The sequence below is a fragment of the Streptomyces sp. NPDC015346 genome, assembly GCF_043078785.1.
Lineage (GTDB): Bacteria > Actinomycetota > Actinomycetes > Streptomycetales > Streptomycetaceae > Streptomyces.
Genome location: NZ_JBIBTW010000002.1, coordinates 114,112 through 169,645 on the forward strand (window position 1 = coordinate 114,112; position 55,534 = coordinate 169,645).

Sequence of the window (55,534 nt, forward strand, 5' to 3'; positions counted from 1 at the left end):
GCGATGACACCGCCCAGCGGCTCCGCCGCCTGCCACAGGGTGTCCCACAGTTTGAGGCCCTGGTCGGCGGTGGTGTACAGCTCCCAGCCCAGTTCACCGACGTACGACAGGCGCATCGCCGTCACCGGCACGCTGCCGATGTAGGCGCGCTTGGCGCGGAAGTACTTCAGGCCGTCGCCTGAGAAGTCGTCGTCCGTCAGCGGCTGCAGGACCTTGCGGGCCAGCGGGCCCCACAGGCCGACGCAGCAGGTGCCCGGCGTGATGTCGCGTACCTGGACCGTGCCGTCGGCGGGGAGGTGGCGGCTGAACCAGTCGAGGTCCAGGTTGCCGTTGGCACCGACCTGGAAGAGGTCACGGGCGAGGCGGGCGACGGTGATGTCGCTGCGGATGCCGCCGTCGTGGTCGAGCAGCAGGGTGTACGTGACGGAGCCGACGGACTTGGCCACCTTGCCGGTGCACAGGCGCTCCAGGAACTCGGCGGAGCCGGGCCCGCTCACCTCCAGCCGCTTGAGGGCCGTCATGTCGTACATCGCGACGGACTCGCGGGTGACTTGCGCCTCGGCGCCCACGATGGGCGACCAGAACCGCGCTGCCCAGTCGTTGGGGGCGGGGATGGAACGGCCCTCGACCAGTTTCGCGTTGGCCTCGTACCACTGCGGGCGCTCCCAGCCGCTCGCCTCCAGGAAGAAGGCGCCGTGCTCCTGCTGGCGGGCGTGGAAGGGGCCGGTGCGGATCGGGCGCGGGTCCCCGGACGGCTGGAGGGGGTGGAGGATGTCGTAGACCTCGACGAAGTTCTGGCAGTCGCGCGCCAGGACGTACTCGGGGGACAACTGGTGCGGCTCGAAGCGGTTGACGTCGCACTCGTGCAGGTCGAAGGACGAGCAGTGCCCGTCGACCAGCCACTCGGCCATGGCCCGGCCGACGCCCGCCGAGTGGGTGACCCACACCGCTTCGGCGACCCAGAAGCCCTTGACGTCCGGGGACTCGCCGAGCAGCGGGAAGTTGTCGGTGGTGAAGGAGAACAGGCCGTTGATGCCCTCCTCGACCTTCGCCTCGCGCGTCGAGGGGAGCAGAGCCCGCGTCTCGCTCCAGGCCTGCTCGAAGTCCTCCTCGGTGAACTTCAGGACCGAGGGCATGTCGTGGGCCTCGTCCACGGAGAGGATGTCGTCGGCGGAGATCGGCATCGGGCGATGGCCGTAGGAGCCGATGCCCAGGCCGTCGAAGCGGTCGCGGTAGTAGAGGTCCGCGTCCTGGTGGCGCAGGATCGGGCGGACCGCCTCCTCCGTCTGGCCGGCGAGGGCCGGTATCGGGCCGGTCCACGCGAGCTGGTGGGCCAGCGGGGTCAGCGGCAGGTTCATGCCGACCATGCGGGCGATCTTCGGGCCCCAGATGCCGGCGCAGCACACGACGATGTCGGCGGGGATCTCGCCCTGGTCGGTGAGAACGCCGGTCACCTCGCCGTCGGCCTCGATGACGTCGAGGACCTCGTGGCGCGGCAGGAAGCGCACGCCGCGCTCGGTGGCCCGGCGGATCTGCGCCTCGACGGCGAGGACCGCCTTGGCGAGGCCGTCGGTCGGGACGAAGAGGCCGCCGAGGACCTTGTCGCGGTCGAGCAGCGGGTGCTTCTCGACGCACTCGTCGGCGGTCAGGATCCGCGACTCGATGCCCCAGGCGGTGATCCAGCCGTGCCGGCGGTGCACTTCCGCGAGGCGCTCGGGGGTGGTCGCCACTTCGAGGCCGCCGACCTGAAGGAAGCAGGGCTTGCCGTCGACGTCGAGAGAGCAGAACTTCTCGACGGTGTAGCGGGCCAGCTCCGTCATGGTCTTCGAGGAGTTCGTCTGGAAGACCAGGCCGGGGGCGTGCGAGGTGGAGCCTCCGGTCGCCGGGAGCGGACCCTGGTCGACCACCGTCACCTCGGTCCAGCCCCGCGCCGAGATCTCGTCCGCGAGAGCCGCGCCGACGACTCCCGCCCCGATGATGACCACACGCGGTCCCGCCATCGCCGCACCTCCGGTTGAGTTGCTTTTTACGCAACGCGATTCAGGCTGCGCAACTCAATGTGCCTGCCGTCCGGGTGGGTGTCAAGGGGCCCGTGACGTCGGGAAACGGCCCGGAACACGGCAACGCCCGGTGGGCGGTGCGCGTCCGTGCGCACCGCCCACCGGGCGTCCCTGAAGGGCCTATTCGATCCAGGCCTCCACCTTGTCGCGGTTGGCCTCGACCCACTTCTTCGCCGCGGCCTCGGGGGTCATCTTGTCCACCGCGATGTACTTCGCCACGATGTTCTGGTCGTCGTTGGTCCAGCGGAAGTTCTTCACCAGGTCATAGGCGGGGCTGCCCGACGTGGCGAACTTCGCGCTGACGATCTTGTCCAGCTTGTAGACGGGGTAGTCGCAGTCGACCTTCTCGGGGTCGGCGTCGCACCCCTCCTTGTACTCGGGCAGCTTGACCTTCTTCAGCGGCACCTCGGACGTGAACCACTGCGGCTCGTAGAAGTAGCCGATCACCCATTCCCTGTCCTTCTCCGCCTTGCGGAAGGCCTGGATGAGGGCGGTCTCGCTGCCCGCGTACACGACCTTGAAGTCGAGCTTCAGGTTCTTCACGAGCGACTCGTCGTTGGTGACGAACGACGGGTCGCCGTCGAGGAGCTGGCCCTTGCCGCCGGACTCGGAGGTCCTGAACCGGTCCGCGTACTTGTTGAGGTTGTTCCAGTCGAGGATGTCCGGGTGCGCCTTGGCCAGCCACGGCGGCACGTACCAGCCGATGAGACCCTCGTTGCCGGTCGGGCCCGCGTCGACAGCGGTCTTCTGGTCGGTGATGTACTTCTTCTTCAGGTCGTCGTGGCCCCAGTTCTCCACGACGGCGTCGACCTCGCCCGTACCGAACCCCTGCCAGGCGATCTCCTCCTTCAGATCCTTCTGGTTGACCTCGCAGCCGAGGTCGTGCTCCGCGACGTGCGCGATGACCGCCGCGTTGGCCTCGTAACCGACCCACGGGTTGACCGCGAGGTTGAAGGTGCCGCATGTGCCGGAGCTGCCCGAGCCGCCGGCGCCCGACGAGCTGTCACCGACCTTCGCACCGCCGCAGGCGGTGAGGGTCAGTCCGATGACGGCTACGCCCGCTATGCCGGCCACGCCGACTCTCCGGTGTGGTGCTTGCCTTGCCATGGTCCGTCGCTCCTTACGCGCTGGTACGCCGCGCCGCTGCCTGAGTGATCCGGTCGAACATGACTCCGAGAAGGACGATGGCCAGCCCCGCGGCGAGCCCCTTCCCGAAGAGTTGGCCCTGCGAGAAGCCGGCCACGACGTCGTAGCCGAGGGCGCCCGCTCCCACCAGGCCGCCCACCACGACCATCGAGAGCACGTAGATCAGGCCCTGGTTGGTCGCGAGAGTCAGGGCGCCACGCGCCATCGGCAGTTGGACCTTGGTGATGATCTGCCAGGTGTTGCACCCGGCGGAGGTGGCCGCCTCGACGGTGGTCGCGGGCACGTCCCGTACCCCGTCCGCGATGATCTTCATGGTGACGGGAGCCGCGTAGACGACGGCCGCGACGATCGCCGTGAAGCGCGTCGCGCCGAACAGCGCGAGGAACGGCACGAGATAGACGAACGGCGGCATGACCTGGGCCGCGTCCAGGCTGGGCCGCAGCATCCGGTCCACGAGCGCGCTGCGCCCCATCCACACGCCGAAGACGATGCCGAGCAGCATCACGAGCACCGTGGCGACCACGGTCGACGCCAGCGTCGTCATGCTGTCCGACCACACCCCCGTGGCGACCAGCAGACCCACGCACACCGCCATGGTGACGCCGGCGCGCAGACCGCCGAGGACGATGCCGAGCGCGATCAGCACAGCGCCGACGAGCCACCACGGGGAGTCGGTGAGCAGTGACTGGAACGGGTTGAGCAGCCCGTTGGTGATCACGTCGCGGATGGCGTTGGTGACGCCCGACAGGCTGTCCTGCACCCAGGTCGTCGCGGTGTCGGCCGCGCTCGCGATGGAGCTTCCCAGACCGCCCTCGCCGGGGAACTCCGCCGCCCACACATAGGTGTGCGACAGGAAGATCAGGACGGCCGTCACCGCCGCGCCCGCGCCCAGCAGGGGCCGGCGCCACGCGAGGAGACGGCCCGTCGAGCGCCGGGCCCGCTCCTCGCGCGCGCCGGCCGCGGTCGTGACCCGGTCGAGGACGATCGCCATGACGACGATGGAGAGGCCCGCGTTGAAGGCCGTGCCCACGTCGAGCGACTGCAGCGCCTGGACGACGGTCTTGCCGAGGCCGGGCGCGTCGATCAGGGCCGCGATCGTCACCATGGCCAGGGCGGCCATGATGGTCTGGTTGACGCCCATCACCACGGTCCGCCTGGACATCGGCAGCAGGACCTTCAGCAGGGCCTGGCGTCGCGTCGCCCCCAGCGAGTCGGCCGCCTCCACCGTCGTCCGAGGCACGGAACGGATGGCGTGCGCGGTGATGCGGATGGCCGGCGGGGCCGCGTAGATCACCGTGGCGATGGTGGCGGAGGCTCCGCCGATGAGGAAGAACAGCGTCAGCGGGGCCAGGTAGACGAAGGTCGGCATCGTCTGCATGAAGTCCAGCAGGGGCGTGGTGATCCGGTGGAACCGGTCGGACAGCCCCGCGTACACGCCCAGCGGGATCGCGAACAGCAGCGCCACGAACACGGCGGAGAGCGTGAGCGCCAGGGTGTCCATGCTCTCCTGCCACAGGCCCTGCAGGCCCAGGAAGGTGAAGCCGGCCACCGCGAGGAGCGCGACCCGCCAGTTGCCCAGCGCCCAGGAGACATAGCCGGCGATGCCGACGACCCCGAGCCAGCCGATCCGCGGGACGGGCCGGTCGCCGGTGGGCTGGGAGATCAGCTCCTGGACGAAGGTCACCAGGGTGTCGATGACCAGGCGGATCTCGTTGAAGAAGTACAGGAAGAGGGGGTTGGAGTTGCGGTTGGCGCCGATCGAGTCGTTGACGTCGTTGAACCACCGGTGCAGATCGGTCAGGTCCGCCGCCGCCAGGGCGAGGGTCTGCTTGCCGCGCAGTACGACGAACAGCACCAGCCAGACGACCAGGATGGCGCCGACCACCATCGGCCGGCCGACCTTGCGTGTCCCTTCGACGGGAGCGGCCGGCTCGGGGGCCTGTGTCTTCCCGGGTTTCTCGACGGCGACGGTCATCGCGCGCCGCCTTCCCGCCCGGCGACCACCGCGAGGATCTCCTCGTCGCCGACGATGCCTAGCAGCGTGCCGTTCTCGACGACCTTGACCGGCTTCTCGGCGGCCAGTACGGCCCGGGTGGCCTCGCGCACCACGACGTCCGGGCCCAACTCGGGGCCGTCCAGCGCGTCTTCGGGGCGCGCCGGACGCATGATCCAGCGCAGGGTGAGCACGTCACCACGCGGCACGTCCTTGACGAACTCGCGGACGTAGTCGTCCGCCGGGGCGCCGACGAGTTCGTCGCCGGTGCCGCACTGGACCATCTTGCCGTCGCGCATGATCAGGATGCGGTCGCCCAGCTTGAGTGCCTCGGAGAGGTCGTGGGTGATGAACACCATCGTCTTGCCGACCTCGTGGTGCAGCCGGATGACCTCGTTCTGCATGTCGCGGCGGATCATCGGGTCGAGCGCCGAGAACGGCTCGTCGAAGAAGAGCACGTCGGGATCGCCGGCCAGCGCGCGGGCCAGGCCGACGCGCTGCTGCATACCGCCGGAGAGCTGGTCGGGGTAGGAGTTCTCGTAGCCCGCGAGGCCGACCAGTTCGACGACCTCCTGGGCCCGCCTGGTGCGCTCGGCCCTGCCTAGGCCCCGGATCTCCAGACCGAAGGCCACGTTCTCGACGACGCGGCGGTGCGGCAGCAGACCGAAGTGCTGGAAGACCATGGAGAACTTGCGACGTCGCAGTTCGCGCAGGCGGGCCGGATCCGCCTCGCGGATGTCCTCGCCCTCGAAGACCACCTCGCCCGCGGTCGGTTCGATCAGCCGGGTCAGGCAGCGCACCAGCGTGGACTTGCCGGAGCCGGACAGGCCCATGACCACGAAGACCTCGCCGGGCGAGACGTCGAAGTGGACGTCCCGTACGGCGGCGGTGCATCCGGTACGGTCCATGAGCTCGCGGCGGGTGAGCCCGCACAACTCCTCGGACTCCGGCACCTGCTCGGCCTTCGGCCCGAACACCTTCCACAGCCTGCGCACGGAGATGACCGGGGTGGGGCCCGAGTCCTGGGGCGTGCCGCGCCGCTGCGGCACCTCGGTCTGTGTGGTCACGTTCGACCTTCTTTCGGCGTTCAGCCGCGGAACCAGTGCTGCGGCCGAGGTTGGATGTTCTGCCAGATGTGTTTGGGCTCTCGGTACTCGTTCAGGCCGGTCGGTCCCAGCTCGCGGCCCACGCCCGAGTGCCCGAAGCCACCCCATTCCGCCTGCGGCACATAAGGGTGGTAGTCGTTGATCCACACCGTGCCGTGGCGCAGCCGCCGGGCGACCCGCTGGGCCTTCCCCGCGTCCTGCGTCCACACCGCGCCGGCGAGTCCGTACTCGGTGTCGTTGGCGATGCGTACGGCGTCGTCCTCGCCGCTGAAGCGCTCCACGGTGAGCACGGGCCCGAAGGACTCCTCGTGCACCACCCGCATGTCCTGCCGGCACTCGTCGAGCACGGTCGGCGGGTAGTAGTGGCCGCCTCCCAGGGCCGGATCATCGGGCCGGGCGCCGCCACAGCGCAGTACGGCGCCCTCGGCGAGGCCGGCCGCGACGTATGCCTCGACCTTCTCCAGGTGCTGCGCGGAGATCAGTGCTCCGGTCTCGGCCGCGGGGTCGAAGGGCCCGCCCAGCCGGATCTGCCGGGCGCGGCGGACCACCTCGTCGACGAACGCGTCATGCAGCGAGTCCTCGACGATCAGCCGGGCTCCGGCCGAGCAGACCTGCCCCGAGTGCAGGAAGACGGCCGTGAGGGCGAAGTCGACGGCCGTCTCGAAGTCGGCGTCGGCGAAGACGACGTTGGGATTCTTGCCGCCCAGCTCCAACGCGACCTTCTTCACGGTCGCGGCGGCGGTGGCCATGATCCGCTTGCCGGTCTCCAGGCCTCCGGTGAAGGAGACCATGTCGACGGCGGGGTCCTCGGACAGCGGCGCGCCGACCTCGGGCCCGGTGCCCAGGACGAGGTTCGCGACGCCGGCCGGGAGTCCGGCCTCCTGAAGTGCCTTCATCAGCAGGATGGAGGTGGAGGGGGTGAGCTCGCTGGGCTTGAGGACGATCGTGTTACCGGCGAGCAGCGCCGGAGCGACCTTCCAACTGGCCTGCAACAGCGGGTAGTTCCAGGGCGTGATCAGTCCGCACACGCCGATCGGCTCGTACACGACGCGGCTCACGGCGTCGTCCCGGCCCGTGTCGATCACACGGCCGGCGTCGGCGCCGCCGAGGCCGCCGTAGTAGCGGAAGCAGGAGACGACATCGGCGATGTCGTACTCGCTCTCCACCAGCCGCTTGCCGGTGTCCAGGGACTCGGCGCGGGCGAACTCCTTGGCGTCGCGCTCGATGATGTCGGCGGTGCGCAACAGCAGCGCGCCGCGCTCCCGCTCGGGGCTGCTCGGCCATCGCCCCGCGTCGAAGGCGCGCCGTGCCGCGGCGATCGCCGCCTCGGTGTCGGTACGCGTGCCCTCGGAGACGGTCGCGGCGAGGGTCCCGTCAGCGGGACATCGGATCTCCCGGTGACCGCCGGCCACCGCGTCCCGCCATTCGCCATCCATGTACAGGTCTGCCACGCGACGAGCCTTTCCATAGAACGCCGTTGCGCATCATGCACCCAATTGCTTGTGGTGGAACACAGTGTCGAATGGGCGTGCCGGCGTCAAGAGGTTGGCGGATGACGATGTTCAGCCGCTCGACCGGTCCAGCAGCGCGCGGCGCCACCGCTCCGTCTCGGCGATCTGGTTGAACGTGAACAGGTGCAGGCCGGCCACCCCGGCCGAGGGCGCCGTGAGGAACTCCTCGGTACGGGACAGCAGCCGCTCGGGGGCATACCCTCCGGGCGCCGCGAAGCGCACGAACCACGAGGTGTGCTTCGTCAGGAAGCGCGTCGACTCCCCCACCCCGATCTTCGTGGCCGTCGCCAGCAGCTTCGCCCGCTGCACGGGCCCCGCGACACCCACATGGACCGGCAGGGTGACGTCCCGGCGCCGTATGCGAACGAGCCACTCCCCCAGCACCCGTGGGTCGAAGCACAGATTGCTCACGATGTACGTGGCGTGCTCGCGCTTGTCCCACATCGCCTGGACGGTGACGTCGTCGGGGATGAGCGGATGGCTCTCGGGGTAGCCGGTGATCCCGACGCGGGCGAAGGGGCTGCCCAGCTCGCTCAGTCGGCGGAGCACCGGGAGCGCACCGTCGTAGGCGCCGGCGGGCGGGTCGGAATCGCCGGCCGGGACGAACACGTCGTCGACGCCCGCCTCGAGGAGCCGGCCCGTGACCTCCTTCAGGTGCAGGTCGTCCCGCAGCAGCCGGGCCGGCACGTGCGGGACGACCCGGTAGCCCTGCGCGGCGAGCCGGGAGGCGAGGTCGAGGGTCGGCTCCAGGCCCTTGACCGGCGACGCCGTCACGGTGACGACGACGTCGCGCGGGACATGGGCGAGGACCTTGTCCTCGGTCGCCTTCGCGGGCAGCACCTCGTAGCGGACGCTCTCCAGCAGCGCCCTCAGCCCTGTCGCGCTCACCACCTAGTCCGTCTGCCTCTGGACGTCACGATGGCGGTGGTACACGGCCTTCGACGGCGCCTGCGGCTCCTTGCCGAGGATCAGGTCGGCGGCCTTCTCGGCGACCATCATCACCGGGGCGTAGATGTTGCCGTTGGTGACGTACGGCATCACCGACGCGTCGACCACGCGCAGGCCCTCCACGCCGTGGACCCGCATGCTCGTGGGATCGACGACGGACATGTCGTCGGTGCCCATCTTGCAGGTGCAGGACGGGTGCAGGGCGGTCTCGCCGTCCTTGGCCACCCACGCGAGGATCTCCTCGTCCGTCTCCACCGACGGTCCGGGCGAGATCTCCCCGTCGTTGTAGGGAGCGAGCGCGGGCTGGTTGAGGATCCTGCGGGCCACCCTGATCGCCTCGACCCACTCACGGCGGTCCTGCTCGGTGGAGAGGTAGTTGAACCGCAGCGCCGGGTGCTCGCGCGGGTCCCTGCTCTTGATCTTCACGGAGCCGACGGCGTCGGAGTACATGGGCCCGACGTGGACCTGGTAACCGTGGCCGCCGGCGGGAACGGAGCCGTCGTAGCGGACCGCGATGGGCAGGAAGTGGAACATCAGGTTGGGGTAGTCCACGTCCTCGTTGCTGCGGGCGAAGCCGCCGGCCTCGAAGTGGTTGGTCGCGGCCGGGCCCTTCCTGAACAGCCACTGCAGTCCGATGAAGGGGGCCCGCCACTTCGCCAGGTACGGCTGCATGGAGACGGGTTGCTTACAGGCGTACTGGATGTACACCTCCAGGTGGTCCTGCATGTTCTCGCCGACCCCCGGGAGGTCGTGGACGACGTCGATGCCGAGCGCGCGCAGCTCCTCGGCGTTGCCGACGCCTGAGAGCTGGAGCAGCTGCGGGGAGTTGATGGCACCGCCGCACAGGATGACCTCCCTGGCGCGGACCTGCTGGAGCGCACCCTTGCCGCGCTGGTACTCGACGCCGACGGCTCGCTTGCCCTCGAAGAGGACGCGGGTGACGGGGGCGCGGGTCCGGACGGTGAGGTTCGGCCGCTTCATCGCGGGCTTGAGGTACGCCTTCGAGGCCGACAGCCTGCGGCCGCGATGGACGTTGCGGTCGAACGCGGCGAAGCCTTCCTGCCGGTAGCCGTTGACGTCGTCGGTGGGGGCGTATCCCGCCTCCTGGGTGGCCTTGAGGAAGGCCCCGAACAAGGGATTGGCCGCCGGGCCGCGCTCCAGGACGAGGGGGCCGTCGTGGCCGCGGAACTCGTCGTCCGGGTCGGCCGCCAGGCAGTTCTCCATCCGCCGGAAGTACGGCAGGCAGTGCGCGTAGTCCCAGGTCTCCATCCCGGGGTCGGCCGCCCAGCGCTCGTAGTCCATGGGGTTGCCGCGCTGGAAGATCATGCCGTTGATGCTGCTGGAGCCGCCCAGCACCTTGCCCCGCGCGTGGTAGATGCGCCGGCCGCCCATGTGGGGTTCGGGCTCGGACTCGTACTTCCAGTCGTAGAACCGGCTGCCGATCGGGTAGGTCAGCGCCGCGGGCATGTGGATGAAGACATCCCACGGATAGTCCGACCGGCCCGCTTCCAGTACCAGCACCCGGTTCGCCGGGTCCGCGGAGAGCCTGTTCGCCAGTGCACTGCCGGCGGAACCGCCGCCGACGATGACGAAGTCGTATTGGAGGGAAGCCATAGTGCCTCGTCTCGCTCGCGCCGTAGATATGCGAGGCATGGTAGACCCGGTCGCGCGATACGCACCAGGTTGCGGACGGCGCAACTTTCACGACTTCGTTCCGGCGTGTCCCACTGGGAGGGAAGTTGTTTACTACGCGTATAGTTTCACTGTGAGCAACCATAGCCCTGACACAGAAACGTCAAGTCCGCAGACCGGCGGCGTGCAGTCCGTCGACCGCGCCATCAGCGTCCTGGAGATCCTCGCGCAGCGTGGCGAGGCGGGCGTCAGCGAGGTCGCGGCCGAGATCGACGTGCACAAGTCCACGGCCTTCCGCCTGCTCGGCGCCCTGGAGGTGCGCGGTCTGGTGGAGCAGGCCGGTGAGCGCGGCAAGTACCGGCTCGGCTTCGGCATCGTCCGCCTGGCCGGCGCGGTCACCGGCCGTATCGACATCACCCAGCAGGGCCGCCCGGTCTGCGAGCGTCTCGCCGAGGAGCTCGGCGAGACGGTGAACATCGCCGTGATGCAGGAGCAGTATGCGATCAACCTGTACCAGGTACGCGGTCCGGGAGCGATCACCGCGCACAACTGGGTCGGTCAGCTGACCCCCCTGCACGCCACCTCCAGCGGCAAGATCCTGCTGGCGCACATGCCCGCGAAGGAGCGCGCCGCGCTGCTGTCCGCCGCCGGCCTGAAGAAGGTCACCCCGCACACCATCACCGCGAAGACGAAGCTCGAGAAGAACCTCGCCGAGGCTCGCGAGCGGGGCTACGCCTTCACTCTGGAGGAGCTGGAGCTCGGCCTGCACGCGATGGCCGCCCCGGTGCGCGACCGGGACGGCCGGGTCATCGCGGCACTCAGCGCCTCCGGACCCGGATACCGGTTGACCGAGCAGCGCCTGCACGAACTCTCCCCGGTCCTGCGCAAGGGCGCCGACGAGATCAGCCACCGGATGGGCTACCTGGGCTGAGTCACCCCTGAGGGCTGCCCAGGCGCTCGTCCACCCAGTCGTGGAACGCGCCGATGTGGTGCTCGCTGGGCACCAGCACGCCGCCCTTGGCATACATCCGGGAGCTCATTCCGGGCTGCGTGCGCTCACAGGCGTCGAAGTCCTGCCGGTTGACCCGGTCGAAGAGTTCCACGGACCGGCTGACGTCCTTGCCGCTCTCCACGACATGCGGCAGATACAGCCAGTCGCACTCCACGACCGTGCGGTCCACCGCCACCGGGTACATCCGGTGGAAGATCACATGGTCGGGCACGAGGTTGATGAACACCTGAGGCCTGACGGTGATCGCGTAGTAGCGGCGGTCCTGGTCCTCGGCGACCCCAGGGATGCGGTCCAGACCCTCGGAGCCGTCCACCGTGAAGCCCTGGATCTCCTCACCGAACTCCGCGCCGTGTCCCACGTAGTACTGGGCGGCGTAACCATCCGCGAACTCCGGGAGCACCTCGGTGAGTTCGGGGTGGATCGTGGCACAGTGGTAGCACTCCATGAAGTTCTCGATGATGAGCTTCCAGTTGGCCTTCACGTCGTACGTGATCCGCTTGCCGACGGAGAGGTCGTCGATGCCGTAGCGCTCGATCGACTCCAGGTCCCCGAGCCGCTCCACGACCGCGCCCCGCACGTCCGCCTCGAAGGAGGGCGGGTTCTCCGCGAGGCACACCCACACATAACCGAGCCACTCCCGCACGGCCACGTTCACCAGGCCGTACTCGGTCCGGTCTATGTCCGGCATCGACGTCAGGTTGGGCGCCGCGACCAGCTTGCCGTCCAGGCCGTACGTCCAGGCGTGGTACGGGCACTGGAAGGCCCGCTTCACCTCGCCGGACCCCTCGGTGCACAGCTTGGCCCCGCGGTGCCGGCAGACGTTGAAGTAGGCACGGATGCTGTTGTCCCTGGCCCGGGTGACGAGGATGCTCTCGCGGCCCACGTCGACGGTGCGGAAGGCACCGGGCTTCGCCAGCTCGGAGGCGCGCGCCACGCAGAACCACATGGTCTCGAATATGCGCTCCTGTTCCTGGGCGAAGATCACCGGGTCCGTGTAGGAGGAGCCGGGGAGGGTGGCGATCAGGCTGTCCGGCAGGCTGGTCGAGCTCACGGTGCACTCCTCGGGAGAACGTCGTGGAGGGGTCATTCACGCGCCGGGAAGAGCGACTCCGGACGGCGTTGTGTATCGAGCAACGCTGCGTTCTCTACGCAACCGCAGCATGGGATGGCGCTGGAGCGGTGTCAAGATGCGGGCGATGTCAGGACGCGGCGGCGGCGAGCTGCTTGCGCATCCGCGTGAACAGCCGCGGCTGGTTCATCCCGAGTACGGCGACCGGGTCTCCGGCCCGCCGGTAGACGGCCAGGACGTCGCGGTCGTCCACGGTGCCCGCCTCGATGGTGACGCTGTCCGCGCCGGCCGCGTGACCGGCGAACTGGATCTTCACGCCGTACTGGTCGGACCAGAAGTACGGTGGCCGGGGCGCCCTCGGTTCCACCGCACCGCCCGACAGGAGCGTGGCGATCGCGGCGTCAGGGCGCTCGCGCGCGCCGGTCCAGTGCTCGACGCGGCGATGGCAACCCGCCCGTGGGTCGTACCAGTTGGCGCAGTCACCGACCGCGACCACGCCGGCCAGGCTGGTACGGCCGTCGGCGCCGCACCTGACGCCGTTGTCGAGAGCGATGCCGGAACCTGCCAGCCACTCGACGTTCGGGCGGGCGCCCACACCGACCACCACCATGTCAGCGGGGATGCTGCGGCCGTCCTCCAGCAGGACGGCGTCGACTCGGGTCTCCCCACTCAGCCCCTTGACGCCCACCCCGCACTCCAGTCGTACGCCGTGGTCGGCGTGGAGGGCGGAGACGACGGCGCCCATGGTCTCGCCGAGCGGTCCGGCGAGCGGTGTCGGGGCGGCCTCGACGACGGTGACGTCGAGGCCGAGGGCGTACGAGGTGGAGGCGACCTCGGCTCCGATGAAGCCTCCGCCGATCACCACAAGCCGTCCGCCGCGGGCCAGTTCGTCCCGCAGGGCGCGGGCGTCGTCCAGGGTGCGCAGCGTGTGCACTCCGGCCAGGCCCTCGCAGCCGGGGAGCGTGCGTGCCGCGGCGCCCGTCGCGATGACGACTCCGTCGGCCGCCACCTCCCGTCCGTCACCGAGCCGGACGACACGCCGCGCGTGGTCGAGTCCGGTGGCGCGGACGCCGAGCAGCCACTCCGCCCGGAGGTCTTCGTCGTCGGCCTCCAGCGCGAGTTCGGCTTCGCCGAGCGTGCCGGCCAGGAACCCCTTGGACAGCGGGGGCCTGTCGTACGGGCGGTGGAGCTCGTCCCCGACGACGATCAGCCGGCCGTCGTAGCCCTGCTTGCGCAGTGAGCGAGCCGCCGACAGTCCGGCCAGCGAGGCGCCGACCACGGCGACCGTCCTCACGCGGGACCTCCGGCGAGCCGGGCCGAGACGCAGGGCGGCAGGTTGGGCGCCTCGGTGGACAGACGGACGTGGATCACTCCGTCCTCGACGACGACCTCGTGCGTCCGGACCGGAAGCTTGGCCGGCGGGGCGTCGACCGCGCCGGTCCTGAGGTCGAACCTGGAGGCATGCAGCGGGCATTCCACCTCACAGCCTTCCAGCCAGCCGTCGGCGAGCGACGCGTCCTGGTGGGTGCAGGTGTCGTCGATGGCGAAGAGTTCGCCATCGTCGGTGTGGAACACCGAAACCGGCGGATCGATGTCCAGCCGGTGGGCCTCGCCTCGGGGGAGGTCCTCGAGACGGCACGCGGGAATCATCATGACACCTCGGTGCGTATAGCGAAACGGATTGCGGAAAGCGCAACATCAGTCTGAGGTCGCCCAGAATCCTTGTCAAGGCGTCCGGAGGCCACTCAGGACCGCCCCTTTTGTTGCTCCACACGCAACTTCACTCACAAAGAACAACAACAGCCCGCCGTTTCGGCTCGCGATGGCCGCGAGCCGAAACGGCGGGCATGTGAGGTCGCCCGCGGGCGTCAGAAGCCGCGGTCGATCCACTCCTGGAGGTGCGGAGCCTCGGCCCCGACGGTGGTCGTGTCCCCGTGTCCGGTGTGCACGACGGTCTCTGCGGGCAGTGTCAGCAGCCGGTCCCGGATCGACTCGACGATGGTCGGGAAGTGGCTGTACGACCGTCCTGTGGCCCCCGGCCCGCCGGCGAACAGCGTGTCGCCGCTGAAGAGCGCCGCGAGGGCCGGTGCGTACAGGCAGACCGCCCCGGGGGCGTGGCCGGGCGTGTGCAGCACGGTCAGCTCGACACCGGCCACCGAGAGGACCTGGCCGTCGGCCAGTTCGGCGTCCGGCGCCCGGTCCGGATGGGTCTGCTTCCACAGCGGCAGGTCGTCCGGGTGGAGGAGGACCGGAGCGCCCGTGCGCGAGGCGAGTTCGGGCGCGGCGTCGATGTGGTCGTTGTGGGCGTGCGTGCACACGATCGCGGTGAGGCGCCGGTCGCCGACCGCTCGGACGATGGCGTCGGCGTCATGGGCGGCGTCGATGACGACGGCCTCGTGGTCGTCGCCGATGATCCAGACGTTGTTGTCGACGTCCCAGGCGCCGCCGTCGAGCGAGAACGTCCCCGAGGTGACGAGGCGTTCGACGCGGGCGGCCATCAGAGGACCACCACCGAGCGCAGGACATCGCCGTGGTGCATCCGCTCGAAGGCCTTATCGACCTCGTCCAGCGCGATGGTCTCCGTGACGAAGGCGTCAAGGTCCAGCCGGCCCTGGAGGTAGAGGTCGATGAGCATCGGGAAGTCGCGGCTCGGCAGGCAGTCGCCGTACCAGGAGGACTTGAGCGCGCCGCCGCGTCCGAAGACGTCGAGGAGCGGGAGTTCGAGCGTCATCTCGGGGGTGGGCACGCCGACGAGGACGACGGTGCCTGCGAGGTCGCGGGCGTAGAACGCCTGCTTGTACGTCTCCGGGCGGCCGACCGCCTCGATGACGACGTCGGCGCCGAAGCCGCCGGTGAGCTCGCGGATCGCCTCGACGGGGTCGGTGGAGCGGGAGTTGACGGTGTGGGTCGCGCCCAGCTTCGAGGCCGTCTCCAGCTTGCGGTCGTCGATGTCGACCGCGATGATCTTCGCCGCACCGGCCAGGTTCGCCCCGGTGATCGCCGCGGCCCCGACACCCCCGCAGCCGATGACGGCGACCGTGTCGCCCCGGCCGACGTTTCCGGTGTTGATGGCCGCGCCGATGCCCGCCATGACGCCGCACCCCAGCAGACCGGCGGCGGCCGCCGACGCGGCCGGGTCCACCTTCGTGCACTGCCCGGCCGCGACCAGCGTCTTCTCCGCGAAGGCGCCGATGCCCAGGGCCGGCGACAACTCCGTGCCGTCCAGCAAGGTCATCTTCTGCTTGGCGTTGTGGGTGTCGAAGCAGTACCACGACTCCCCGCGCCGACAGGCACGGCACTGGCCGCATACCGCACGCCAGTTGAGGATCACGAAGTCGCCGGGCGCGACATCGGCGACCCCCTCCCCCACCGACTCCACGATGCCCGCGGCCTCATGGCCCAGCAGGAACGGGAAGTCGTCGTTGATGCCCCCCTCGCGATAGTGCAGGTCGGTGTGGCAGACCCCGCAGGCCTCGATCTTCACCAGTGCCTCACCCGGACCCGGGTCAGGCACGATGATCGTTTCCAGGCTGACGGGGGCGCCCTTGCCCCGCGCGACGACAGCACGGACCTGGTGCGTCATGGCCACTCCTCGGCTGGTCGAGACTTGAATTGGCGTTGCTCATTACGGCACACATCTCACGTGTCGCAACACAGCATGAGGGAGCGCCGAACGGGGGTCAAGGAGCGCGACGAGGTTCCCGGGACCGCCGGGACCGCGCGGCAACACGGGGTCGGGCGCCGGATTGAGAATGGGATCCATTTTCATATAGCCTCTCCGGGTCAGAACCGGACCAAGGAGTCTCACGATGGCCGTCCCCAAGCGGAAGATGTCCCGCAGCAACACCCGCCACCGCCGCGCCCAGTGGAAGGCGACCACGCCGCAGCTGGTGCCGGTCACCGTCGACGGCGTGGTGTACCAGGTCCCGCAGCGCCTGGTGAAGGCGTACGAGCGCGGCCTCATCCACCCGGAGGGCTGAGCGCTCATGACCTCCACCGACCGGCTGCCCGTGACCGTGCTCTCCGGGTTCCTCGGGGCCGGGAAGACCACGCTGCTCAACCATGTGCTCGGCAACCGTGAAGGGCTGCGGGTCGCGGTCATCGTCAACGACATGAGCGAGGTCAACATCGACGCGGCGCTCGTGCGCGACGGCGAGGCGGCCCTGTCCCGTACCGAGGAGCGGCTGGTCGAGATGACCAACGGGTGCATCTGCTGCACCCTGCGCGACGACCTGCTGGAAGAGGTCGACCGGCTCGCCCGCGAAGGCCGCTTCGACTACCTGCTCATCGAGTCCAGCGGCATCTCCGAGCCCATGCCGGTCGCCGCGACGTTCTCCTTCCCCCGGGACGACGGGGCCACCCTCGGCGACCTCGCCCGCCTGGACACGATGGTGACCGTCGTGGACGCAGCGAACTTCCTGACGGAACTCGGCGGCGGCGACGAACTCGTCGCGCGCGGCCTCGACCAATACGAGGACGACGAGCGCACCGTCAGCGACCTGCTCATGGACCAGGTCGAGTTCGCCGACGTCATCGTGCTCAACAAGCTCGACCTGGTGGGGCCGGACGAGGCGCGCCGGCTGCGCGCCACGCTGTCCCGGCTGAATCCGGAGGCGCGGATCGTCCCCGCCGTACGCGGGCAGGTCCCCCTCGAACACCTCCTGGGCACCGGCCTGTTCGACGTGGAGAAGGCGCAGCAGGCCCCCGGCTGGGTGAAGGAGCTCAACGGCGACCACGTGCCGGAGACCGAGGAGTACGGCATCTCCTCGCTGGTGTTCCGGTCCGACCTGCCCTTCCACCCCGGACGGCTGTGGGCGTTCGTCACCAAGGGCCTCGACAGCGGTACGTTCGGACGCGTCCTGCGCTCCAAGGGATTCTTCTGGCTCGCCAGCCGGCCCCGGGTGACCGGACTGTGGTCCCAGGCCGGCGCCGTCGCCCGGTTCGAACCGTCCGGCGCTCGCGGCCCGGAGACCACTCAGGGCCAGGAACTGGTCTTCATCGGCACCGGCCTGCGCGCCGACGCCCTCCGGGCGGCCCTCGACGCCTGCCTGCTGGTGCCCGGCGAGACGGTTCCCGCCGAAGACGACTTCCCCGACTGGGAGACGTACGGCATCGAGGACGCCTGCGAACACGAGCAGGCGGCCTGAAACCCCAGCCCCGCACACTCCGGGCCGGACGGTGGTCGCAGCCACGGCACCGTCCGGCCCGGCCCCTCTTCCAATCGTGTGCCGCCGGGCCGGAGACCGGATCCCCCTACCTGCGGCCGGACTTGCGCTGGGCGCGCAGCCACTCCTTGTTCATCGCCGCGATCGACGGGAGCGGGATGCCCTTCGGGCAGGCCGTCGCGCACTCCCCCGTCAGCGTGCAGCCGCCGAAGCCCTCCGCGTCCATCTGGCCCACCATGTCGAGGACCCGTGTCTCCCGCTCCGGCGCGCCCTGCGGCAGCACGTTGAGATGGTTGATCTTGGCCGAGGTGAAGAGCATCGCCGAGCCGTTGGGGCAGGCCGCCACGCACGCGCCGCAGCCGATGCATTCGGCGTGCTCGAAGGCGAAGTCGGCGTCCGCCTTGGGGACGGGGGTGGCGTGGGCCTCGGGAGCCGCGCCGGTGGGGGCGCTGATGTAGCCGCCCGCCTGGATGACGCGGTCGAAGGCGGAGCGGTCGACGACCAGGTCCTTGACGACCGGGAAGGCGGCGGCGCGCCACGGTTCGACGTCGATGGTGTCGCCGTCGCGGAAGGACCGCATGTGGAGCTGGCAGGTCGTGGTCCGCTCGGGGCCGTGGGCGTCGCCGTTGATGACGAGGCTGCAGGCGCCGCAGATGCCCTCGCGGCAGTCGTGGTCGAAGGCGACCGGGTCCTCACCGCGCAGGATGAGTTCCTCGTTGAGGGTGTCGAGCATCTCCAGGAAGGACATGTCGGAGGAGATGCCGTCCACCTCGTACGTGGACATGGCGCCGTCGGCGTCGGCGTTCTTCTGGCGCCAGACGCGCAGGGTGAGCCTCATGCGTAGCTCCGCTGGGTGGGGTGGACGTACTCGAAGACGAGGTCTTCCTTGTGCAGGACGGGGGCGTCGCCGGTGCCTCTGAATTCCCAGGCGGCGGCGTACGAGAACTCCTCGTCGCGCCGGGCGGCCTCACCGTCCGGGGTCTGGGACTCCTCGCGGAAGTGGCCGCCGCAGGACTCGGCGCGGTGCAGGGCGTCGAGGCACATCAGCTCGGCGAGCTCCAGGTAGTCGACGATCCGGTTGGCCTTCTCCAGCGACTGGTTGAACTCCTCGCCGGTTCCCGGGACCTTGACGCGGCGCCAGAACTCCTCGCGGATCTGCGGGATGCGGTCGAGCGCCTTGCGCAGGCCGTCCTCGGTGCGGGCCATGCCGCAGAACTCCCACATGAGTTCGCCCAGTTCGCGGTGGAAGGAGTCGGGCGTCCGGTCGCCGTCCACGGCGAGGAGCAGGTGGAGGCGGTCCTCGGTCTCGGCCAGCACCTCGCGCACCACGGGGTGTTCGTCGGTGAGCGGTTCGCTCGACGGATGCCGGGCCAGGTAGTCGTTGATCGTGGACGGCAGGACGAAGTAGCCGTCGGCGAGGCCCTGCATGAGCGCGGAGGCGCCGAGGCGGTTCGCGCCGTGGTCGGAGAAGTTGGCCTCGCCGATGGCGAACAGGCCCGGCACGGTGGTCTGGAGGTCGTAGTCGACCCAGAGCCCGCCCATCGTGTAGTGCACGGCGGGGTAGATCCGCATCGGCACCTCGTACGGGTTCTCGGCGGTGATCCGCTCGTACATCTCGAAGAGGTTGCCGTACTTCTCCTCGACGGCCTTGCGGCCCATCCGCCGGATGGCGTCCGTGAAGTCGAGGTAGACGCCCTGGCCGCCGGGGCCGACGCCGCGTCCCTCGTCGCAGACGTTCTTTGCGGCGCGGGAGGCGATGTCCCGGGGGACGAGGTTGCCGAAGGAGGGGTAGATCCGCTCCAGGTAGTAGTCGCGCTCGTCCTCGGGGATCTCGGCGGCCGGCCGGGTGTCGCCCTTCGCCTTCGGCACCCAGATCCGGCCGTCGTTGCGCAGCGACTCGCTCATCAGCGTCAGCTTGGACTGGTGGTCGCCGGTGCGCGGGATGCAGGTGGGGTGGATCTGGGTGAAGCAGGGGTTGGCGAAGTACGCTCCGCGCCGGTGGGCGCGCCAGACGGCGGTGGCGTTGGAGTTCATGGCGTTGGTCGACAGGTAGAAGACGTTGCCGTAGCCGCCGCTCGCCAGGACCACCGCGTCCGCGTAGTGGGTGGAGATCGCGCCGGTGACCAGGTCGCGGGCGACGATGCCGCGGGCCCGTCCGTCGACGACGATCAGGTCCAGCATCTCGGTACGGGCGTGCAGCTCGACGTTGCCCGCGGCGATCTGGCGGGACAGCGCCTGGTACGCGCCGAGGAGGAGCTGCTGGCCGGTCTGGCCGCGGGCGTAGAACGTACGGGAGACCTGGACGCCGCCGAAGGAGCGGGTGTCGAGCAGTCCGCCGTACTCGCGGGCGAAGGGGACGCCCTGGGCGACGCACTGGTCGATGATCTCGACCGAGATCTGGGCGAGGCGGTGGACGTTGGACTCGCGGGCGCGGAAGTCGCCGCCCTTGACGGTGTCGTAGAAGAGGCGGTGGACGGAGTCGCCGTCGTTGCGGTAGTTCTTCGCGGCGTTGATGCCGCCCTGCGCGGCGATGGAGTGGGCGCGGCGCGGGGAGTCCTGGTAGCAGAACTGGACGACGTGGTAGCCCTGTTCGGCGAGGGTGGCGCCGGCGGAGCCGCCGGCGAGGCCGGTGCCGACGACGATGACGGTGTGCTTGCGGCGGTTGGCCGGGTTGACCAGCCTGGCCTGGAAGCGGCGGGTGTCCCAGCGCTCGGCGACCGGCCCGGCGGGGGCCTTGTGGTCGACGACGGGGGCGCCGACCTCGTAGTCGAGGTAACTCATGTCAGCTCACCACTCCGGTCATGACGGCGACGGGTACGGAGACGAAGCCCACGGTCAGGGCGAGGGCCAGACCGTTGGCGAGGATCTTGAGAAGTCGTTCCCGGCGGGCGTTGCCGACGCCGAGGGTCTGGGCGGCGCTCCAGAAGCCGTGGCGGACGTGCAGGCCGACGGCGAGCATGGCGACGATGTAGATCACGTTGCCGTACCAGGTGGAGAAGGTGTCCACGACGTTCTGGTACGGACGTCCCTCCTGGAAGCCGCCGGGGTGCGCGGTGCCGGTGGTCAGGTCGAGGATGTGCCAGACGATGAAGAGGGCGACGATGACGCCGCCCCAGCGCATGGTGCGGGTGGCGTAGCTCGCCTTCTTCCGCCGGTGGACGTAGGCGGTGGGGCGGGCCCTGATGTCGCGCCGGCTGAGCTGGTACGCGGAGACGGCGTGGGCGACGACGGCGGCGAGCAGCACGATCCGGACGAGCCACAGGGCCCAGGAGTGGTGCAGGACGGGGGCGCCCATGGTGCGCAGCCAGTGGCCGTACGCGTTGAACTCCTCCGGGCCGAAGAAGACCTTGAGGTTGCCCATGACGTGGGCGACGAGGTAGCCGAGCATGAGCAGGCCGCTGACGGCCATGACCGTCTTCTTGCCGATCGTCGAGGACCAGAAGCCGCGGGAGCGGGTGGGCGGCGGGGGTGCCGTCTTGGTTGCCAGAGCCATGGGGTCGACGCTAGGGGCGAAGGGCCCGAGAGGTCCAAGACATGGTTCGGCTCATCTCGATAGGCTGAGCCTATGCAGTTCCAGCAGCTTCTCTACTTCGTCGCCGTGGCCGAGACCCGTCACTTCACTCGGGCCGCGGAGCGGGTGCATGTGTCGCAGCCCTCGCTCTCGCAGCAGATCCGCGCCTTGGAGCAGGAGCTGGGGGCGGAGCTGTTCAGCCGGGCCCGGGGGAACATCGCGCTCACCGACGCCGGTGAGGCGCTGCTGCCGCTCGCCCGGCGGATCCTCGCCGACACGGACACGGCCCGGCAGGAGGTGCAGGAGCTGGTGCAGCTGCGGCGGGGACGGGTGCGGCTGGGCGCGACACCGAGCCTGTGCACGGGTCTGCTGCCGGACGTGCTGCGCGCCTTCCACGATCTGCACCCGGGGATCAGGCTGCAGATCGAGGAGAGCGGCTCCCACGATCTCGTACGGGAGCTGGCGCGGGGCGCGCTCGATCTGGCGCTGGTGGTGCTGCCGCTGCCGACCCCGTCACCGGCGCTGACGACGGTGGAGCTGCTGCGCGAGGACCTGGTGGTGGTGTCGAGCTCGGCGGCGCCCGCGCCCCGGCGGCCGGTGCGAATCGCAGACCTGCGGGACCAGCCGTTGGTGATGTTCCGGCACGGCTACGACCTGCGCGAGCTGACGGTGGCCGCCTGCCGGGCGGAGGGGTTCGAGCCCTCGTTCACGGTGGAGGGCGGCGAGATGGACGCGGTGCTGGGTTTTGTACGGGCGGGCCTGGGGGTCGCCGTCGTACCGGCCATGGTCGCGGCCCGGGCGGGCCGCGACCTGCGGGTCACGGCCCTGGCCCGGCCGGGGCTGCGGCGCACGATCGCCCTGGCGCACCGCAGTGACGTGGCCCCGCCGCGCGCCGCCCGCGAACTCCAGCGCGTCCTCCTGGCCTCCCGCACCACCACGTGAGCGGTGGGTCGCGGGGCCCCGGGGCCCCGGGCCGGGCCTTGAGGGGCCGGGGCCCGGGGGGCCCAGCAGCCGCTACACCGCGTCCGCCAGGACCAGGGAGTGGATGCGGTCCGGGGCGCCCGGGCGGGCGTAGTACCAGCCCTGGGCCGTGTCGCAGCCCAGGTCCCGCAGCTGCTGCGCCTGCGCGCCGGTCTCCACGCCCTCCACCGTCACCGCCAGCTCCAGGCTGTGCGCCAGCGAGACGATGCCCTCGACGATCTTGAGATCGACCGGGTCCGCCGGGTGCCGCTGCATGCCCTGGGTGAAGGACCGGTCGAGCTTGAGGACGCTCACCGGCAGGCGGCGCAGGTTGGCGAGGTTCGAGTAGCCCGTGCCGAAGTCGTCCAGGGCGATGTCCACGCCCATCTCGGCGAGCTGCCGCAGCGGCTTCAGCAGGTCGTCGTCCGCGCCGATCAGCGCCGACTCGGTCACCTCCAGGCAGAGCGCGCCCGGTTCGAGCCCGGAGCGCTCCAGGACGTCGACCGTGTCGGCCACAAGCCGCGGGTGGTGCAGCTGGGTCGGCGAGAGGTTGACGTTGATGCGCAGCGGGCCGCCGTCGGAGTGCCGGGTCTGCCAGAAGCGGGCCTGGCGTACCGCCTCCTGGAGCACCCAGCGGCCCAGCGGCACGATCAGGCCGGTGTTCTCGGCGAGCGGGATGAAGCGGTCGGGCCCCAGCACCCCGTGCTGCGGATGGCACCACCGTACGAGCGCCTCCGCGCCGTGCACGCTGCCGTCCCCGAGGTGCACCAGCGGCTGGTACTCGATGAAGAACTCGCCGCGCTCCAGGGCGGCCGGCAGCGCGGTGGTCAGCCCGTGCCGGGTGATCGCGCGGGCGTCGGCCTCCGCGTCGGCGAACTCGAAGCGGTTGCCGCCCGCCGACTTCGCCCGGTACATGGTGATGTCGGCGCTGCGCAGCACCTCGGCCGGGGTGCGCTCCCCCGTCGGCCCCTCGACGACGCCGATGCTGCCCCGCACGCGCAGTTCGCGGCCGTCGATCCGCACGGGCACGGTGAGCGTGGTGAGGATACGGTTCGCCAGGTCGACCACGTTCCGCTCGGTGCCGGGGCCGGTGGTGAGGGCGACGAACTCGTCGCCGCCGAGCCGGGCCACCATCTCCCCGGGGGCGGTCGCGCAGCTCTGGAGCCGGTCGGCGACCTCGACGAGCAGCCGGTCGCCCGCCGCGTGGCCGAGGCTGTCGTTGATGGCCTTGAAGCCGTCGAGGTCGAGGTAGCAGAGCCCGAAGCGGGCACCCTGGCTCTGGGAGAGCGTCTTCTCCAGGCGCTCGAAGAACAGCGTCCGGTTCGGCAGTCCGGTGAGCGCGTCGTGGGTCGCCTCGTAGCGCAGCCGCAGGTTGAGCAGCCGCCGCTCCGTGGTGTCCTCCATCAGCGCGAGCTGGTACTGCGGGAGACCGTCGGCGTCGCGCAGCAGCGAGACGGTGAGGTTGGTCCACAGGACCGTGCCGTCGCCCCGGTAGTACGGCTTCTCGACGCGGTAGTGCTCGCGCTCGCCGCGCACCAGCTCGCCGTAGAGCTTCCACACGTGCGGGGCGTCCTCGGGGTGCGACCAGTCCCGGACGTTGCGGCTGCGGACCTGGTGCTCCAGGCCGCCGAACATCCGGGTCAGGGTCTCGTTGACCTCCAGGATGTTGCCGTCGAGGTCGGCGATGCCGATGCCGATCGCGGCGCCCTCGAAGACCGCGCGGAAGCGGGTCTCGGTGGCGTGCAGCGCGAGTTCGGCGGCGCTGCGGGCGGCAAGCGCGGAGCGGGCTATGGACTCCTGCTCGGCCAGGGTCCGTTCGCGCAGGGCCTGAGTGAAGCCGGCGGCCATGGCGTGCTGCAGCCGGGAGCAGCGGGCCCGCAGTTCCTCGGCGGGCAGCTCGTCCTCGCTGCCGCAGTACAGCACGAGGTACGAGTCGACGACGCCGAGGCTACGGCTGAGGGCGTCCGGGTCCGTGACGTGCGCGGCCACCAGCGCGGCGCCGGTGCGGTGCGCGGCCGCCGTGTCGAACGGCCGGTCGTGCAGCGCGGCGCGCAACTGGCGGGCGAGCGGCAGGAGATGGTGCTCGAACTCGGCCCGGGTCAGCGAGGTGGCGGTCACCGGGAAGATCGCCCGGCTCCAGATGGTCGCGAACCGCCTGAGTCTGTCCTCGAGGCCGTCCGGTTCCGCGTCCGAGCCGGACGACTGCGACGGCACCTTCACGCCTTGCGCCCCACCCCTGCGAAGCCCGAGAAGGCGTACGGATCCTCCTCCTCGAGGGGAACGTCCGGGCGCCAGCGGGGCATGGACACGAGCCCCGGCTCGACCATCTCACAGCCGTCGAAGAAGCGGGCGATCTCGGCCTGGGAGCGCATGACGAGGGGGTTGCGGATGTTGCGGTAGACCTCGACCGTGCCGCCGGCCTGTTCCTCCGTCAGCGGGATGCCCTCGTAGGAGGCGTGGGTCAGGATGACGAGGCTGCCGGGCGCCAGGGCTTCGAGGAGTTCGGCGACGGCGGCCCGGGGTTCGTCCTCGTCCTCCAGGAAGTGCAGCACCGCGACGAGCAGCAGCGCCACCGGCCGGTCGAGGTCGAGGAAGGAGCCGGCCTCGGGGCTGCTCAGGATCTGCTGCGGCTTGCGCAGGTCGGCCGAGAGGACGGTGGCGCGGTCGTTGCCCTCCAGGACGGCGCGGCTGTGTGCCACGGCCACCGGGTCGTGGTCGACGTAGACCACGCGCGCCTCGGGGCAGGCGGCCTGGGCGACCTCGTGGACATTGCCGAACGTCGGTATGCCGGAGCCGATGTCGAGGAACTGGGTGATGCCGCCGTCCACGGCGTAACGTACGGCGCGGCGCATGAAGGCACGGTTCGCCTGCATGATCTTGGGCAGTCCCGGCATGAACTCCATGGCCTTGCGGGCCGCTTCGCGGTCCACTTCGAAATTGTGCGAGCCGCCCAGATAGAAGTCGTACATACGGGACACGCTCGGAACCGAGATATCGATACCCGGCGGGGCCCAGGCGGGACGCTCCATCAATGTCTCCAACAAGTCGCCACGGGGGATGCGGCCATGTGTTCGCGGCCGGTGTTCGAGCCGAGGCTACTGATCGCCCGCCGGGAGAGCGAGTAGAAACGGAAATTAGCGGTCCGTTCTTGGTCACACGCCATTGGCACGTGCGCCGGAAACGCCGAGATCACGCCTTCGGCCCGTGCAAATTCACGTGCATATGGACGTGCGCCGGCCCGCCGTCACGCGAGGAGGTGACGGCGGGCCGGCCGGCCGGAAGCGCGGCGGGGGGGACTACTTGGGCGCTCCGACCAGCTTTCCCTCGGGGGACACGGCGTACCAGGTACCGCCCACACCTTGGCCGTTGGTGTCTCCGGGCGCCTTGTCGCCGGCGAAGGTGTAGAGCGGCCAGCAGTCGATGGTCTGCTGTTTGATGCCGTCGGGCCGGCTGAAGGTGACGTATCCCTTCGTGGAGATGCCCTCGGTGTCGTTCTTGTCGACGGGGGCGACAACCGGCCACTTCTCCAGGCAGGGGCCGACACAGGCCGTCTTCATGGGCCAGGCGGAATCCTTCTTGAAGCGGTAAACCGTCATTCCGCGCGAATCGACCACGATGTCGCCGAGTTGGGGGTCCTTGCGCACGGAGAGACCCGCGGCCTTCTCGGCGGAATCGTCGCCACCGCCGGCGCCCTCACCCTCCTCGCCGTCCCGCTCCGCGCCCTCCTCCGTGCCCTCCTGCGCCGCGCCGCCGGTGGCCGGTGCCGCCTTCTTCCCGTCCGGGGCGGCGGCGAACCAGGTGCCGCCGACACCCTGGCCGTTGATGTCTCCGGGCTTGGTGTCCTTGGCGTACCGGTACATCGGCCAGCCGTCGAGGGTGAGTTGCCTGCTGCCGTCGGCGCGGGTCACCTCGCCGAGCAGCGCGGGGTCGACGCCGGCCGGCGGCTTGGCGCCCGAGGGGCTGACGACGGGCCACGCGTCGGCGCACGTGCCCTCGCAGGTGGCCCGCGGCGGGTCGGCGGAGTCCTTGTCGAAGCGGTAGAGGGTGAACCCCTTGCTGTCGGTGACCACCTTCCCGAGCGTCTTGGTGTCGGAGGCGACGAGCTGGCCCGCGGGCTCGGCGGCGCCGTCGGCGCTGCCGGAGCCGTAGCCCCCGGAGGGGTATCCCTCGGAGCCGTTGCCGTAGGCGTTCTCCGCGGGCGCTCCGGCCGGCTTCGCCGCGCCCGCCGGCTGGCCGCCGAGCGACGACTCGCCCTTTTCCTGACCACACGCCGTCGTCAGCGCGAGCACGGCCGCGGCCGTCAGGGCGAGTGCCGCGTTCCCCCAGGTCTTCATGTCGACTTCCCTTGCCTCGTGACTTGTCGGAGTGGCGTCGGCGCCGTTCCCGGCATGGGGTACGGGGCGTGGGGGCGTCGTGCTCAACGAGCGCGGAAATTTCCGCAGGAACGTCAATCCAGCGCTCCTCGAAAACCCCTCCATCCGGGGAATCCGGGCCGTTCCCCGCGTGCGGCGCCCGGATTGTGATCATGCTCATCGGCGTGTCTCTGTACGGATCGTTCCTCGCGCGCCCGCTGGCGGCCGCCGCGCTGCTGTGGCTGCTGGCCGCACCGGTGCCCGCCGCCGCCGACGCCTGCGCCTACGCCACGACCGGGCCCGGCGGCTCGAACACCTCGGTCGCGGTCATCGGACCGGGCGCGTGCTCGCCCACGCCGACTCCTCCTCCGCCACCGGAACCGGCGCCGCGGCCGACGACGCCGAAGCCGGTGCCGCCGAAGCCGGTGCCGCCGCCCGCCCCGGCGCCCGAACCGCCCCCCGCGCGCGCGGATCCACCGCCACCGGCGAGGCCTGCCCCGCCACCGCCCCCACCGCCCCCACCGGCGCCGCCCCGACCGGCCCCCACCCCACCAGCCCCTTCGCCCACGCCTTCCTTACGCCCACCACCGCCGGCCGCCACCCCCGTGGCACTGCCCGCCTACCGCCGGGCCGCGCGGCCCGAACCCGAGAACGGCCCCTCGCTCGTGTCCCTGACGCTGCTGGTCACCGCTCCCGCGGTGCTCGCGACCGCGCTGCTGCGCCCCCGCTCCCGCTGAGCCCCCGCCGGAGGAAACCATGTCGGAATGGCTTGTCCTGACCATCGCGATGGCCGCCGCGTGCGCCGTCGTCCTCACCATCGTCGTCATCAACAACCGGAGGATCCCCGACGACGACGATCCCAGCGAGACCCCCGACGTCATGGAGTACATGACGATGATGATCGGCGTGGTGTACGCGATCGTCCTCGGCCTCGCCATCGCCGGCGTCTGGGAGGCCCGCAGCGCCGCCCAGGAGACCGTGCGTCAGGAGGCCCAGGCGCTGCACGAGATCTCGGAGCGCGTCGAGGTGTACCCGGCCGACGTCCGCGCCCGCATCCGCGCCGACATCGACGCGTACGTGGCGTACGTCGTCGACGACGAGTGGCGTCACATGTCCGAGAAGGGCGAGCTCAGCGAGCAGGGCACCGAGCTCCTCCAGCAGGTGCGCCGCGGCGTGACCGACTACCGGCCGGCCGACGACCACGAGGGACAGGCCTACCAGCCCCTGGTCGACCAGGTCGCGGCGGTCGACGACGCCCGCAACGCCCGGGGCCAGAGCGCGGGGGCGACGATGCCCGGCGTGGTGTGGTTCGGCCTGATCATCGGCGCGCTGGTGACCGTCGGCCTCATCTTCACCCTGCAGATCCGGCGTACCGGCCGTGAACTGCTGCTCGCGGGCCTGTTCAGCGCGCTCATCGCCTTCCTGCTCTTCCTGATCTGGGACTTCGACGCGCCGTTCGGGCGCGGGATCTCGGCGACGGCCACGCCGTTCACCGACCTCTTCCCGCACCTCACGGAGTGAGGCGGGGCCCGGCGGTGCGGGCCCCGCGGGTGGGGGCCGACGGGTGCGGGGCGGGGCCGGGTGCGGGGCGCGCGCGTGGGCCACTCGGGTGACACCGGTGCCCCATTCGCCCGCCTGGGATCGCGGCTGTGATAGAGGGCTTCTAGCGTTTCGGGCATCGAGGTGCATGTCATGACCTATGCGGAAATCCCTTCCGCGGCTGCTCCTCGGGGACCCGGAGGTTTCCATGCGCGCGATACGTGCCGCGTCCACTGCCCTGCTGGGGGCGGCCGCCCTCGCCCTGGCCGTTCCCGTCGCCGGCGCGGCGGACGGCGCCCCCGCACCCCACCCGCAAGGCGTCCAGGCCGCGCGGGCGAAGGCGCCGGGCGACTTCGTCGTCTCACCCTCACTGGTCGCGCCGGGCGGACGGGTGACGCTCAGCGCGCCCGGCTGCCGCAGTACGGCGACCGCGTCGTCGGGCGTCTTCGACACCGTCACCATCGCCCCGGGCGCCACGGCCACCGCCGTGGTGGACTGGGACGCCCGGCGGGGTGCCGTCTACACGGTCACCTTCAACTGCACCGGCGGCATCTCGGACACCGTCAACCTGACCATCAGCGGCACCACCGCGAGCCCGACCGTCAGCTCCACCGTCCTGACCCCTCCGCGGGGCGTGCAGGGCGGCCTGGGCGGCTCGATCGGCGGGGTCGAGGCGTGGACGCTGGCGGCCGGTACCGGTCTCGTCATCGCCGCGACCACCGGACTCGTCCTCGTCCTGCGGCGCCGGTCGAACCTCGACCGGGGCCGGCGCCACTGACGGCGGGGAGGGTGCCCGCCACCGGCGCTCCCCCACCGCCCGACCCCCGCACCACCCCCGCACGAAGCCCGTCGCCCCCGATTCCTGACGTCACAGGATTCGGGGGCGACGGGCGTGTACGGCCGACCGGGAGGTTCGGCCGGTCAGACCGTTCCGCCGCTCATACGGCGCCGGCGCGCGAGGAACATGCCCCCGCCCAGCGCGGCCGCGGCGACGAGCGAGCCGCCGACGGCCATCTCCGTGGAGCTGGGCGCGAGCGAACCACCGATGCCGCCCGTGGCACCCTGGCCGGCCAGCACACGGAACCGCTGGGTGAACACCCGGTTGGGGCTGGTGCAGTGGACGGTCAGGGTGTGCTCGCCGATCGTGGCGTTGTTGTGGATGCGGGCGACGGCGCTGGAGACCCCGCCGAAGGGCGCGGAAAGGGAGACGGTCGGGAAGGCGGCGGACGAGACGGTGCCTCCGGCGCAGCCCTTCACGGTGATCGTGAGGGTCGACCCCTGGTGGACCGCGGAGGGGGTGACGGTGACGTTGTGGGCGCCGTCACCTCCCCGCTGGACCGCGGAGGAGCCGACAGTGACAGTGCCGGGACCGTTGGTGGCGGCGGCGAGGGGGGCCGCGAGCCCGACCGCCGCGATCGCGGTGGCGGCCACCGCCAGAGTGCGTGCAGCACGCATGGTTGAACCTCCAGTGGAAGACGCCCCAAAGCGGTGCCCCGGGAAATTCGACGAGTACGCCTTCCATGACGAACCATCACAAGCGCGGACGACCTGCGCATCTCGGCACTGGTCCACCCCGGTGAGGCGACACGCCGGGGAATGGACCGGTGAACCTGACGGAGCCGCAGGTCACAGACCGTCAGGATGCTTATCCGATGATCACTCGTATAGGCCATCGTCCTCGTCACCCGGCCCGCCCTGAGGTACGACTGAGCTCCGGCGCGCACCGGACGGCCGTCACGCGGCCCCGGCGCGCCCGCCACCCGTTCGCCTTTCCCTGATCGCCGGTCCGGCCCGCCGCCCTTACCGTTCTGACGACCCACGAAGGGAGAACCATGAGCCCCAAGGACTTCAGCGTCTTTGAGCCGAGAAGACGCCAACCGTGGGGCGTCCTGGCTCTCGTCATGCTGTCCGGCCTGGCGATGGTGCGCAATGGAGTCGACGTCGAGATGGGCCCGCCGCAGCCCGCGGCCGCCGCCGCTCCCGACACCCGCCCGACCGGGGCTCCGTCCACCAGCGGCCTGGCACTGCCGCACGCCCCCGCCTCCCGGATCAAGATCCCGTCCATCAGGGTCACCGCCCCCCTCACGGACGTGGGCCTGGACGAGAACGGCTGGATCGCGGCGCCGCCGCCGGAGGACCCCAACCTGGCCGGCTGGTACCAGAACGGCATCGCGCCCGGGCAGCGTGGCACGGCGGTGATCGTCGGCCATGTCGACAACGCGGCGGGCCCCGCGGTCTTCTACAGCCTCGGCTCGCTGGACAAGGGCCAGCACATCGAGGTGGAGCGGTACGACGGCCGGGTCGCCGTCTTCGAGATCTACGGCGTCGAGGTCTACTCCAAGAACAACTTCCCCGGCGTCCAGGTGTACGGCGACACCGGAGAGCCCGAGCTCCGGGTCATCACCTGCGGCGGCGGCTACTCCCGGGCGCACGGCTACGACGGCAATGTCGTCGTCTACGCCCGCATGGTCGGCTCCCGCTGACGGCGCGGCGGCGCACGACGAGAGGCCCCCGGCGCCGAGCGCCGGGGGCCTCGTCGTACGCGCTCAGCGCCGGGGGACGGTGATGCTGTAGCCGGCGTCGATGAGTTCGGGCAGATAGCGAGCCAGCGCGGCCACGCTCTGCGAGCGGTCGCCGCCCGCGTCGTGCGAGAGCACCACCACTCCGGGCGCGGCCCCGTCCAGGACCCTGCGGACGATGCTCGCGGTGCCGGGTTCCTGCCAGTCGAGGGTGTCGACGGTCCAGGCGAGCGGCTCCATGCCCAGCTCGGCGCCGATCTCGAAGGAGTGCCGGTTCCATGCTCCGAACGGGGCGCGGTACCACAGCGGCGCCGAGCCGAGGATCCCCTCGACCAGGTCGCTGGTCGAACCGAGCTCCTCCCGGATGCGCGAGGGGCGGAGTTTGGGGATCAGGGGGTGGGACCAGGAGTGGTTGCCGACCACGTGGCCGTCGGCGGCCATCTGCCGTACCAGGTCCTTGTTCTCGACCGCCATCTCACCGCAGACGAAGAACATCGCCCGGCAGCCGTGGCGGCGCAGGATGGCGAGGATCTCCGGTGTGTAGCGGGGGTCGGGCCCGTCGTCGAAGGTGAGCACCATGGAGCGGCCGACCCCCGACATCTTCAGGAACGGCCGTTGCCGGACCGGCGGGAGCGCCTTCCGGAAGGCCGGGGGCGCGTAGGCCGTCATGGGCTGGAGACGGTACGAGGAGGGCTTGAGACGGGCGCGGGCCTGCGGTCCCGCCGCCGGACCACCGCCGGCGCCGCTGCCCGCGCCGGTCACGGGGGCGGCTCTCTCCGTCGTGCTGTAGCGGTCGGCCGCGAAGACTCCGACCGTGGCTGTGGCCCCCAGGGCGGCGGCGATGCGCAGCACCGCCCGGCGCCCCGTGGGCATCTGATCCTTTTTCATGACTAATGGCTCGCATGGCCGAAGGCCCCAGACCCTCACCCACACCGGTCAGCTGTCCGAAAACACCCGATGAGCCGATAGTCGGCCGCACCGCGGGGGCCTACTGCCGCGGGGCTACTCCCCCATCACAAGCCCGTCCCCGGCAGCGCCCCGCTCCAGGACGACGTCTCGGATGGTGTCGCGTACGGCGGTGAGGGGTTCGCCCGCCTTGATGGCGGCGTTGAGGTTGACGACCCGGCCGCGGCCGGTGTCGAACCACTGCGGGAGGAACTCGGCCGCGGTGACCTCCCAGCGCGCCCCCGGAGCCTTGGGCGGGGCGAAGGTGAAGCGGCCGAGGGTGCCCTGGTTGCCGCGCGGGTCGAACACGCCCGCGTGGTTGATCATGTCGCCGGCGATCTGGTCGCCCATGCCGTAGATGATCCAGGTGCCGTTGACCTTCTCGTAGGCCTGCGGGACGTGGGCGTGGGTGCCGAGGATCAGGTCGATGTCGGGCCGGCCGCCCGTCCGCGAGGCCGTCAGCGACCTGCCGAGGGTGAGCTGGCGCTCGTCGGGGGCGGTCTGCCACTCCGTTCCCCAGTGGACGCTGACCACGACGACGTCGGCGCCGGCCTTCCGGGCGGCCCGGGCGTCGGCGATGATCTTCTCTTCGTCGATCAGGTTGACCGCCCACGGCTGCCCGGCCGGCATCGGATAGCCGTTGGTGTCGTACGTGTAGGCGAGCTGGGCGACCGTCGCGTCGCCCGCCTTCAGCAGGGTGGGTGTGGCGGCCTCCTCGGCGGTGCGGGCCGACCCGGCGTGGCGCACGCCCGCCTTGTCGAGCGCGTCGAGGGTGCGGCCGAGGCCGGCGGCGCCGTCGTCCAGGGTGTGGTTGGAGGCGGTGGAGCAGGAGTCGTAGCCGGTCTCCTTGAGCGCGACGGCGATCTCGGGGGGCGACTTGAAGGCGGGATAGCCCGTGTAGGGGCCGCCCTCCTCGCCGTAGACGGTCTCCATGTGGCAGATCGCCAGGTCGGCGCGGGAGACGACGCTCTTGACCCCGGACAGCATGGGGCGGAAGTCGTATCCGGCGCCGCCCGCGTCCTCGGCGGCGCGGCGGATGATCGAGGCGTGCGGCAGGACGTCGCCGGTGGCGACGAGGGTGAAGCCGGTCAGGGCGGAGGCTCCGCCGGCGGCCGCCGAGGGGACGGCGGGGCGGGCCTTCCGCGCGGGCGAGGCCTCGGGGGTGTCGACGGCGCCGGCACAGCCGGTCGCCACCGTGAGCAGGGCGGCGGCGAAGGCCATCGCCCCCTGTCTCGTGCGCTGCGTCATCAGCCGACTCCGAGTGATTCATAGGATGAACATCTGTCCAGAGAATTCATGGCCGGATATAAGCCGCAGTCAAGAGACAAAGCCGCAGGAGCCGATAAACCCCGCCGAAACGGACGCATAGCCTCCGCCTGACCGTTCACCGCACCATTCGCCGCTCGGTGCGACCGCTCGTCGCACACCGCTGTCCGTTCTCTGTCCCTCGCCGCCCGCATGCGTTCGTATACGCCCGTGGGACGACGAGCCGGCAGGAGAGGTGTGGAGCATGGCGACGGCGACGACGACGACCGACGAGAGGGCCCTGGCGGAGCTGCAGCGTGACCACGGCCCCGCGCTGTTCGGCTTCCTGCTCGGACTGACCTACGGCGACCAGCAGCGCGCCGAGGACCTGGTCCAGGAGACGCTCGTACGGGCCTGGCTCCACCCGGAGGCGTTCGACGGGCCTTACGAGTCGATGCGGCCGTGGCTGTTCACGGTGGCCCGCCGCCTCGCCATCGACGCCCGCCGCTCCCGGCTCGCCCGGCCCACCGAGATCGGCGACGGGGTGCTCGCCGCCACGCCCGACCCCGCCGACGCCACGGAGTCCGCGGTCGCCGCGCTCGATGTGCGCGCGGCCGTGCGGGAGCTGAGCCCCGAACACCGCGCGGTCCTGGTCCGGCTGTACTTCCACGGGCTGACCGTCAACGAGGCCGCCGCCGACCTCGGCATACCGGCCGGCACCGTCAAGTCCCGCTCGCACTACGCGCTGCGCCAGCTCGGGCGCTACCTGCCGGGCTACCGGCCCCGGCGCGGGGGCGTTGCCCGGTCACGGGCCGCCGCCGCACAATGACCGCGTGACGCTGACTCTCGCCGCCGCGGAAAAGGTACTCGCCGACAACTTCGCCCCCTGGGTGCTCGACCTCGGGCTCTCGGTGGTCTCCCTCGACGGGCCGGAGGCGGTCCTCCGCCTCCCCTGGTCGGAACGGCTGGCCCGCGAGGGCGGCGGGCTCAGCGGTCAGGCGCTGATGGCCGCCGCCGACACGGCCACGGTGATCGCGGTCGCGGCGGCCCGCGGCGGCTTCGTCCCGATGACGACGGTCCAGCAGTCGATCAGCTTCCAGCGCGCCGTTCTCGGCGTGGACGTCCTGGTCCGGGCGCGGCTGACCAAGACGGGGAAGCGGATGGCCTTCGCGGACATCACGATGGCGGCCGAGGGCACGCACGAGACGGCCGCCCACGCGACGGCGGTGTACGCGCTGCTCGGCTGAGCTCCGTGCCTCCCAGTCCTCTCAGGTCTCTCTTCTCCCACGGATCCCCCGTCTCCCACCAGCACCGATCCGGCGGGGGAACGTATCCGAAACCACACGGGCGAGTTGAGTAAAGAGCGTCCCACGCCCGTCCTTCTCGGTGGAGGCTCGTGGTCGGGGTCGCCGACCGACACGTCCGGGAGAAGGTGGGAGCGTTGCTGCCCGAGAGTACGAACGGCACCAGTGGAGGCGGGCTCGCCGTCCCGATGGCCTGGCTGTGTGCCGAGTTCACGGCGGACGATCTGCTGCGCGCGAGCTGCCTGGTCCCGCCCGGCACACTCGAGTACCGGGCCGGCCGGCAGACGCTGGCGCTCACCATCCACCTCTGCGAGGGCGCGGCCGCCTCGTCCGGCGCGCGCGCCACGGGCCGGCTCGACGAGTGGATCTCGCGCACCGCCCACGACCGCCCGTGGCCGCGCTGGGTCCGCGAGCGGCTCGACGAACGGGTCCACGCGGGCGAGGAGAGCGCCGACCTGGCCATGGCGCAGGAGACCTGGCGCCGGCTCCGTTCGACGCAACTGCGCGCCGCCGACCTCGGCGGCCTCCCGTCGGCCGCGACCGGCCTCCCGGTCGACGAGTCGGCCCAAGTGTGGCTGCCTGCCTGGAAGTTGGGCCTCCCCCTCGGCCATCTGGCCCTGCATCTGTACTGACACGGGCGGCGCGCGCCAGGCGCCGCGCCCTAGGTGGTCCGGTGGATGCCCGACCGGTACTTGGGTATCCGGACCGTCACCTTCATGCCCGCGCCGAGGGCGGTCTCGATGACGAGGCCGTGCTCCGCGCCGTACACCTGACGCAGCCGTTCGTCGACGTTGGACAGGCCGATCCCGGAGCCGGTGGGGCGTTCCCCGAGGAGGATCGCGCGCAGTTCGGCCGGGTCCATGCCCACGCCGTCGTCCTCGATGGTGACCACCGCCTCGGCCCCCGCGTCCCGGGCGGCGATCGTGACCCGGCAGGCGTTCACGCTGTCCTCCAGGCCGTGTTTCACGGCGTTCTCCACGAGCGGCTGGAGGCAGAGGAAGGGGAGGGTCACCGGCAGCACCTCGGGCGCGATCTGCAGGGTGACCTTGAGCCGGTCGCCGAAGCGGGCTCCGGCGAGCGCCAAGTACTGCTCGATCGCGCGCAGTTCGTCGGCGAGCTGAGCGAACTCGCCGTGCCGGCGGAAGGAGTAGCGGGTGAAGTCGGCGAACTCCAGAAGGAGTTCCCGTGCCTGCTCGGGGTCGGTCCGGACGAAGGAGGCGATGGCGGCGAGGGAGTTGAAGATGAAGTGCGGTGAGATCTGCGCGCGCAGCGCGCGGATCTCCGCCTCGACGATCCGGGTCCGCGAGCGGTCGAGCTCGGCCAGTTCCAGCTGTACGGAGACCCAGCGGGCGACTTCGGTCGCGGCCCGCACCAGGACCGCCGACTCCCGCGAGCCGTAGGCCACCAGCGCGCCGAGGACTCCGTCCTCGCCGGTGAGCGGGGCGATCACCGCCCAGCGCAGCGGGCAGTCGACGTCGGCGCACCCGCTGTGCGTGGAGCGGCTACGGCCCGAGTCGAGGATCTCGGCGACCTGTTCCATGACGTGGTCGCGGTGGTGCCCTTCGCCCGGCCCGTCCCAGGCGAGGACGGCGGACCGGTCGGTGAGGCAGAGCGCCTCCGTCCCCAGCAGCGGGCGCAGCCGCCGGGCGGCCTTGCGCGCGGTCTCCTCGGTGAGGCCGGCGCGCAGCGGCGGGGCGGCGAGCGAGGCGGTGTGCAGGGTGTGGAAGGTGGCCCGCTCGACCGGGGTGCCGAGGTCGAGGTCGGCGGTCCGGGCCCCGCGGCGGGCCGCGAGCCGCCCCAGGACGAAGCCCGCCGCCAGCAGTACGGCTCCCACCGCGGCGGCGGCCGCGAGCGCGATCCCGCTCATCGGTCCGCTCCTTCCCTCGGCGTACGGGGCCGGCCGCTGAGCTCCTCCGGCAGGTGGAGCCGGGCCAGCAGGCCGGGTGTCCCGGCCGGGATGTGCCGGGGGGTGGCCAGCGAGACCAGGATCATGGTGAGGAACCCCAGCGGCACCGACCAGACCGCCGGCCAGGCCATCAGGGTGTGCGGCCAGCCCTCGGCCGGCAGCCCGGCCCGGGTCGCCATCACCGCCGTGAGCGCGGACCCGCCGCCGAGCAGCAGCCCGGCCATGGCGCCGGGCGGGGTCAGCCGCCGCCACCAGATGCCGAGGACGAGCAGCGGACAGAACGAGGAGGCGGAGACGGCGAAGGCGAGACCGACGGCGTCCGCGACGGGCACCTTCGAGGCGACGATCCCGGCGGTCAGCGGGACGGCGGTGGCCAGCAGGGTCGCGAGGCGGAAGTGCCGTACGCCCCGGGAGGGAAGCACGTCCTGGGTGAGCACCCCGGCGACCGCCATGGTCAGTCCGGAGGCGGTGGAGAGGAAGGCGGCGAAGGCCCCGCCCGCGAGGAGCGCGCCCAGCAGATCGCCGAGCACGCCGCCGAGCATCCGGTCGGGCAGGACGAGGACGGCGGCGTCGGCGGCTCCGGTGAGAGCCAGTTCGGGGGCGTAGATCCGGCCGAGCGCTCCGTACACCGGCGGCAGCAGGTAGAACGCGCCGACGAGGCCGAGGACGACGAGCGTCGTGCGGCGGGCGGCGCGGCCGTGCGGGCTGGTGTAGAAGCGGACGGCGACGTGCGGCAGCCCCATGGTGCCGAGGAAGGTGGCGAGGATCAGCCCGTACGTCGCGTACAGCTGGTGGCCGTCGCGCCCGCCGGCCAGCGGCTGCGACCAGCCGAGGGGATCGGCCCCGGTGGCGGCCCGGGCGGGGACGGGGGCGCCCTCGGGGAAGGCGAGTGCGGTGCCGCCCTCGACGCGGTGCGTGCCCGGGTCGAGGGTGACGGTCCGTTCCTCGTACGGCACGGTGTCTACGCGGCCGGTGACGGTGAGCGTGAGCGGGGCGTCGACCTCGATCCGTACGGTGTCGGCGACGCGGACGACGGTGTGTTCGCGGAAGACGGCCGGGGCGTCGAAGCGGACCCGGGGCGCGCCGTCGCCGGACCACGCGGCGGCCAGGAAGAGGGCGGGCACCAGCAGGGCGGTGAGCTTCAGCCAGTACTGGAACGCCTGGACGAAGGTGATGCTCCGCATGCCGCCGGCGGCGACGATGCCGGTGACGACGACGGCGACGAGCAGACCGCCGACCCAGTCGGGGGCTCCGGTGAGGATCTCCAGGGTCAGCCCCGCGCCCTGGAGCTGCGGGAGGAGGTACAGCCAGCCGACGCCGACGACGAAGAGACTCGCGAGGCGGCGGGCGGGCGGCGATTCGAGCCGGGCCTCGGCGAAGTCGGAGAGGGTGTACGCCCCCGAGCGGCGCAGCGGGGCCGCGACCAGGACGAGCAGGACCAGATAGCCGGCGGTGTAGCCGACGGGGTACCAGAGCATGTCCGGGCCCTGGACGAGGACGAGTCCGGCGATGCCGAGGAAGGAGGCGGCGGAGAGGTACTCGCCGCTGATGGCGGCGGCGTTGAGGCCGGGCCCGGCCGTGCGGGAGGCGACGTAGAAGTCGGAGGTGGTGCGCGATATGCGCAGGCCGAGGGCGCCGATGAGCACGGTGGCCAGGACGACGGCGGTGACGGCGGCCACCGCGTAGGTGTGGTTCACGTCCCTTCCCCGCGCTCAGCGGCCCTCGACGAGGCCGGTGAAGTCGCTCTCGTTGCGTTCGGCGCGGCGGACGTACCAGCGGGCGATGGCCCAGATGACGGGGTACACGCCGACGCCGAGCGCCGCCCAGACGACGGCCTCGGGCGCGGGCAGGGCGAGCAGCAGGGGCAGCGGACCGACGAGCAGGGCGAGCGCGCCGAGCGCCGTGAGGGCGGCCCGGAGCTGGCTGCGCATGAGGGAGCGGACGTAGGTGTGCCCGAGGGTCGTCTGCTCGCTGATCTCGGAGCGGGCGGGCGGATGGCCGGGTCGTCGTGGCGCTCCCGTCCGGGGCGCCGGCGGCAGGCCGTGGGCGCCGTCCCGGAGCGCGGAGGCGCGCGTGACGGTCTCGCGCCGGGGCCGGCGCGGCGGTGGTTCCTCGGACGTCGGTGTCCGCTCCGGCATCGGTCGACCTCGCAGGGGCTGTGGAGTCAACGGAGTGTACGCAGCGGTACGGGCGCGAGGGTAGGGGCCGCCGGTACGGCCTTGGCGTGCGGTGTGCGGGCCAAGGCGGTGGTATCCGGGCCGGTCAGCCGCTCGCGCGGCGCATGAGCAGGTCCCGGAGCTGACGGGCGTGGCGGCGGCTGACGGCCAGCTCCGTGGCGCCGACCCGGACGGAGGTGGCGCCACCGTCGAGGCGGAGCTCGTCGATCCGGCCGAGGGCGACGAGGTGGCTGCGGTGGATGCGGACGAAGCCGCGGGCGGCCCACCGCTCCTCCAGGGTGGAGAGGGGGACGCGGACGAGGTGGCTGCCCTCGTCGGTGTGCAGGCGGGCGTAGTCGCCCTGTGCCTCGACGTAGGCGATGTCGTCGACGGCCACGAACCGGGTCACCCCGCCGAGTTCGACCGGTATGTGCTCGGGCGTCCCGACGGGAGCGGCAGGGGCGGCGGGCGAGGTGGGGACGGCGGGCGCGGCGGGGGCGGCGGAGGCGTGGGCCAGCTCGTGGACCCGGCGGACCGCCTCGGCGAGCCGCTCGCGCCGCACCGGCTTCAGGACATAGTCCACGGCCTTGAGGTCGAAGGCCTGGACGGCGAAGCCCTCGTGGGCGGTGACGAAGACGATCAGCGGTGGCCGGGCGAAGCCGGCGAGCAGCCGGGCGACGTCGAGACCGGTGAGACCGGCCATGTGGATGTCGAGGAAGACGACGTCGACCGCGTCCTCGCCGTCCGGCCCCGCTTCGAGGGCCCGCCCGATCCTGCGCAGCGCCCCGGTGGCGTCGGTGGCGCCCTCGGCGCTGCGCACCCGCGGGTCGGCACGCAGGAGGTAGAGCAGTTCCCCGAGAGCCGGCTCTTCGTCGTCGACGGCCAGTACGCGCAGCATGCGGCGGAGTCTAAGGGGTGGCTTGTGGGGGGTGGCTTGTGGATCGGGCCGGGCTACTTGAGCAGTTTCGACAGGCGCCGGTCCGCGAGCGGTTTGCCGCCCGTCTGGCAGGTGGGGCAGTACTGGAGGGAAGAGTCGCGATAAGACACCTCGCGGATGGTGTCACCGCAGACCGGGCAGGGTTCGCCGGTCCGCCCGTGCACGCGCAGTCCGCTCTTCTTCTCGGCCTTGAGCTTGCCCGCGGCGAGCCCGTGCGCGCGCTCGACGGCCTCCCGCAGGGTGGCGCGCGTGGCCTCGTAGAGGGCGGCGGTCTCGTCGTCCGTGAGGTTCTGGGTCGGTTTGAAGGGGGACATCTTCGCGGCGTGCAGGATCTCGTCGCTGTAGGCGTTCCCGATGCCGGCGATCAGGCTCTGGTCCCGGAGCGCCCCCTTGATCTGCCGCCGTTCCCCGTGCAGCAGGGCGGCGAAGGCGGCGAGGTCGAACTCCTCGGCGAGCGGGTCGGGGCCCAGCCGGGCCACCCCCGGCACGTCCTGCGGATCGCGGACCAGGTGGACGGCGAGCCGCTTGGTGGTACCGGCCTCGGTGAGGTCGAAGCCGTCCCCACCGGTGAGCGCGGTCCGCAGGGCGAGCGGGCCCTTGCCGGGCCGTGGCGGGCCAGAGGGCAGGGGGTCCTTCCACTGGAGCCAGCCGGCGCGGGCGAGGTGGATCAGGAGGTGGAGCAGCTCGCCCGTCGTGCCCGCGCTCTCGATGTCGAGGAACTTGCCGTGCCGGGCGACGCCGACGACCTCCGCGCCCTCGAGGGCGCTCAGGGGTGGGTCGTACGTCTTGAGCACGCTGATCGCGACGGGCAGCACGCGGGCGATCTCCTTGCCCACGAGATGCTCGTCGAGGAACTCTCGCAGCGCTTCGACCTCGGGCAGTTCCGGCATGGCTCCACCCTGCCAGGACCGCCGTCGCGCCGCTCGCTCAGCGGCCCGCCTCCTCAGTGGTCGAGGTGTTCGAGCAGGTCCAGTTCGTCGGCGAACGCGGCCGCCAGCGCGTCGAGGTCGGGGACCGCCTTGCCGTCGGCGACCAGGCCGACGTGGACCTGTCCGCCGTAGGGGGACATGGCCACAGCGAGCGACTGGCCGCGGGCGAGCGGCGCCATGGGGTAGAGCGCGCGCAGCGGGGCGCCGCCCAGGGAGAGCGCGGAGCGCGGCAGCGGCACGTTGGTGACCAGGACGTCGAAGAGCATCCGGGCGGCTCCGGAGGCCAGGGGGGCGCCGAAGCGGTGGGCGAGCGGCGGCAGTTGGTCGGCGAGGACGGTGAGGGCTCCGGCGCCGCGCAGCGGGCCCTCGGCCTTGTTCCGGTCCATCGCACGCCGTACGGCCGCCAGCCGGGCGGCCGGGTCGGGTTCGGTGACGGGGAGGTTGAGGAGGTAGGCGGAGAAGCTGTTGCCGGGGCCCGCGGGGGCGCCGGGCCGGCGGCGTGAGACGGGCACCAGGGCGCGCGGGTCGGCTCCGGGGAGCGGTTCGCCGCGCCCGTCGAGCCATCGGCGCAGGGCTCCGGCGGCGACGGCGAGCAGGACGTCGTTGGCGGTGCCTCCGGAGAGGCGGCGGACCCGGTGGATCCGCTCCTGGTCGAGGGCGGCGGTGGCCACCCGGCGCGTGCCGCTCGAGTGGGCGGCGAGGGCGGCGGTGGCGCGCGGGTCGAGCCGGCTGGCGCGGACGACGGAGGCGCCGACCTCGACGGCCCGGCCGAGTTCCCCGAGGCGGTCCCATGCGGCGTCGACGAGCCGGCCGGGCTCCGGGAGCCAGGAACGCGGGGGTACGGAGGGGGCGCGACGCCCGCCCGTCACCCTCCACCGCCCTTCCGTGGAGTCGCTTCGCGCGCCTTCCTTTCTCCCCGGCCGGCGGGTGGCGGCGGCGATCTCGTCGAAGATGCCGGCTCCGATGGCGACGGCCCGCATGCCGTCGGCGAGGGCGTGGTGGAGCTTGACGAGGACGGCGAACGAGCCGTCGGGGGCGCCGGTGAGCAGGTACATCTCCCAGGGCGGCAATCCGCGTGCGACCGGGCGTTCCATCAGCTCGCCGGCCAGCCGGGCGGCCTCGGTGTCGAAGTCGGCGCCGGGGAGGGCGATCTCCCGTACGTGCCGTCGTACGTCGAAGTCCTTGTCCGTCGCCCAGGCGGCGCCGCCGACGGGCAGCAGGACGTCGCGGACCCGCATCCTCAGCCGGGGGATCGCCTCGGCCCGGCTCGCGAGCAGGGCGAGAAGGCCGGGGGCGGAGCGCTCCCCGTGCTCGTCGGCCCGGGGCGGCGGGCCGAAGTGGGCGAGGGCGCCCAGATGCATGGGGTGGTCGCTGGATTCGAGGTGCCAGAAGGCCAGATCGAGAGGTGCCAGAAGCGTGACGCTCAAGGGATCCCCATGTCCTAGAGGTGGCCCGATCAGAGTGGCCGGGAACCGAAGTCAACCGCGTACGATCGGTTACGGTCAAGTACGATCGATGTACGCAGCGTTAACAATAAATTCGCACCAGACGCATTTGCCTCCGCCGCGCGGTTCGACGCCCCAGACATCCGAGAGCCGGTCCACCAGGAGCAGCCCCCGGCCGGAGACGCCCGACTCCCCCGCCTCCCTCCGTCGCGGCAGCGCGCTGGAGCGGTCCTCCACCTCCACGCGCACCCGCCGGTCCGGCCCCGCCAGCATCCGGAGCGTCACGATCGCCCCGCCGTCGGTGTGCATCAGCGCGTTGGTCGTCAGCTCGTCGGCGACGAGCTCGATCTCGTCGGAGCGCTCCTCCGCGCCCCAGGAGCGCACCGCCGCCCGGATCATGTGCCGGGCGGAGCTCAGCGCCTCCGGGTCGCTCTGCCCCACGTGCTGCCGGAGCCGGCCGCGCGAACGCGGGAAGTACGCCCCCTGCCGGCGCAGCAGCAGGATCGCCACGTCGTCGTCGCCGCCCCGCTCGTCCACGACCTCGCACAGGTGGTCCGCGAGCTGGTGGAGGTCGCGCGGCCCGCCCCGTACCAGCGAGGAGAGCCATCGCATGCCCTCGTCGAGGTCGGATCCCGGCTTCTCCACCAGGCCGTCGGTGTAGAGCAGGAGCGTCTGGCCGGGGTCCAGTTCCAGCGTGGTCACCGGGTAGTCGAGGCGGCCGAACTCGGCCGAGAGACCGAGCGGCAGCCCGCCCTCCACCGCCAGTCGGCGGCTGCCGCCGTCGGAGTCCTGGAGCAGGGGGTCGACGTGTCCCGCGCGCACCACCTGGACCACGCCGGTGGCGAGGTCCGCCTCGGCGTAGGTGCAGGTGGCGAAGCGGTCGGTGTCCAGCTCGTGGAGGAAGACGGAGGCCCGGGCCATCACCGTCGCGGGCGTGTGCCCCTCGGCCGCGTAGGCGCGCAGCACGATCCGCAGCTGTCCCATGACGGCGGCGGCGTGGGTGTCGTGGCCCTGTACGTCCCCGATGACGGCGCCGACCCGGCCGCCGGGCAGCGGGATGATGTCGTACCAGTCGCCGCCGATGTCCCGGCCGAGCCGGGCCGAGCGGTAGCGGACGGCTATCTGCGCGCCGGGCACCTCGGGGATGCGGCGCGGCAGCATCGCCTGCTGGAGCCCTTCGGCCAGGTCGTGTTCCTGTTCGTAGAGCATGGCGCGCTGCAGGCTCTGCGCGATGCTGCTGCCGAGCGCGACCAGCAGATTGCGCTCGTCGGCGCTGAAGCCCGACTTGTCGCTGTAGAGCAGTCCGAGCGCGCCGATCGGCCGGGCCTGGGCGATCAGCGGCAGATACGCCGCCGAGGTGATGCCGAGCCCGCTGATGTGCGGCCACAGGATCGGGTACGAGTCGGCGAAGTCCTGCGCCGAGTCGATGAACCGGGGCCGCAGCGTGCGGATCACCTCGCTCATCGGGTACGGCTCGTCCACCCGGGTGAAGCGCGTGCCGGGGACGAAGGCGCCGTCCGGCCCCTCGGCGACCAGATGGATCCGGCCGGCCTCCAGAAGGCCCACGACGAGGCTGGTGGCGCCGAAGTACTCGAGCCCGTGCGAGTCGTTGAGGAGGTCGATGACGTCCTGCACGGTCCTGGCGTGGGCCAGGGCCGCGGTGGTGCCCTCCACGACGCTGGTGCGTTTGCGCCTCCCTTCGTCCAGGCCAAGCCGCGCGGCGTGCTCGGTCACCTCCTCCGAGGCGTCCCGGACGACGCCGACGATCCGGCGGGGGCGGCCGGTCGCGTCGCGCTCGATGATCCCCTCGGTGTGGGTCCAGCGGGAGGAGCCGTCCCGCAGCCGGACGCGGAAGTACGCGCCGTAGTGTGCGCTGCCGTCCTTGAGGGCGTGGGTGACCAGGGTGTCGAGCCGGCGCGCCTCGTCGGGCGTGACCCGGGAGCCCAGGGTGACCGGGTTGTCGTCGTACTCCTCGGGGCGCATGTCGAAGACGGCCAGCGCCCCCTCGTCCATGGTCATCAGCCCGGTCGTCAGGTCCCAGTCGAAGCTCCCCATCCGGAACGCCCGGCCGTAGTCCCGGAGGAAGCAGCAGGTCGGACCCCCTGCTCCCGATCCGCAGCGGCACTCCGCCGCCTCGCCGCCCCCGCTGCCCGCGCTCATGGGGCCACGCTAGGCGCAGCCCCGGTCACGCGCACGGCGGGGACACCCCCCTAGCCCTCGAAGGTCTCCGGCTGCCGCGGGCCGGTCTCGCCGGGGAAGAGGTCCTCCCAGGAGGGCGGCGGGGCATCGGGGTCGACGGGCTCCTCGGCGGGCGGCACCGCCGGATCCGACCAGGTCGGGGTCGGGCAGCCGGGCGGGATGTGGGGACTCTCGTACGGCGACGGCAACGGCGAGGGGCACTCGGTGGTGGACGGGGCCGGGGACTCGTGGTCCGGGGACATGGTGTCGGGTGACACGGAGTCCGGAGACGTGGGCGCCGGGGACATGGGGTCGGACGACATGGAGTCCGGAGACGTGGGGTCGGGCGACATGGGGTCCGAGCCCCCGGGATCCGGCGTCGTGGGTTCCGCGGTGGGCGTCGGCGGCAGGTCCCAGGGACAGCGGTCCGGGTCGCAGGGCGGATCCGCCGCGGGCCTCCTGTCCTGGTCGCCGTCGGTCCCGGTCCGCCGCTCGATCCACGTGCGGTCGACGACGTCGACGATGACCAGGCTCTGCACGACCGTCGTCGTCGGCCTGATGACCACGACCCGGTCGGGGTGGTAGCCGGGCCAGGGCGTCCCGCTCCGCGCGGCCCCCCGCACGGCGCTCGGCGTACGCAGCGGGTTTCCGCAGGCGCAGCGGACGCGCGGCGCGCCGTACCGGTCGACGAGCACCGCCGTACCCGCCTGGAGGACGGACTGGTACGCGGTGGCGCGGCCGCCGGAGTAGCCGTGGTTGGTGACGCGGGTGTCGGCGCGCAGGACGACGGGCGTGAGGCCGCGCAGCCAGTCCGCCAGCTCGTGCTCGGGAATGCCGGCGCCCTCGGCGAACGCGCGGGCCTTCGGCACGTCGGCGGTGAGGAAGGCGATCTGCCGCTCCACGTCGCAGCTGGTCTCGGAGCGGGTGCCGCCGTAGAGGCCGGGGGTGGAGCCGGTGATCTCCCGGTTCGCCCCGGAGGGCGCCTCTCCGCGCGGCGGGGCAGCGGCCGGCGGGGCGCCGGGCTTCGCCGTGGAGTCGGTGAAGGGGTCGGGACCCTGGGCGGCGACGGGCTGGAGGAGAACCTCCTGGGAGGCGGCCGTCGTCCCGCCGTCTCCGCCTCCGCCGTCGTCGGACGAGCAGCCCGCGACCAGCAGCGCCGCTGCCAGCGCGGCGAGCGCGGTCCGCGCGCCGACATGGGTCCTTCGTGAGCGGCGTATGGGTGAGCGCACCTGGATCTCCCGCCTCTTCCACCCCGGGACGCTCCTTCGTGCCCGTCCCGGGACATTCCTTCATGTCTGTCGCACCGGCCGGTCGGTCGCAAGCGGGGTACGGCCGGGCGGGGGACGGACTTGAACACGTTCAAGGAAACCCTTAGGCTCGCCGCATCGAGTTGAACACGTTCAATCGGGGGGTGGTGCGCGGATGTCCGTGCTGGTGAATCTCATCGTGATGCTCGGCATGTTCGTCGTGGTGCCGGTCGGCCTGCGGCTGATCGACGAGCCGGCAGGACCCACAGGGTCGACAGGGCCGGGACGGCCGGGAGGGCCGGGAGGGCCGGGAGGGCCGGGAGGGCCGGGAGAGAAGGCGCCCCGCCGACTGCGCGCCCTCGGCCGGGCCTGGCCGCTGCTCGCCCTGCCGGGCGCGGTGGCGCTCTGGCTGCCGCGCTCCCCCACGGCGGCGGCGCTCGCCACCGTCTACGCCCTGGCCACGCTGGCCCTGGCGCTGCACGCCCCGGCCCGCCTCGCCGCACGGCTCCACCGCCCCCCGGCCTGCGCCGACCCCGACCGGCCACGCGCTCCCGCCGCCTCGGAGGTCGCGGTGCTCACCGCCCTGGTGACCCCCTCGGTGGCGGGTCTGGCCCTGGTCGCCGAACGCGCCGGACACGAACTCCTCGGCTTCGACCTCGACATCCTGGCCCTGACCGTGCCCCACTTCCACTTCGCGGGGTTCGCCGCCGCCCTGGTGGCCGGCCTGGTCTGCCGTACGTCCGAGGGGCCCGCCACCCGGTTCGCCGCCCTCAGCGTCCCGCTCGGCACCCTGCTGGTCCTGCTCGGCTACTTCATCGACGACTGGGCCGAGCTCGCCGGGGCGCTCATCCTCACCGCCGGGATGTGGGCCGTCGCCCTGCCGACCTGGCGGGAGATCCGGACCGGCGCCGCCGACCCGGTCACCCGCGGCCTCCTCGCCGTCTCCTCCGTGGTCCTCGTGGCGACCATGCTCCTCGCCCTGAGCTGGGCGGTCGGTGAGGCCACCGGGCTGCCCCACCCCAGCCTGACCTGGATGGCCGCCACCCACGGTCTCGGCAACGCCCTCGGTTTCGCCCTCTGCTCGCTGCTCGCCTGGCGCCGCATCCAGGCGACCACCACGCGGTCCACGCCGTCCACGCCGCCCCTGCCCTCAGCACCCCGACCCTCCACCCCCAAGGAGACCGCGTCATGACCCGCCTGATCCGCTCCCTCGCCACCGCCCCGCACACCCCCCGCACGAGCCTCAACTACCCCGACGTCGGCGCCACCGCGGCGGACCGGCTGCCCGCCGGCTACCACCACCTCCATCACACCGTCCGGATCGGCCGGGGCAGGGACGCCTTCGAGACCGCCGGTGCCGCCGTCACCACCTGGCGGATGCACCGTTCCTCCGGCGCCCGGGTCCGCGGCCGGGCCGTCCGCGCCGAGCCCGGCGCCTTCGTCGAGGTCTCGCTCGGCCTCGGCCCCGTCCGCTTCGCCGCGCCCTGCGAGGTGATCTGGACGGCGTACGACGAGGACCGCACCGGATTCGCGTACGGCACCCTCGCCCGGCATCCGGAGAGCGGCGAGGAGTCCTTCGTCGTCGATCTGCACCCCGACGGCTCGGTCTGGTTCACCGTCACCGCCTTCAGCCGGCCCGCCGCCTGGTACACCCGCCTCGGGGGCCCCCTCGTGCCGTACCTCCAGCACGCCTACGCCCGCCACCTCGGCCGTACGCTGCGGCGGATCGTCGAGGGGTGAGCGACACCCCTTGGGCGTTACGCTCCCTTTGTACCCGTATACCCCTACGACGTTCCAGCCGAGGAGCCGGCGATGAGCCAGTACGACGAATACACGAGCCCCTCGCAGGCCGAGGGAGAGCGGCTCGACGAGGACATGGACCCGAACGAGCGGACACAGCGCCATCCGCAGACCACGCGTACCACCCCCTCCCAGGCGGAGGGCGAGCGCGGCGCGGACGACGAGGACAAGGCCTGACTCCACCTCCGCGCCGACGCCTCCGGGTCGATACTGGAGGGGATGGAGTGGTTCACCGCACCCGACTACTGGCTGAGCCGGATCCTCTTCCAGCGAGGGCTCGCCGGGTTGTATCTGGTGGCCTTCCTCGCGGCCGCTCTCCAGTTCCGGGCGCTGATCGGTGCGCGCGGCATGCTCCCCGTACCGGAGTATCTGCGCCGGGTGGAGCCCCGGCGGACGCCCACCCTCTTCCACTGGCACTACTCGGACCGGTTCTTCGCCCTGGTCGCCTGGTCCGGTGCCGCCTTGGCGCTCGCCCTGGTGGCGGGCGCCGGGGACGCGGTGCCGCTTGCCGTATCCATGCTGATGTGGGCGGTGCTCTGGGCCTTGTACCTCTCCATCGTGAACGTCGGCCAGACCTGGTACTCCTTCGGCTGGGAGTCGCTGCTCCTGGAGGCCGGCTTCCTCGCGATCCTGCTCGGCAACGAGGACACGGCGCCGCCGGTCCTCGTCCTGTGGCTGCTGCGCTGGCTGCTCTTCCGGGTCGAGTTCGGCGCCGGGCTGATCAAGATGCGCGGCGACCCCTGCTGGCGCGACCTGACCTGCCTGTACTACCACCACGAGACCCAGCCGATGCCCGGCCCGCTCAGCTGGTTCTTCCACCACCTGCCGAAGCCGCTGCACCGCGTGGAGGTGGCCGCCAACCACTTCGTCCAGCTCGTGGTGCCCGTCCTGCTCTTCACCCCGCAGCCGGTGGCGACGGTCGCCGCCTGTCTGATGGTGGCGACCCAGCTGTGGCTGGTGCTCTCGGGCAACTTCGCGTGGCTGAACTGGCTCACCATCGTCATCGCGCTCTCGGTGATCGACGGCTCGCTGCTCGTCGGTGATCATCCGCAGCCCGATCCGCCGCTCTGGTACGTGGTCGTGGTCACCGCGGCGACCGCCCTGATCCTGGTCCTCAGCTACCACCCGGCGCGGAACCTGCTCTCCCGCCGCCAGGCGATGAACCGCTCGTACGACGCCTTCCACCTGGTCAACACGTACGGCGCCTTCGGTTCGATCGGGCGGGTGCGCGACGAGATCGTGATCGAGGGCACGGACGACCCGGCGCCGCACCCGGGCACGGTGTGGCGGGAGTACGGCTTCAAGGGCAAGCCGGGCGATCCGCGCCGGCTGCCGCGCCAGTACGCTCCGTACCACCTGCGGCTCGACTGGCTGATGTGGTTCGCGGCGCTCTCCCCCGCGTACGCCCGTGACTGGTTCGGCCCTTTCGTCGAGCGGCTGCTCGAAGGCGACCGGGACACGCTCCGGCTGCTGCGCCACAACCCCTTCCCGGACGCGCCGCCGACTCACGTCAGGGCCCGGCTCTACCGCTATCGGTTCACGACCTGGCGGGAGCTGCGGGAGACCGGCGCCTGGTGGCACCGCACGCTGGTGCGGGAGTACATGCCGCCGGCCCGGCTGCGGACGCCCACGCCGGGGCACCGGTAGCCGCCCCGCGTGCCGGACACGCCTGTGCCCCCGACCGGAGATCCGGCCGGGGGCACACGGCGAAGCGACAGTTTCGACTCAGTCGATACCGGGCAGAATGTGCGGCTCCGCGAGATCCTCCTCGTAGCCTGCCAGCCGGATGGGGGCCGAACGGGCCCACACTTCCAGGCTGCCGAGCTCGCCGGACCGCCGGGGCCGCTCCGGACTTTCGGCCGGTCGCTGTTCCTGCTTCGTCAGTTCTGGTGTCACCGCGCACTCCCTTGTGTCGCGTACCAATGAGGACATGGCCGTTCGGTCGCGGTGGCGCCGTTCTTGGGGGCGGGACCGCGGCCTTGGTAGCAGGCCAGTCCCCAGGCCGACCGTGAGGGTTTGGTGAAACCCCGGTGGACGACCGTGGACATCAGAGTAACCAAATGAGCGCCCTCGCGCTCTATGGGGCTCAGAAGTGTGACGCGATCGAGTGAATGTCGAGCGGACGAGCGATTGAGTGCGGCTGAGTGATCTACCAGTTGGCGGGGGCGTAGTCCTTGAGGAAGCAGCCGTACAGGTCCTCGCCGGCCTCGCCGCGCACGACCGGGTCGTAGACGCGGGCGGCGCCGTCGACGAGGTCGAGCGGAGCGTGGAAGCCCTCGTCGGCGAGGCGCAGCTTGTCGAAGTGCGGGCGCTCGTCGGTGATCCAGCCGGTGTCGACCGAGGTCATGAGGATGCCGTCGGTCTGGAACATCTCCTGGGCGCTGGTCCGCGTGACCATGTTCATCGCGGCCTTCGCGGCATTGGTGTTCGGGTGCCCCGCACCCTTGTAGCCGCGGCCGAAGACGCCCTCCATCGCCGAGACGTTGACGACGTACGAGCGACCGCTGGACGCCTTCGCGGCGGCCTCGGCCATCACCGGCCGCAACTTGCTGATCAGGATGAACGGCGCCGTGTAGTTGCACAGCTGGGTCTCGAGCAGCTCCACCGGGGAGATCTGCTCGATGGTCTGCACCCAGGTGTTGGTGTCGACGACGTCCGGCACCAGGCCACCGGCGTCGATGGCCGTGCCGTCGAGGTGGCGGGCCACGCTGGCGTTGCCCGCGACCAGGGCGAGGTCCGCGACCTTCTGCGCGTCGAGCCCGCTCACACCGACGGGCAGCGCGGCGAGTCCGTCGACCGCGCCGGAGTTGAAGGCGCCGATGACGTGATGGGCGGGGAGCTCACCGGCGGGCAGCGGGGCGCTCTCGCCCTCGACCAGGGCGGCGTACGCGGAGGGCAGACGGCGCACGGTCTGCGTCGCGTTGTTGATGAGGATGTCCAGCGGTCCGGCCTCGGCGACCTGGTCGGCGAGGGCCACGGCCTGAGCCGGGTCGCGCAGGTCGATGCCGACGACCTCCAGGCGGTGCAGCCACTCCGCCGAGTCCTCCATCGCCTTGAAGCGGCGGATGGCGTCCTTGGGGAAGCGGGTGGTGACGGTGGTGTGCGCACCGTCGCGCAGCAGCCGCAGCGCGATGTACATGCCGATCTTGGCCCGGCCGCCGGTGAGGAGCGCGCGCTTGCCGGAGAGGTCCGTGCGGGCGTCGCGCCGGGCCCGGTTCTCGGCGGCGCAGGCCTGGCAGAGCTGGTGGTAGAAGTAGTCGACCTCGACGTACCTCGTCTTGCAGATGTAGCAGGAGCGGGGCCGCTGGAGTATCCCGGCGATCCGCCCCTCCTCGGTCACGGAGGAGGGCAGGAGGCCCTCGGTCTCGTCGTCGATCCGCTGGGCGGAGCCGGTGGCGGTGGACTCGGTGACGGCCTTGTCGTGGGCGGTCTTGGCGGCCCGGCGCTCCTGGCGGCGGCGCTGCTTCACGGTCCGGTAGATACCGGCGGTGGCCCGCCGGACGGCGATCGCGTCGGGGTGGTCGACGTCCAGCTTGTCGAGCTCGTCGAGCACGCTGAGGCAGACGGCCAGGCGCTCGGGGTCGATACCCGGCCCGTACTCCTGGGTTTCTTCGGTCACCGTCATGGCCTGTCGTTCCTCGATCGCTCGTACGCTCGCGCGCGCCCATGTCCCAAAAGGAGAACTTTACGGAGCGGGAGGCCGTGTCTCCAAACCTGAACCGGGAGCGTGTTCGAACACACAGTCGCCGCAGAGACCGCCCGACGGGCAGCGGTAGTAGAGGCAGCAGCTGGCGCGGCGCAGGGCGGGGCCGCGAACGGTGCCGGCCAGGTCGGGATGGGCGAGGAGCCCCGAGACGAGACCGGCGGCCCGGACGGCGACCTCCGGCCGGTCCCGCGCGCGGGACCAGCGCGTCAGCTCGCGCAGCGCCCCGGCCAGCGCGGAGCCGGCGTTGCCCCACAGGAGCCGGGGCGAGATCCGTCCGTCCTGGCGGAACGCCCGGGACAGCGGCACGAGGTGGCTGTCCACGACCGTCGCGCGGAGCTGGTCCACGGTGGCGGGGAGCGTGGCGGTGCCCGCCCACCACAGGTCGTCGGGCGAGGTCAGCGCTCCGTCCCAGGACAGCTCCGCCGGGTCGAGCCGCGGGAACCGGCCGTGGAGGGCGGCCGGGCCGAGCGCGGTCGACCAGAGCCGGGCGGCGAGCCCGAGGTGGGCGATCGAGGCGGCGACCCGGCGCTCGGGGGTGCGGAGGCGGGCGGCGACCGTGTCGACGCGTGAGGTGAGCGGGCCGGTCTCGCCCGCGTACAGGCGGGCCAGGGGCTGGTGGTTGCCGCCAGTGCCGGGCGGGGTGGTGCGCAGGGCGAAGAAGCCGCCGACCGACGCGCTCTCGTCGAGATCCACCGTCAATGCCTCCACCGCCGCTGCCTCCACCGCCGCTGCCTCACTGCCTCCATTGCCTGCCTCTGCCTCGTTCGCTTCGGCATGGACACGGTCAAGCGCGGGTCACCCTTGACCATGATCAGGTCATGACCCGACCAAGCCGGGCCCGGCGTCCGCTGCTCACCGTAACGCTCAGGCGCATGACCACTTCACCTTCCTCCGCGCCCTTCCCCTCCTCCTCCCTTTCGCGGCGGAGCGCGGTGCTGGCGCTGACGGCCGCCGCCACGGTGGCGGCGGCCGTTCCCACCGCCCGGGCCGCCGGCGTACGTACCGAGAGGCCGTCGACCGCGGCCCGGGCGCTGGCCGAACTGCGCGCCGGGAACGCCCGGTTCGCCGCCCTGCGGGCGATCCACCCGCACGAGGACGCCGCCCGGCGCGCGGACGTCGCCGTCTCCCAGCACCCCTTCGCCCTCGTGCTCGGCTGCGTGGACTCACGCGTACCGCCGGAGCTGGTCTTCGACCAGGGCCTCGGGGATCTCCTCGCGATACGGTCGGCCGGTCAGGCGCTCGACGAGGCGGTGCTCGGCTCGATCCAGTTCGGCGTCGAGGAGCTGGCGGTCGCTCTCGTCGTGGTCCTCGGGCACGAGCGGTGCGGGGCGGCGACGGCCGCCGTGGAGTACGTACGTACCGGAAAGCCGGTCGAGGGGCACCTGGCCCGCGTCGTGGAGGAGATCGCCCCGGCCGCCCGCGCGACCCGGGACCTGCCCGGCGACTGGGTCGAGAACACGGTGCGGGCCAATGTGGCCCGCATACGCCGGCGCCTGGCTCAAGATGAGGCCTTCGACGGGGCGCGGATCATCGGCGCCCGCTTCGACCTGGATACCGGAAAGGTCGCCTTCGACCCCTCCTGACCTGCGCGGGCGTACATCTCCAGGCGTACATCACCGGCTCGTACTGCGGCGGCAGTACGACCGAATGCGTTCCCAGGTACGACGACGCGAACGCCCGGAAGAGAGATCGTTGTATGTATGAGCCCCCTCCTGCTGTCCGTGCTCCTGTCACTGGTCTCGGCGGTCGCCTACGCGGCCGCGGCGATCGTGCAGGAGCGGGTCGCGGCCTCCGCCGGCGGCCGCACGTACGCGCCGGTGCGCAACCCGGTCTGGTGGGGCTCCGTCCTGCTCAACGGTCTCGGTGCGGCCCTCCATGTGGCCGCCCTCGCCTACGGTCCGCTCAGCCTGGTGCAGCCGCTGGGCGCGCTCACGATCGTCTTCGCCCTTCCCATGGCGGCGCTGTTCGTCGGCCGGCGGGCCGGGCACACGGCCTGGCGGGGCGCGATCATGGCCACGGTGGGCCTGGCCGGGCTGCTCAGTCTCACGGGCAGCGCCGAGGCCCAGTCCCCGGCCGGGGGCGAGCGGTGGCTGCTGTGCGCCGGTACGTTCGCGGTGGTCGGCACCCTGTTCGTCGCCGCGCATGTGGTGGGGCGCTCGGTCCTGCGCAGCGTGATCCTGGCCGCCGCGGCCGGGGTGTCCTTCGGCATCGCCTCGGTCTTCACCAAGACCGTGGCGGTGGAGTGGGCGCCCGGGGCGCCACTGGCCCAGTGGACGAGCCTGCTGGTGCTCTCGGCGCTCGCGGTGACGGGCCTGCTGCTCTCGCAGGCGTCGTACCGGGGCGCGGGCCTCGCGGCTCCGCTGGCGACGGTCACCGTCGTCAACCCGGTGGTCGCCGCGGCGGTGGGTCTCACGCTGTTCGGTGAGACCTTCCGCTACGGCGCGGCGGGCACCGTCGCCGCGCTGATCTGCGGCGCGGTGGCGGCGGGCGGGCTGATCCAGCTCACGACGGACCGGCTGACGACCCCCGAGGACTCCGTGGCGGTGTCAGATCGACACGCCCCGCGCGCGCAGGTAGGCCAAGGGGTCGATGTCGGAGCCGTACCCGGGGCCCGTCCGCACCTCGAAGTGGAGATGCGGCCCCGAGCTGTTGCCGGTCGATCCTGAACGCGCGATGCGCTGCCCGCCGCTCACCCGCTGCCCCTCGCGGACGGTGAGCGCGGAGAGGTGGGCGTACTGGCTGTAACGGCCGTCGTCGTGGCGGATGACGACCTCGTAGCCGTACGCGCCGCCCCATCCGGCGGAGACCACCCGGCCGGTGGCGACGGCCTTCACGGAGGTGCCGGTGGGCACTGGGAAGTCGACGCCGGTGTGGTACCCGCTGGACCAGGAGGAACCGGAGACGCGGTAACGGGTGCCGAGGGAGGCGGCGACGGGCGCGTGGAAACGGTCGCCCTGGGGAGCGGCGGCGGGCTTGGGGGCGGGCTTGGTCTTCGCCTGGGTGGCGGGAGGCTTGGGCGCGGGAGCCTGCGTCTTCGGGGGCGACTTCGGGGTCGTCTTCGGGGCCGTCGTCCGCTCGGGGGTCGTCTTCGGCTTGGGTGTCGTCTTCGGCTTGGGTGTCGTCGCCCGGGGCGCGTCTCCGGTCGGCGGCTTCGCGGGCGGCTTCGCGGAGATCCGGAGGGTCAGCTTCTGCCCCGGATGAATGAGATCGGGGTCGCTGCCGACCACGGTGCGGTTCGCCTCGTAGAGGCCCTTCCAGCCGCCCCGCACCCGCTCCTCGCGGGCGATCCGGGAGAGCGAGTCCCCGGGGGCGACCGTGTACATCTGGCGGACGGTCGGCACGGCGGTCGGCGTCGTGCCGGCAGGTGCCTTGGTCGTCCCGGTCGTCGACGCGGTGCGCTGCGCCGGTAAGGAGGCGGGCCTGACACCGCTCTCCTCCTGCTGCCCGGCGAGGCCGGCGCGGGGCGCGCAGGTCGGCCAGGCTTCGGGGCCCTGCCCCTTGAGGACCTTCTCCGCGACGGCGATCTGCTGGTCCTTGGAGGCGAGGTCGGCCCGTGGGGCGTAGTGCGTGCCGCCGTACCGCTCCCAGGTCGACTGGCTGAACTGCAGCCCGCCGAAATAGCCGTTGCCGGTGTTGATCCGCCAGTTGGAGGAGGACTCGCAGGCCGCGACCTTCTCCCAGACGTCGAGCGAGGCGGCCTGGGCCGTCCCCGCCCCGATCAGCGGCAGCGCCATGCCGGCACCGCCCGCCGTGACGGTGAGCGAAGCACGGTTGATCCGGCTCGGCTGGTGTCGGCGGTGTCGACCGCGTACGGCCATGGGCCCCCCTTGGACGCGTCTGCTGAACGCCATCAGCAGTCGCCCAAGGTAAGGGAGAGTCACTGGCCGTGACAAGGGCCCGGGCGAAAGCCCGGGCCCTTCAACTCCCTTGTGTCACCCGGCGGGACCCGGCTGAGGCTGCGGCTCGGGTTCCGGTACGGGGGTGGGTCCCGGCGGCTCGGGGACGGGGTTGGGCGGCGGTACGGGAACGGGGCCCGGCGTCGGAGGCGGAACGGGACCCGGCGGCGGCACCGGCGAGGGGGGCACCGGGTCGGGGTACGGGTGGGTCATGACGGGCCTCTCGATCGGGTGGGGGCCGTACGGCTCCAGGGTCTCCTGAGGCGTGTGCCCGCGCCCGCCGGACGCATTCCTCCGGGTCGGCCCGAGGCCGCCGGAGCGATCAGGCCTGGGCGGGTACGGCGTGCGGGCTGCGCTCGGTGTCACTGCCGGGCACCGGCGCGGAGGCGTCGGAGCCGAGCTCCACGATCCGGTTGTCCCCGTCCACGTGCACCACCCGCGGCACGAACGCCCGCGCCTCGGCGTCCTCGACCTGCGCGTAACTGATGAGAATCACCAGGTCACCGGGGTGCACGAGATGAGCGGCGGCCCCATTGATCCCGATCACCCCGGACCCGCGCTCCCCCTCGATGACATAGGTCTCGAGCCGGGCACCGTTGTCGATGTCGACGATGTGCACAAGCTCCCCGGGAAGCAGATCGGCCGCCTCCATGAGGGCGGCGTCGACGGTGACGGAGCCGACGTAGTGGAGATCGGCCTGGGTCACGGTGGCCCGGTGGATCTTGGACTTGAACAGAGTACGCAGCATTTTGGACTCCTGAAATACGGCTCCCTGCCAGCTTTCTGCAGGTCAAGGGCGGTGTACACCCTACTACTGGCACACGTCGGAATCGACGATTGTGAGGAACATCGCTGCGCGGCCGCCCGCCCCTGCCGCGCAGGTGGGCGAGAGAGCCCCGCTCGATTCAGCTGCACCGCTCCGAGAGCCGCGAACTTCATCCGATATGTCGGGCAAGCAGCGCAAGCTCGTGCCGTTTGAGTGGAGTGGAGCAGCGCTCGCTTCGATCCCAACGGACAAGCACGGCTCGGGAGGTGGTGTGCAGCGTTGTGCCGGACGTGACGATCCGCTCGGCAAGCGTGAAGCTCGAGCGCGAGAGTCGCTCGACCGCTATCTCGACCGCCGCCGGACCGTCGTCCACAAGGAGCTCACGACGGTAGTCGAGCTCCTGGCGGGCCAGGACGAACGCCGGCTCGCTCTCGTGCCACAGGTCACGCAGCCACCGCCAGCGTGCCTCCTCCAGCAGCTTCAGATGGGCGTAGGCGGTGACGTGACCGAGGTAGTCGGTGAGCTCTTCGGTGAGTTCGATGGGGACACGT

At 71.8% G+C, this 55,534-nt stretch carries 52 protein-coding genes (2 of these 52 running past the window's edge); 17 read left to right on the plus strand and 35 right to left on the minus strand.

The features are described 5' to 3' along the window. The 7 genes from ACF06X_RS06505 to betA all read right to left on the minus strand — a co-directional run. Positions 1 to 2,000, minus strand: the 5' portion of a protein-coding gene (locus ACF06X_RS06505; RefSeq protein ID WP_392286087.1) for an FAD-dependent oxidoreductase. Its footprint begins 439 nt before the window's first position; the window shows 2,000 of its 2,439 coding nt (coding positions 1-2,000); the start codon lies at positions 1,998 to 2,000; the stop codon falls past the left edge of the window. A gap of 180 nt (positions 2,001 to 2,180) precedes the next feature. Then, positions 2,181 to 3,167, minus strand: coding sequence for an ABC transporter substrate-binding protein (locus ACF06X_RS06510; protein ID WP_392286088.1), 987 nt, complete (start codon positions 3,165 to 3,167; stop codon positions 2,181 to 2,183). A 13-nt stretch (positions 3,168 to 3,180) separates the two neighbouring features. Then, positions 3,181 to 4,707, minus strand: coding sequence for an ABC transporter permease (locus tag ACF06X_RS06515; RefSeq protein ID WP_392286870.1), 1,527 nt, complete (start codon positions 4,705 to 4,707; stop codon positions 3,181 to 3,183). A 470-nt stretch (positions 4,708 to 5,177) separates the two neighbouring features. Continuing rightward, complete coding sequence (locus ACF06X_RS06520; RefSeq protein ID WP_392286089.1) at positions 5,178 to 6,266, minus strand: glycine betaine/L-proline ABC transporter ATP-binding protein; 1,089 nt, start codon at positions 6,264 to 6,266, stop codon at positions 5,178 to 5,180. A gap of 20 nt (positions 6,267 to 6,286) precedes the next feature. Beyond that, complete coding sequence (locus ACF06X_RS06525; RefSeq protein ID WP_392286090.1) at positions 6,287 to 7,756, minus strand: aldehyde dehydrogenase family protein; 1,470 nt, start codon at positions 7,754 to 7,756, stop codon at positions 6,287 to 6,289. Between the two features lie 111 nt (positions 7,757 to 7,867). Continuing rightward, the gene (locus ACF06X_RS06530) at positions 7,868 to 8,704 is read right to left on the minus strand and encodes a 5,10-methylenetetrahydrofolate reductase (protein WP_392286091.1); all 837 of its coding nucleotides are present in this window, start codon (positions 8,702 to 8,704) and stop codon (positions 7,868 to 7,870) included. Between the two features lie 3 nt (positions 8,705 to 8,707). Beyond that, complete coding sequence (betA, locus tag ACF06X_RS06535) at positions 8,708 to 10,378, minus strand: choline dehydrogenase (RefSeq protein WP_392286092.1); 1,671 nt, start codon at positions 10,376 to 10,378, stop codon at positions 8,708 to 8,710. A 202-nt stretch (positions 10,379 to 10,580) separates the two neighbouring features. On the opposite strand from betA, the gene ACF06X_RS06540 reads away from it, so the two are divergent. Continuing rightward, positions 10,581 to 11,327: an IclR family transcriptional regulator gene (locus tag ACF06X_RS06540; protein ID WP_392286093.1), complete on the plus strand. Its 747-nt coding sequence runs from the start codon at positions 10,581 to 10,583 to the stop codon at positions 11,325 to 11,327. Between the two features lies 1 nt (position 11,328). On the opposite strand, the gene ACF06X_RS06545 is transcribed toward ACF06X_RS06540, so the two are convergent. The 5 genes from ACF06X_RS06545 to ACF06X_RS06565 form a co-directional block, all read right to left on the minus strand. Then, the gene (locus tag ACF06X_RS06545; protein ID WP_392286094.1) at positions 11,329 to 12,459 is read right to left on the minus strand and encodes an aromatic ring-hydroxylating dioxygenase subunit alpha; all 1,131 of its coding nucleotides are present in this window, start codon (positions 12,457 to 12,459) and stop codon (positions 11,329 to 11,331) included. A 148-nt stretch (positions 12,460 to 12,607) separates the two neighbouring features. Then, positions 12,608 to 13,771: an NAD(P)/FAD-dependent oxidoreductase gene (locus ACF06X_RS06550; protein ID WP_392286095.1), complete on the minus strand. Its 1,164-nt coding sequence runs from the start codon at positions 13,769 to 13,771 to the stop codon at positions 12,608 to 12,610. Then, positions 13,768 to 14,130, minus strand: a complete 363-nt coding sequence (locus tag ACF06X_RS06555) for a bifunctional 3-phenylpropionate/cinnamic acid dioxygenase ferredoxin subunit (protein ID WP_392286096.1) — start codon at positions 14,128 to 14,130, stop codon at positions 13,768 to 13,770. Before ACF06X_RS06555 ends, ACF06X_RS06550 begins: the two co-directional genes overlap by 4 nt. A gap of 215 nt (positions 14,131 to 14,345) precedes the next feature. Beyond that, the gene (locus tag ACF06X_RS06560) at positions 14,346 to 14,975 is read right to left on the minus strand and encodes an MBL fold metallo-hydrolase (protein WP_392286097.1); all 630 of its coding nucleotides are present in this window, start codon (positions 14,973 to 14,975) and stop codon (positions 14,346 to 14,348) included. Continuing rightward, positions 14,975 to 16,060, minus strand: a complete 1,086-nt coding sequence (locus tag ACF06X_RS06565) for an S-(hydroxymethyl)mycothiol dehydrogenase (protein ID WP_392286098.1) — start codon at positions 16,058 to 16,060, stop codon at positions 14,975 to 14,977. The genes ACF06X_RS06560 and ACF06X_RS06565 overlap by 1 nt, the downstream gene beginning before the upstream one ends. A gap of 226 nt (positions 16,061 to 16,286) precedes the next feature. Here ACF06X_RS06565 and rpmF point away from each other — a divergent pair, with 226 nt between their 5' ends. Both rpmF and ACF06X_RS06575 read left to right on the plus strand, forming a co-directional pair. Beyond that, positions 16,287 to 16,457, plus strand: coding sequence for a 50S ribosomal protein L32 (rpmF, locus tag ACF06X_RS06570; protein ID WP_132918099.1), 171 nt, complete (start codon positions 16,287 to 16,289; stop codon positions 16,455 to 16,457). A 6-nt stretch (positions 16,458 to 16,463) separates the two neighbouring features. Then, complete coding sequence (locus ACF06X_RS06575; RefSeq protein WP_392286099.1) at positions 16,464 to 17,624, plus strand: GTP-binding protein; 1,161 nt, start codon at positions 16,464 to 16,466, stop codon at positions 17,622 to 17,624. Positions 17,625 to 17,730: 106 nt separating this feature from the next. Here ACF06X_RS06575 and ACF06X_RS06580 read toward each other — a convergent pair whose 3' ends face one another. Genes ACF06X_RS06580 through ACF06X_RS06590 form a run of 3 tightly spaced genes read right to left on the minus strand, consistent with a single transcriptional unit; the run spans position 17,731 to position 21,051 of the window. Further along, the gene (locus ACF06X_RS06580) at positions 17,731 to 18,480 is read right to left on the minus strand and encodes a succinate dehydrogenase/fumarate reductase iron-sulfur subunit (protein WP_392286100.1); all 750 of its coding nucleotides are present in this window, start codon (positions 18,478 to 18,480) and stop codon (positions 17,731 to 17,733) included. Continuing rightward, on the minus strand, positions 18,477 to 20,423 hold the full coding sequence (locus ACF06X_RS06585) for a fumarate reductase/succinate dehydrogenase flavoprotein subunit (RefSeq protein ID WP_392286101.1): 1,947 nt from the start codon (positions 20,421 to 20,423) through the stop codon (positions 18,477 to 18,479). Before ACF06X_RS06585 ends, ACF06X_RS06580 begins: the two co-directional genes overlap by 4 nt. Position 20,424: 1 nt before the next feature. Continuing rightward, positions 20,425 to 21,051 carry a succinate dehydrogenase gene (locus tag ACF06X_RS06590; RefSeq protein ID WP_392286871.1) on the minus strand — a complete coding sequence of 209 codons (627 nt, stop codon included), beginning with the start codon at positions 21,049 to 21,051 and terminating at the stop codon, positions 20,425 to 20,427. Between the two features lie 156 nt (positions 21,052 to 21,207). Between ACF06X_RS06590 and ACF06X_RS06595 the strand changes: the two genes are divergently transcribed. Beyond that, complete coding sequence (locus ACF06X_RS06595) at positions 21,208 to 22,095, plus strand: LysR family transcriptional regulator (RefSeq protein WP_392286102.1); 888 nt, start codon at positions 21,208 to 21,210, stop codon at positions 22,093 to 22,095. Between the two features lie 72 nt (positions 22,096 to 22,167). On the opposite strand, the gene ACF06X_RS06600 is transcribed toward ACF06X_RS06595, so the two are convergent. The 3 genes from ACF06X_RS06600 to ACF06X_RS06610 all read right to left on the minus strand — a co-directional run bounded on the left by ACF06X_RS06600 (position 22,168) and on the right by ACF06X_RS06610 (position 26,447). Further along, on the minus strand, positions 22,168 to 24,333 hold the full coding sequence (locus ACF06X_RS06600; RefSeq protein ID WP_392286103.1) for a putative bifunctional diguanylate cyclase/phosphodiesterase: 2,166 nt from the start codon (positions 24,331 to 24,333) through the stop codon (positions 22,168 to 22,170). Continuing rightward, entirely contained in the window at positions 24,330 to 25,142 is an 813-nt protein-coding gene (locus ACF06X_RS06605; RefSeq protein ID WP_392286104.1) for an SAM-dependent methyltransferase, read from the minus strand. Before ACF06X_RS06605 ends, ACF06X_RS06600 begins: the two co-directional genes overlap by 4 nt. A gap of 267 nt (positions 25,143 to 25,409) precedes the next feature. After that, entirely contained in the window at positions 25,410 to 26,447 is a 1,038-nt protein-coding gene (locus tag ACF06X_RS06610; protein WP_392286105.1) for an SCO0930 family lipoprotein, read from the minus strand. 203 nt (positions 26,448 to 26,650) lie between these two features. On the opposite strand from ACF06X_RS06610, the gene ACF06X_RS06615 reads away from it, so the two are divergent. From ACF06X_RS06615 to ACF06X_RS06625, 3 genes are all read left to right on the plus strand, one after another. Further along, positions 26,651 to 27,202, plus strand: a complete 552-nt coding sequence (locus ACF06X_RS06615) for a hypothetical protein (RefSeq protein ID WP_392286106.1) — start codon at positions 26,651 to 26,653, stop codon at positions 27,200 to 27,202. Positions 27,203 to 27,221: 19 nt separating this feature from the next. Further along, on the plus strand, positions 27,222 to 27,986 hold the full coding sequence (locus tag ACF06X_RS06620; protein WP_392286107.1) for a DUF4239 domain-containing protein: 765 nt from the start codon (positions 27,222 to 27,224) through the stop codon (positions 27,984 to 27,986). 226 nt (positions 27,987 to 28,212) lie between these two features. Then, entirely contained in the window at positions 28,213 to 28,782 is a 570-nt protein-coding gene (locus ACF06X_RS06625) for a hypothetical protein (RefSeq protein ID WP_392286108.1), read from the plus strand. Positions 28,783 to 28,925: 143 nt separating this feature from the next. Here ACF06X_RS06625 and ACF06X_RS06630 read toward each other — a convergent pair whose 3' ends face one another. After that, on the minus strand, positions 28,926 to 29,459 hold the full coding sequence (locus ACF06X_RS06630) for a hypothetical protein (RefSeq protein ID WP_392286109.1): 534 nt from the start codon (positions 29,457 to 29,459) through the stop codon (positions 28,926 to 28,928). A 377-nt stretch (positions 29,460 to 29,836) separates the two neighbouring features. Between ACF06X_RS06630 and ACF06X_RS06635 the strand changes: the two genes are divergently transcribed. Further along, positions 29,837 to 30,487, plus strand: a complete 651-nt coding sequence (locus tag ACF06X_RS06635; protein ID WP_392286110.1) for a class F sortase — start codon at positions 29,837 to 29,839, stop codon at positions 30,485 to 30,487. A 63-nt stretch (positions 30,488 to 30,550) separates the two neighbouring features. Here the strand turns inward: ACF06X_RS06635 and ACF06X_RS06640 are convergent, their stop codons facing one another. Further along, a complete protein-coding gene (locus ACF06X_RS06640; RefSeq protein WP_392286111.1) occupies positions 30,551 to 31,396 on the minus strand; it encodes a polysaccharide deacetylase family protein in 846 nt (281 codons plus the stop codon). Positions 31,397 to 31,525: 129 nt separating this feature from the next. Further along, on the minus strand, positions 31,526 to 32,716 hold the full coding sequence (locus ACF06X_RS06645) for a CapA family protein (protein WP_392286112.1): 1,191 nt from the start codon (positions 32,714 to 32,716) through the stop codon (positions 31,526 to 31,528). A gap of 262 nt (positions 32,717 to 32,978) precedes the next feature. Here ACF06X_RS06645 and ACF06X_RS06650 point away from each other — a divergent pair, with 262 nt between their 5' ends. The 3 genes from ACF06X_RS06650 (at position 32,979) to ACF06X_RS06660 (ending at position 34,649) form a co-directional block, all read left to right on the plus strand. Further along, a complete protein-coding gene (locus ACF06X_RS06650; protein ID WP_392286113.1) occupies positions 32,979 to 33,542 on the plus strand; it encodes a sigma-70 family RNA polymerase sigma factor in 564 nt (187 codons plus the stop codon). Between the two features lie 4 nt (positions 33,543 to 33,546). After that, positions 33,547 to 33,960, plus strand: coding sequence for a PaaI family thioesterase (locus ACF06X_RS06655; protein ID WP_392286114.1), 414 nt, complete (start codon positions 33,547 to 33,549; stop codon positions 33,958 to 33,960). 194 nt (positions 33,961 to 34,154) lie between these two features. Further along, positions 34,155 to 34,649: a hypothetical protein gene (locus tag ACF06X_RS06660; RefSeq protein WP_392286115.1), complete on the plus strand. Its 495-nt coding sequence runs from the start codon at positions 34,155 to 34,157 to the stop codon at positions 34,647 to 34,649. A gap of 29 nt (positions 34,650 to 34,678) precedes the next feature. On the opposite strand, the gene ACF06X_RS06665 is transcribed toward ACF06X_RS06660, so the two are convergent. From ACF06X_RS06665 to ACF06X_RS06700, 8 genes are all read right to left on the minus strand, one after another. Then, positions 34,679 to 35,884 (minus strand): sensor histidine kinase, encoded by a 1,206-nt coding sequence (locus ACF06X_RS06665; protein WP_392286116.1) that lies wholly within the window; start codon positions 35,882 to 35,884, stop codon positions 34,679 to 34,681. Next, a complete protein-coding gene (locus ACF06X_RS06670; protein ID WP_392286117.1) occupies positions 35,881 to 37,620 on the minus strand; it encodes a cation acetate symporter in 1,740 nt (579 codons plus the stop codon). Before ACF06X_RS06670 ends, ACF06X_RS06665 begins: the two co-directional genes overlap by 4 nt. A gap of 15 nt (positions 37,621 to 37,635) precedes the next feature. Beyond that, positions 37,636 to 38,061: a hypothetical protein gene (locus ACF06X_RS06675; protein WP_392286118.1), complete on the minus strand. Its 426-nt coding sequence runs from the start codon at positions 38,059 to 38,061 to the stop codon at positions 37,636 to 37,638. A 124-nt stretch (positions 38,062 to 38,185) separates the two neighbouring features. Then, positions 38,186 to 38,977, minus strand: a complete 792-nt coding sequence (locus ACF06X_RS06680) for a LytR/AlgR family response regulator transcription factor (protein ID WP_392286119.1) — start codon at positions 38,975 to 38,977, stop codon at positions 38,186 to 38,188. A 53-nt stretch (positions 38,978 to 39,030) separates the two neighbouring features. Further along, positions 39,031 to 39,906: an Fpg/Nei family DNA glycosylase gene (locus ACF06X_RS06685; protein ID WP_392286120.1), complete on the minus strand. Its 876-nt coding sequence runs from the start codon at positions 39,904 to 39,906 to the stop codon at positions 39,031 to 39,033. 53 nt (positions 39,907 to 39,959) lie between these two features. Next, complete coding sequence (locus ACF06X_RS06690; RefSeq protein ID WP_392286121.1) at positions 39,960 to 41,372, minus strand: wax ester/triacylglycerol synthase family O-acyltransferase; 1,413 nt, start codon at positions 41,370 to 41,372, stop codon at positions 39,960 to 39,962. Positions 41,373 to 41,447: 75 nt separating this feature from the next. Beyond that, complete coding sequence (locus ACF06X_RS06695; protein WP_392286122.1) at positions 41,448 to 43,550, minus strand: SpoIIE family protein phosphatase; 2,103 nt, start codon at positions 43,548 to 43,550, stop codon at positions 41,448 to 41,450. 50 nt (positions 43,551 to 43,600) lie between these two features. Beyond that, positions 43,601 to 44,797, minus strand: coding sequence for a DUF6777 domain-containing protein (locus ACF06X_RS06700; protein ID WP_392286123.1), 1,197 nt, complete (start codon positions 44,795 to 44,797; stop codon positions 43,601 to 43,603). 193 nt (positions 44,798 to 44,990) lie between these two features. Here ACF06X_RS06700 and ACF06X_RS06705 point away from each other — a divergent pair, with 193 nt between their 5' ends. From ACF06X_RS06705 to ACF06X_RS06720, 4 genes are all read left to right on the plus strand, one after another. Continuing rightward, on the plus strand, positions 44,991 to 46,007 hold the full coding sequence (locus ACF06X_RS06705; protein ID WP_392286124.1) for a YndJ family protein: 1,017 nt from the start codon (positions 44,991 to 44,993) through the stop codon (positions 46,005 to 46,007). Beyond that, the gene (locus ACF06X_RS06710) at positions 46,004 to 46,555 is read left to right on the plus strand and encodes a DUF1990 family protein (protein WP_392286125.1); all 552 of its coding nucleotides are present in this window, start codon (positions 46,004 to 46,006) and stop codon (positions 46,553 to 46,555) included. The genes ACF06X_RS06705 and ACF06X_RS06710 overlap by 4 nt, the downstream gene beginning before the upstream one ends. A gap of 72 nt (positions 46,556 to 46,627) precedes the next feature. Beyond that, complete coding sequence (locus tag ACF06X_RS06715; RefSeq protein ID WP_392286126.1) at positions 46,628 to 46,792, plus strand: hypothetical protein; 165 nt, start codon at positions 46,628 to 46,630, stop codon at positions 46,790 to 46,792. Positions 46,793 to 46,834: 42 nt separating this feature from the next. Further along, positions 46,835 to 48,262, plus strand: a complete 1,428-nt coding sequence (locus tag ACF06X_RS06720; protein WP_392286127.1) for a lipase maturation factor family protein — start codon at positions 46,835 to 46,837, stop codon at positions 48,260 to 48,262. A gap of 78 nt (positions 48,263 to 48,340) precedes the next feature. Here the strand turns inward: ACF06X_RS06720 and ACF06X_RS06725 are convergent, their stop codons facing one another. The 3 genes from ACF06X_RS06725 to ACF06X_RS06735 form a co-directional block, all read right to left on the minus strand. Then, on the minus strand, positions 48,341 to 48,511 hold the full coding sequence (locus ACF06X_RS06725) for a hypothetical protein (protein WP_391933411.1): 171 nt from the start codon (positions 48,509 to 48,511) through the stop codon (positions 48,341 to 48,343). 253 nt (positions 48,512 to 48,764) lie between these two features. Further along, on the minus strand, positions 48,765 to 50,240 hold the full coding sequence (locus tag ACF06X_RS06730) for an SDR family NAD(P)-dependent oxidoreductase (protein WP_392286128.1): 1,476 nt from the start codon (positions 50,238 to 50,240) through the stop codon (positions 48,765 to 48,767). A gap of 60 nt (positions 50,241 to 50,300) precedes the next feature. Further along, positions 50,301 to 51,014, minus strand: coding sequence for a (2Fe-2S)-binding protein (locus ACF06X_RS06735; protein ID WP_392286872.1), 714 nt, complete (start codon positions 51,012 to 51,014; stop codon positions 50,301 to 50,303). 179 nt (positions 51,015 to 51,193) lie between these two features. On the opposite strand from ACF06X_RS06735, the gene ACF06X_RS06740 reads away from it, so the two are divergent. Both ACF06X_RS06740 and ACF06X_RS06745 read left to right on the plus strand, forming a co-directional pair. Continuing rightward, entirely contained in the window at positions 51,194 to 51,904 is a 711-nt protein-coding gene (locus ACF06X_RS06740) for a carbonic anhydrase (RefSeq protein ID WP_392286129.1), read from the plus strand. 117 nt (positions 51,905 to 52,021) lie between these two features. Beyond that, positions 52,022 to 52,987, plus strand: coding sequence for a DMT family transporter (locus tag ACF06X_RS06745; RefSeq protein ID WP_392286130.1), 966 nt, complete (start codon positions 52,022 to 52,024; stop codon positions 52,985 to 52,987). Here ACF06X_RS06745 and ACF06X_RS06750 read toward each other — a convergent pair. The 3 genes from ACF06X_RS06750 to ACF06X_RS06760 all read right to left on the minus strand — a co-directional run. Further along, entirely contained in the window at positions 52,868 to 54,139 is a 1,272-nt protein-coding gene (locus tag ACF06X_RS06750; RefSeq protein ID WP_392286131.1) for a transglycosylase family protein, read from the minus strand. The genes ACF06X_RS06745 and ACF06X_RS06750 overlap by 120 nt on opposite strands. A gap of 400 nt (positions 54,140 to 54,539) precedes the next feature. Next, positions 54,540 to 54,965, minus strand: coding sequence for an aspartate 1-decarboxylase (panD, locus tag ACF06X_RS06755; RefSeq protein ID WP_392286132.1), 426 nt, complete (start codon positions 54,963 to 54,965; stop codon positions 54,540 to 54,542). A 187-nt stretch (positions 54,966 to 55,152) separates the two neighbouring features. Next, positions 55,153 to 55,534, minus strand: partial view of an acyl-CoA thioesterase gene (locus ACF06X_RS06760; protein WP_392286873.1) — the 3' portion only. It continues 5 nt past the right edge of the window; 382 of the gene's 387 nt are visible here — the last part of the coding sequence; its start codon lies beyond the right edge, outside the window — the gene reads right to left on this strand; the stop codon is at positions 55,153 to 55,155.

Bases quoted from the DNA above. Each gene is read 5' to 3' on its own strand.
- ACF06X_RS06510 (WP_392286088.1), bottom strand. From the start codon at position 3,167: ATGGCAAGGCAAGCACCACACCGGAGAGTCGGCGTGGCCGGCATAGCG.
- ACF06X_RS06515 (WP_392286870.1), bottom strand. From the start codon at position 4,707: ATGGACACCCTGGCGCTCACGCTCTCCGCCGTGTTCGTGGCGCTGCTG.
- betA (WP_392286092.1), bottom strand. From the start codon at position 10,378: ATGGCTTCCCTCCAATACGACTTCGTCATCGTCGGCGGCGGTTCCGCC.
- ACF06X_RS06555 (WP_392286096.1), bottom strand. From the start codon at position 14,130: ATGATGATTCCCGCGTGCCGTCTCGAGGACCTCCCCCGAGGCGAGGCC.
- ACF06X_RS06560 (WP_392286097.1), bottom strand. From the start codon at position 14,975: ATGGCCGCCCGCGTCGAACGCCTCGTCACCTCGGGGACGTTCTCGCTC.
- ACF06X_RS06565 (WP_392286098.1), bottom strand. From the start codon at position 16,060: ATGACGCACCAGGTCCGTGCTGTCGTCGCGCGGGGCAAGGGCGCCCCC.
- rpmF (WP_132918099.1), top strand. From the start codon at position 16,287: ATGGCCGTCCCCAAGCGGAAGATGTCCCGCAGCAACACCCGCCACCGC.
- ACF06X_RS06575 (WP_392286099.1), top strand. From the start codon at position 16,464: ATGACCTCCACCGACCGGCTGCCCGTGACCGTGCTCTCCGGGTTCCTC.
- ACF06X_RS06580 (WP_392286100.1), bottom strand. From the start codon at position 18,480: ATGAGGCTCACCCTGCGCGTCTGGCGCCAGAAGAACGCCGACGCCGAC.
- ACF06X_RS06585 (WP_392286101.1), bottom strand. From the start codon at position 20,423: ATGAGTTACCTCGACTACGAGGTCGGCGCCCCCGTCGTCGACCACAAG.
- ACF06X_RS06590 (WP_392286871.1), bottom strand. From the start codon at position 21,051: ATGGCCGTCAGCGGCCTGCTCATGCTCGGCTACCTCGTCGCCCACGTC.
- ACF06X_RS06595 (WP_392286102.1), top strand. From the start codon at position 21,208: ATGCAGTTCCAGCAGCTTCTCTACTTCGTCGCCGTGGCCGAGACCCGT.
- ACF06X_RS06605 (WP_392286104.1), bottom strand. From the start codon at position 25,142: ATGGAGCGTCCCGCCTGGGCCCCGCCGGGTATCGATATCTCGGTTCCG.
- ACF06X_RS06610 (WP_392286105.1), bottom strand. From the start codon at position 26,447: ATGAAGACCTGGGGGAACGCGGCACTCGCCCTGACGGCCGCGGCCGTG.
- ACF06X_RS06620 (WP_392286107.1), top strand. From the start codon at position 27,222: ATGTCGGAATGGCTTGTCCTGACCATCGCGATGGCCGCCGCGTGCGCC.
- ACF06X_RS06625 (WP_392286108.1), top strand. From the start codon at position 28,213: ATGCGCGCGATACGTGCCGCGTCCACTGCCCTGCTGGGGGCGGCCGCC.
- ACF06X_RS06630 (WP_392286109.1), bottom strand. From the start codon at position 29,459: ATGCGTGCTGCACGCACTCTGGCGGTGGCCGCCACCGCGATCGCGGCG.
- ACF06X_RS06635 (WP_392286110.1), top strand. From the start codon at position 29,837: ATGAGCCCCAAGGACTTCAGCGTCTTTGAGCCGAGAAGACGCCAACCG.
- ACF06X_RS06640 (WP_392286111.1), bottom strand. From the start codon at position 31,396: ATGCCCACGGGGCGCCGGGCGGTGCTGCGCATCGCCGCCGCCCTGGGG.
- ACF06X_RS06645 (WP_392286112.1), bottom strand. From the start codon at position 32,716: ATGACGCAGCGCACGAGACAGGGGGCGATGGCCTTCGCCGCCGCCCTG.
- ACF06X_RS06650 (WP_392286113.1), top strand. From the start codon at position 32,979: ATGGCGACGGCGACGACGACGACCGACGAGAGGGCCCTGGCGGAGCTG.
- ACF06X_RS06665 (WP_392286116.1), bottom strand. From the start codon at position 35,884: ATGAGCGGGATCGCGCTCGCGGCCGCCGCCGCGGTGGGAGCCGTACTG.
- ACF06X_RS06675 (WP_392286118.1), bottom strand. From the start codon at position 38,061: ATGCCGGAGCGGACACCGACGTCCGAGGAACCACCGCCGCGCCGGCCC.
- ACF06X_RS06680 (WP_392286119.1), bottom strand. From the start codon at position 38,977: ATGCTGCGCGTACTGGCCGTCGACGACGAAGAGCCGGCTCTCGGGGAA.
- ACF06X_RS06685 (WP_392286120.1), bottom strand. From the start codon at position 39,906: ATGCCGGAACTGCCCGAGGTCGAAGCGCTGCGAGAGTTCCTCGACGAG.
- ACF06X_RS06695 (WP_392286122.1), bottom strand. From the start codon at position 43,550: ATGAGCGCGGGCAGCGGGGGCGGCGAGGCGGCGGAGTGCCGCTGCGGA.
- ACF06X_RS06705 (WP_392286124.1), top strand. From the start codon at position 44,991: ATGTCCGTGCTGGTGAATCTCATCGTGATGCTCGGCATGTTCGTCGTG.
- ACF06X_RS06710 (WP_392286125.1), top strand. From the start codon at position 46,004: ATGACCCGCCTGATCCGCTCCCTCGCCACCGCCCCGCACACCCCCCGC.
- ACF06X_RS06715 (WP_392286126.1), top strand. From the start codon at position 46,628: ATGAGCCAGTACGACGAATACACGAGCCCCTCGCAGGCCGAGGGAGAG.
- ACF06X_RS06720 (WP_392286127.1), top strand. From the start codon at position 46,835: ATGGAGTGGTTCACCGCACCCGACTACTGGCTGAGCCGGATCCTCTTC.
- ACF06X_RS06730 (WP_392286128.1), bottom strand. From the start codon at position 50,240: ATGACGGTGACCGAAGAAACCCAGGAGTACGGGCCGGGTATCGACCCC.
- ACF06X_RS06740 (WP_392286129.1), top strand. From the start codon at position 51,194: ATGACCACTTCACCTTCCTCCGCGCCCTTCCCCTCCTCCTCCCTTTCG.
- ACF06X_RS06745 (WP_392286130.1), top strand. From the start codon at position 52,022: ATGAGCCCCCTCCTGCTGTCCGTGCTCCTGTCACTGGTCTCGGCGGTC.
- ACF06X_RS06750 (WP_392286131.1), bottom strand. From the start codon at position 54,139: ATGGCCGTACGCGGTCGACACCGCCGACACCAGCCGAGCCGGATCAAC.
- panD (WP_392286132.1), bottom strand. From the start codon at position 54,965: ATGCTGCGTACTCTGTTCAAGTCCAAGATCCACCGGGCCACCGTGACC.